This is a genomic window from Acetivibrio ethanolgignens (assembly GCF_001461035.1).
GTDB classification, from domain to species: Bacteria; Bacillota; Clostridia; order Lachnospirales; family Lachnospiraceae; genus Velocimicrobium; species Velocimicrobium ethanolgignens.
The window spans coordinates 1-57,671 of the sequence record NZ_LNAM01000013.1; the positions used below are offsets into that span (position 1 = coordinate 1).

At 40.9% G+C, this 57,671-nt stretch carries 64 protein-coding genes (1 of these 64 running past the window's edge); 7 read left to right on the forward strand and 57 right to left on the reverse strand.

Annotation, left to right across the window (positions count from 1 at the left end):
• Window positions 1-264: 264 nt before the first annotated feature.
• The 15 genes from ASU35_RS01515 to ASU35_RS01585 all read right to left on the reverse strand — a co-directional run bounded on the left by ASU35_RS01515 (window position 265) and on the right by ASU35_RS01585 (window position 16,068).
• A complete protein-coding gene (locus ASU35_RS01515; protein WP_058351359.1) occupies window positions 265-1,386 on the reverse strand; it encodes a hypothetical protein in 1,122 nt (373 codons plus the stop codon).
• Between the two features lie 18 nt (window positions 1,387-1,404).
• A complete protein-coding gene (locus ASU35_RS01520) occupies window positions 1,405-1,698 on the reverse strand; it encodes a hypothetical protein (protein WP_058351360.1) in 294 nt (97 codons plus the stop codon).
• On the reverse strand, window positions 1,698-2,387 hold the full coding sequence (locus ASU35_RS01525; protein WP_058351361.1) for a rhoptry family protein: 690 nt from the start codon (window positions 2,385-2,387) through the stop codon (window positions 1,698-1,700). Before ASU35_RS01525 ends, ASU35_RS01520 begins: the two co-directional genes overlap by 1 nt.
• 12 nt (window positions 2,388-2,399) lie before the next feature.
• Entirely contained in the window at window positions 2,400-2,771 is a 372-nt protein-coding gene (locus ASU35_RS01530; protein WP_058351362.1) for an immunity protein YezG family protein, read from the reverse strand.
• Window positions 2,768-3,418 (reverse strand): DNA/RNA non-specific endonuclease, encoded by a 651-nt coding sequence (locus tag ASU35_RS01535; RefSeq protein ID WP_058351363.1) that lies wholly within the window; start codon window positions 3,416-3,418, stop codon window positions 2,768-2,770. Before ASU35_RS01535 ends, ASU35_RS01530 begins: the two co-directional genes overlap by 4 nt.
• Window positions 3,415-7,068 (reverse strand): ATP-binding protein, encoded by a 3,654-nt coding sequence (locus ASU35_RS01540; protein ID WP_058351364.1) that lies wholly within the window; start codon window positions 7,066-7,068, stop codon window positions 3,415-3,417. Before ASU35_RS01540 ends, ASU35_RS01535 begins: the two co-directional genes overlap by 4 nt.
• An 11-nt stretch (window positions 7,069-7,079) precedes the next feature.
• A complete protein-coding gene (locus tag ASU35_RS01545) occupies window positions 7,080-9,641 on the reverse strand; it encodes a dynamin family protein (protein ID WP_058351365.1) in 2,562 nt (853 codons plus the stop codon).
• 68 nt (window positions 9,642-9,709) lie between these two features.
• Window positions 9,710-9,931, reverse strand: coding sequence for a hypothetical protein (locus ASU35_RS01550; protein ID WP_058351366.1), 222 nt, complete (start codon window positions 9,929-9,931; stop codon window positions 9,710-9,712).
• Between the two features lie 11 nt (window positions 9,932-9,942).
• Window positions 9,943-10,899 (reverse strand): helix-turn-helix transcriptional regulator, encoded by a 957-nt coding sequence (locus ASU35_RS01555; RefSeq protein ID WP_058351367.1) that lies wholly within the window; start codon window positions 10,897-10,899, stop codon window positions 9,943-9,945.
• Between the two features lie 53 nt (window positions 10,900-10,952).
• Window positions 10,953-11,162, reverse strand: a complete 210-nt coding sequence (locus ASU35_RS01560; RefSeq protein ID WP_083504097.1) for a helix-turn-helix domain-containing protein — start codon at window positions 11,160-11,162, stop codon at window positions 10,953-10,955.
• Between the two features lie 205 nt (window positions 11,163-11,367).
• On the reverse strand, window positions 11,368-11,775 hold the full coding sequence (locus tag ASU35_RS01565; protein ID WP_058351368.1) for a hypothetical protein: 408 nt from the start codon (window positions 11,773-11,775) through the stop codon (window positions 11,368-11,370).
• Window positions 11,776-12,618: a hypothetical protein gene (locus ASU35_RS01570; RefSeq protein WP_058351369.1), complete on the reverse strand. Its 843-nt coding sequence runs from the start codon at window positions 12,616-12,618 to the stop codon at window positions 11,776-11,778. It lies immediately after the preceding gene.
• 17 nt (window positions 12,619-12,635) lie between these two features.
• Window positions 12,636-14,555 carry a recombinase family protein gene (locus tag ASU35_RS01575; RefSeq protein ID WP_058351370.1) on the reverse strand — a complete coding sequence of 640 codons (1,920 nt, stop codon included), beginning with the start codon at window positions 14,553-14,555 and terminating at the stop codon, window positions 12,636-12,638.
• Window positions 14,548-15,075 (reverse strand): recombinase family protein, encoded by a 528-nt coding sequence (locus ASU35_RS01580; protein WP_058351371.1) that lies wholly within the window; start codon window positions 15,073-15,075, stop codon window positions 14,548-14,550. The genes ASU35_RS01575 and ASU35_RS01580 overlap by 8 nt, the downstream gene beginning before the upstream one ends.
• A complete protein-coding gene (locus ASU35_RS01585; RefSeq protein WP_058351372.1) occupies window positions 15,076-16,068 on the reverse strand; it encodes an AAA family ATPase in 993 nt (330 codons plus the stop codon).
• Between the two features lie 252 nt (window positions 16,069-16,320).
• On the opposite strand from ASU35_RS01585, the gene ASU35_RS01590 reads away from it, so the two are divergent.
• A complete protein-coding gene (locus ASU35_RS01590; protein ID WP_058351373.1) occupies window positions 16,321-16,671 on the forward strand; it encodes a helix-turn-helix domain-containing protein in 351 nt (116 codons plus the stop codon).
• An 84-nt stretch (window positions 16,672-16,755) separates the two neighbouring features.
• Here the strand turns inward: ASU35_RS01590 and ASU35_RS01595 are convergent, their stop codons facing one another.
• The 42 genes from ASU35_RS01595 to ASU35_RS01790 form a co-directional block, all read right to left on the reverse strand.
• Window positions 16,756-18,321 (reverse strand): recombinase family protein, encoded by a 1,566-nt coding sequence (locus ASU35_RS01595; RefSeq protein ID WP_058351374.1) that lies wholly within the window; start codon window positions 18,319-18,321, stop codon window positions 16,756-16,758.
• Window positions 18,314-18,742 (reverse strand): recombinase family protein, encoded by a 429-nt coding sequence (locus ASU35_RS01600; protein WP_242861176.1) that lies wholly within the window; start codon window positions 18,740-18,742, stop codon window positions 18,314-18,316. The genes ASU35_RS01595 and ASU35_RS01600 overlap by 8 nt, the downstream gene beginning before the upstream one ends.
• A complete protein-coding gene (locus ASU35_RS01605; protein WP_058351375.1) occupies window positions 18,742-20,286 on the reverse strand; it encodes a recombinase family protein in 1,545 nt (514 codons plus the stop codon). Before ASU35_RS01605 ends, ASU35_RS01600 begins: the two co-directional genes overlap by 1 nt.
• Window positions 20,287-20,335: 49 nt before the next feature.
• Complete coding sequence (locus ASU35_RS01610) at window positions 20,336-20,557, reverse strand: SHOCT domain-containing protein (RefSeq protein WP_242861177.1); 222 nt, start codon at window positions 20,555-20,557, stop codon at window positions 20,336-20,338.
• Window positions 20,558-20,826: 269 nt separating this feature from the next.
• On the reverse strand, window positions 20,827-22,377 hold the full coding sequence (locus ASU35_RS18370; protein ID WP_147525328.1) for a glucosaminidase domain-containing protein: 1,551 nt from the start codon (window positions 22,375-22,377) through the stop codon (window positions 20,827-20,829).
• Window positions 22,377-22,589, reverse strand: coding sequence for a holin (locus tag ASU35_RS01620; protein ID WP_058351376.1), 213 nt, complete (start codon window positions 22,587-22,589; stop codon window positions 22,377-22,379). The genes ASU35_RS18370 and ASU35_RS01620 overlap by 1 nt, the downstream gene beginning before the upstream one ends.
• Complete coding sequence (locus tag ASU35_RS01625) at window positions 22,582-22,917, reverse strand: hypothetical protein (protein WP_058351377.1); 336 nt, start codon at window positions 22,915-22,917, stop codon at window positions 22,582-22,584. The genes ASU35_RS01620 and ASU35_RS01625 overlap by 8 nt, the downstream gene beginning before the upstream one ends.
• A 59-nt stretch (window positions 22,918-22,976) precedes the next feature.
• The gene (locus ASU35_RS01630) at window positions 22,977-24,389 is read right to left on the reverse strand and encodes a hypothetical protein (protein WP_058351378.1); all 1,413 of its coding nucleotides are present in this window, start codon (window positions 24,387-24,389) and stop codon (window positions 22,977-22,979) included.
• Window positions 24,390-24,400: 11 nt separating this feature from the next.
• Window positions 24,401-25,732: a hypothetical protein gene (locus ASU35_RS01635; RefSeq protein WP_058351379.1), complete on the reverse strand. Its 1,332-nt coding sequence runs from the start codon at window positions 25,730-25,732 to the stop codon at window positions 24,401-24,403.
• The gene (locus tag ASU35_RS01640) at window positions 25,720-27,750 is read right to left on the reverse strand and encodes a hypothetical protein (RefSeq protein WP_479714981.1); all 2,031 of its coding nucleotides are present in this window, start codon (window positions 27,748-27,750) and stop codon (window positions 25,720-25,722) included. The genes ASU35_RS01635 and ASU35_RS01640 overlap by 13 nt, the downstream gene beginning before the upstream one ends.
• A 3-nt stretch (window positions 27,751-27,753) precedes the next feature.
• Complete coding sequence (locus ASU35_RS01645; protein ID WP_058351381.1) at window positions 27,754-28,116, reverse strand: hypothetical protein; 363 nt, start codon at window positions 28,114-28,116, stop codon at window positions 27,754-27,756.
• A 1-nt stretch (window position 28,117) separates the two neighbouring features.
• Complete coding sequence (locus ASU35_RS01650; RefSeq protein WP_058351382.1) at window positions 28,118-31,282, reverse strand: phage tail tape measure protein; 3,165 nt, start codon at window positions 31,280-31,282, stop codon at window positions 28,118-28,120.
• Window positions 31,283-31,344: 62 nt separating this feature from the next.
• The gene (locus tag ASU35_RS19590; protein ID WP_172794575.1) at window positions 31,345-31,512 is read right to left on the reverse strand and encodes a hypothetical protein; all 168 of its coding nucleotides are present in this window, start codon (window positions 31,510-31,512) and stop codon (window positions 31,345-31,347) included.
• Window positions 31,509-31,886 carry a hypothetical protein gene (locus ASU35_RS01655; protein WP_058351383.1) on the reverse strand — a complete coding sequence of 126 codons (378 nt, stop codon included), beginning with the start codon at window positions 31,884-31,886 and terminating at the stop codon, window positions 31,509-31,511. Before ASU35_RS01655 ends, ASU35_RS19590 begins: the two co-directional genes overlap by 4 nt.
• Before the next feature lie 3 nt (window positions 31,887-31,889).
• Window positions 31,890-32,477, reverse strand: coding sequence for a major tail protein (locus tag ASU35_RS01660; protein WP_058351384.1), 588 nt, complete (start codon window positions 32,475-32,477; stop codon window positions 31,890-31,892).
• Between the two features lie 13 nt (window positions 32,478-32,490).
• A complete protein-coding gene (locus tag ASU35_RS01665) occupies window positions 32,491-32,808 on the reverse strand; it encodes a hypothetical protein (protein WP_058351385.1) in 318 nt (105 codons plus the stop codon).
• Window positions 32,808-33,188, reverse strand: coding sequence for an HK97 gp10 family phage protein (locus tag ASU35_RS01670; RefSeq protein ID WP_058351386.1), 381 nt, complete (start codon window positions 33,186-33,188; stop codon window positions 32,808-32,810). The genes ASU35_RS01665 and ASU35_RS01670 overlap by 1 nt, the downstream gene beginning before the upstream one ends.
• Window position 33,189: 1 nt before the next feature.
• The gene (locus ASU35_RS01675) at window positions 33,190-33,522 is read right to left on the reverse strand and encodes a phage head closure protein (protein ID WP_058351387.1); all 333 of its coding nucleotides are present in this window, start codon (window positions 33,520-33,522) and stop codon (window positions 33,190-33,192) included.
• Window positions 33,522-33,797 carry a head-tail connector protein gene (locus ASU35_RS01680; RefSeq protein WP_058351388.1) on the reverse strand — a complete coding sequence of 92 codons (276 nt, stop codon included), beginning with the start codon at window positions 33,795-33,797 and terminating at the stop codon, window positions 33,522-33,524. The genes ASU35_RS01675 and ASU35_RS01680 overlap by 1 nt, the downstream gene beginning before the upstream one ends.
• 52 nt (window positions 33,798-33,849) lie before the next feature.
• Window positions 33,850-35,073: a phage major capsid protein gene (locus tag ASU35_RS01685; RefSeq protein ID WP_058351389.1), complete on the reverse strand. Its 1,224-nt coding sequence runs from the start codon at window positions 35,071-35,073 to the stop codon at window positions 33,850-33,852.
• A 15-nt stretch (window positions 35,074-35,088) separates the two neighbouring features.
• A complete protein-coding gene (locus ASU35_RS01690; protein ID WP_058351390.1) occupies window positions 35,089-35,889 on the reverse strand; it encodes a head maturation protease, ClpP-related in 801 nt (266 codons plus the stop codon).
• Window positions 35,816-37,144 (reverse strand): phage portal protein, encoded by a 1,329-nt coding sequence (locus ASU35_RS01695; RefSeq protein WP_058351391.1) that lies wholly within the window; start codon window positions 37,142-37,144, stop codon window positions 35,816-35,818. Before ASU35_RS01695 ends, ASU35_RS01690 begins: the two co-directional genes overlap by 74 nt.
• Window positions 37,145-37,219: 75 nt before the next feature.
• Complete coding sequence (locus ASU35_RS01700; protein WP_341415548.1) at window positions 37,220-38,785, reverse strand: terminase large subunit; 1,566 nt, start codon at window positions 38,783-38,785, stop codon at window positions 37,220-37,222.
• Between the two features lie 100 nt (window positions 38,786-38,885).
• Window positions 38,886-39,137 carry a DUF7678 domain-containing protein gene (locus ASU35_RS01705; RefSeq protein ID WP_058351393.1) on the reverse strand — a complete coding sequence of 84 codons (252 nt, stop codon included), beginning with the start codon at window positions 39,135-39,137 and terminating at the stop codon, window positions 38,886-38,888.
• Between the two features lie 17 nt (window positions 39,138-39,154).
• Window positions 39,155-39,415: a hypothetical protein gene (locus ASU35_RS01710; protein ID WP_058351394.1), complete on the reverse strand. Its 261-nt coding sequence runs from the start codon at window positions 39,413-39,415 to the stop codon at window positions 39,155-39,157.
• 178 nt (window positions 39,416-39,593) lie between these two features.
• Window positions 39,594-39,965: a DUF7698 family protein gene (locus ASU35_RS01715; protein ID WP_058351395.1), complete on the reverse strand. Its 372-nt coding sequence runs from the start codon at window positions 39,963-39,965 to the stop codon at window positions 39,594-39,596.
• Between the two features lie 93 nt (window positions 39,966-40,058).
• Entirely contained in the window at window positions 40,059-40,232 is a 174-nt protein-coding gene (locus ASU35_RS18375) for a DUF5049 domain-containing protein (protein ID WP_083504095.1), read from the reverse strand.
• Between the two features lie 14 nt (window positions 40,233-40,246).
• A complete protein-coding gene (locus tag ASU35_RS01720) occupies window positions 40,247-40,450 on the reverse strand; it encodes a hypothetical protein (RefSeq protein ID WP_054740753.1) in 204 nt (67 codons plus the stop codon).
• Window positions 40,440-40,910, reverse strand: coding sequence for a gamma-glutamylcyclotransferase family protein (locus ASU35_RS01725; protein WP_058351396.1), 471 nt, complete (start codon window positions 40,908-40,910; stop codon window positions 40,440-40,442). The genes ASU35_RS01720 and ASU35_RS01725 overlap by 11 nt, the downstream gene beginning before the upstream one ends.
• Window positions 40,911-40,993: 83 nt before the next feature.
• Entirely contained in the window at window positions 40,994-41,938 is a 945-nt protein-coding gene (locus tag ASU35_RS01730) for an amidoligase family protein (protein WP_054740751.1), read from the reverse strand.
• Window positions 41,939-42,063: 125 nt separating this feature from the next.
• Window positions 42,064-42,462 carry a DUF4314 domain-containing protein gene (locus tag ASU35_RS20865; protein WP_058351397.1) on the reverse strand — a complete coding sequence of 133 codons (399 nt, stop codon included), beginning with the start codon at window positions 42,460-42,462 and terminating at the stop codon, window positions 42,064-42,066.
• On the reverse strand, window positions 42,462-43,163 hold the full coding sequence (locus ASU35_RS01740; protein ID WP_058351398.1) for a hypothetical protein: 702 nt from the start codon (window positions 43,161-43,163) through the stop codon (window positions 42,462-42,464). Before ASU35_RS01740 ends, ASU35_RS20865 begins: the two co-directional genes overlap by 1 nt.
• A 97-nt stretch (window positions 43,164-43,260) precedes the next feature.
• Window positions 43,261-45,117, reverse strand: coding sequence for a DNA cytosine methyltransferase (locus ASU35_RS01745; RefSeq protein WP_058351412.1), 1,857 nt, complete (start codon window positions 45,115-45,117; stop codon window positions 43,261-43,263).
• Window positions 45,101-46,378, reverse strand: coding sequence for a site-specific DNA-methyltransferase (locus tag ASU35_RS01750; RefSeq protein WP_054740746.1), 1,278 nt, complete (start codon window positions 46,376-46,378; stop codon window positions 45,101-45,103). Before ASU35_RS01750 ends, ASU35_RS01745 begins: the two co-directional genes overlap by 17 nt.
• A gap of 20 nt (window positions 46,379-46,398) precedes the next feature.
• Complete coding sequence (locus ASU35_RS01755; protein ID WP_054740744.1) at window positions 46,399-46,944, reverse strand: P27 family phage terminase small subunit; 546 nt, start codon at window positions 46,942-46,944, stop codon at window positions 46,399-46,401.
• Window positions 46,945-47,139: 195 nt separating this feature from the next.
• The gene (locus tag ASU35_RS01760; protein WP_054740740.1) at window positions 47,140-47,517 is read right to left on the reverse strand and encodes an HNH endonuclease signature motif containing protein; all 378 of its coding nucleotides are present in this window, start codon (window positions 47,515-47,517) and stop codon (window positions 47,140-47,142) included.
• A gap of 217 nt (window positions 47,518-47,734) precedes the next feature.
• A complete protein-coding gene (locus ASU35_RS01765; RefSeq protein ID WP_054740738.1) occupies window positions 47,735-48,181 on the reverse strand; it encodes a DUF1492 domain-containing protein in 447 nt (148 codons plus the stop codon).
• On the reverse strand, window positions 48,171-48,416 hold the full coding sequence (locus ASU35_RS01770) for a hypothetical protein (RefSeq protein ID WP_054740736.1): 246 nt from the start codon (window positions 48,414-48,416) through the stop codon (window positions 48,171-48,173). Before ASU35_RS01770 ends, ASU35_RS01765 begins: the two co-directional genes overlap by 11 nt.
• A 74-nt stretch (window positions 48,417-48,490) precedes the next feature.
• Window positions 48,491-49,846, reverse strand: a complete 1,356-nt coding sequence (locus ASU35_RS01775; RefSeq protein WP_058351399.1) for a DEAD/DEAH box helicase — start codon at window positions 49,844-49,846, stop codon at window positions 48,491-48,493.
• Window positions 49,827-50,105 (reverse strand): VRR-NUC domain-containing protein, encoded by a 279-nt coding sequence (locus tag ASU35_RS01780; protein WP_058351400.1) that lies wholly within the window; start codon window positions 50,103-50,105, stop codon window positions 49,827-49,829. The genes ASU35_RS01775 and ASU35_RS01780 overlap by 20 nt, the downstream gene beginning before the upstream one ends.
• Window positions 50,106-50,335: 230 nt before the next feature.
• On the reverse strand, window positions 50,336-52,624 hold the full coding sequence (locus ASU35_RS01785; protein WP_058351401.1) for a phage/plasmid primase, P4 family: 2,289 nt from the start codon (window positions 52,622-52,624) through the stop codon (window positions 50,336-50,338).
• A 3-nt stretch (window positions 52,625-52,627) separates the two neighbouring features.
• Window positions 52,628-53,050, reverse strand: a complete 423-nt coding sequence (locus ASU35_RS01790) for a DUF7768 domain-containing protein (RefSeq protein WP_054740730.1) — start codon at window positions 53,048-53,050, stop codon at window positions 52,628-52,630.
• Window positions 53,051-53,419: 369 nt separating this feature from the next.
• On the opposite strand from ASU35_RS01790, the gene ASU35_RS19030 reads away from it, so the two are divergent.
• The 6 genes from ASU35_RS19030 to ASU35_RS01820 form a co-directional block, all read left to right on the forward strand.
• Entirely contained in the window at window positions 53,420-53,584 is a 165-nt protein-coding gene (locus ASU35_RS19030) for a hypothetical protein (RefSeq protein WP_156059324.1), read from the forward strand.
• Window positions 53,568-53,951, forward strand: a complete 384-nt coding sequence (locus tag ASU35_RS20020; RefSeq protein WP_242861179.1) for a hypothetical protein — start codon at window positions 53,568-53,570, stop codon at window positions 53,949-53,951. Before ASU35_RS19030 ends, ASU35_RS20020 begins: the two co-directional genes overlap by 17 nt.
• The gene (locus tag ASU35_RS01805; RefSeq protein ID WP_058351403.1) at window positions 53,948-55,090 is read left to right on the forward strand and encodes a DUF2800 domain-containing protein; all 1,143 of its coding nucleotides are present in this window, start codon (window positions 53,948-53,950) and stop codon (window positions 55,088-55,090) included. Before ASU35_RS20020 ends, ASU35_RS01805 begins: the two co-directional genes overlap by 4 nt.
• Before the next feature lie 13 nt (window positions 55,091-55,103).
• Window positions 55,104-55,667 carry a DUF2815 family protein gene (locus ASU35_RS01810; protein ID WP_054740824.1) on the forward strand — a complete coding sequence of 188 codons (564 nt, stop codon included), beginning with the start codon at window positions 55,104-55,106 and terminating at the stop codon, window positions 55,665-55,667.
• A 99-nt stretch (window positions 55,668-55,766) separates the two neighbouring features.
• Complete coding sequence (gene metK / locus ASU35_RS01815; RefSeq protein ID WP_083504096.1) at window positions 55,767-56,924, forward strand: methionine adenosyltransferase; 1,158 nt, start codon at window positions 55,767-55,769, stop codon at window positions 56,922-56,924.
• Between the two features lies 1 nt (window position 56,925).
• Window positions 56,926-57,671: the 5' end (the start) of a DNA polymerase gene (locus ASU35_RS01820; protein WP_058351414.1), read on the forward strand. Its footprint extends 1,234 nt past the window's final position; only the first 746 of its 1,980 coding nucleotides appear in the window; the start codon lies at window positions 56,926-56,928; the stop codon falls past the right edge of the window.

Genomic DNA, 57,671 nt, shown 5'->3' on the forward strand with positions numbered 1-57,671 from the left:
ACTTCTATCTTAACACTAAAGTCATCACATTTTTTGTGGGTTAAAAGGACGCATGTCTCCACATGGGTTGCAAAAACACTATGAATGTCAATCCACCCATTTTTAGGAGTTCGCTCGTAACGGGGAACATATCCACGGCAATTTTGCTATTTTCGCTGTAGTCGGAAACTTATCATACCGATTTTTAGCCTTTTGTTCGTTCGTGGAAACATATCAAAGCCGATTTTAGGCTATGAGCGTACACGGGAACATATCGACAGACTTTTACTTCTTCTTAAAAGTGTGATACGTGATAACAATTGGCGTATCTATGCGATACGAACCATCCATTCTATACCTTGTATCCCCTGCCACAGAAACCGATTCCACAGCACCATCTTTTTTTAGCCATCCAAATGTCAAATCTTTAATAACATTCTCTCTTACATCAACAAAGCCCGCATTTACAAATGCCGCCACAACCTCCCAACCTAAGGTTTTCTTTGCCTCCTTATAAGACAACGGAAGTGCAGCCCTTTTCAACTTATGAAAAGTTATTATGACTTGTGAGTCATATTTAGCCTGCGATGTTATTTCAAAATAACTATTTCCATCTATCGTTACATCTGTAACAAAGTTTTCTCGTTCAATATCGTGATATTCTAAATCCTCAAGAATATTTGTTTGAATTTTTGAAAACCCGCTTTTTTCAAATAAAGAAATAACTTTTAAATAATTCTGTCCAATACATTCAGACGATGAGATATTAACATCTATCATTTTCTTGTGCGCAATCGCACTCCAAAGTCTTTTGAACTTTGCTTTTCTTTTATCCTTTTTCTCTTGTTCTATCTTAGCCTGACGTTCAGCCTCTTCTCTTCGGAGTCTTTCTAATTCTTGTTGTCTCAGTATATATTCTTCATCAAATTCTTCTTCGTCATCATCTTCGTCTCTACCACTTCTTGATCTTCCGGCTGCAAAAGCCGCCAATCCTAAACCAAGCAATGCTCCAACTGCTGCCGCTCCACCACTTATATCTTGGTCTCCGCTAGAATATGAATAATCATCATCCTCTTCATCGTCTTCTTCATCCGAATCGTAATATGTAGACTCATTATTACTTCCATAAAACGAACCACTTCCGTCTGAGTTCTTATAACCCCAACTTCCATCATTTCCATAATATGAACTACTACCATCAGCATTTTTATATCCCCAACTTCCGTCTGCTCCGTAGTAGGACGCACTTCCGTCAGAATTTTTATAGCCCCAGCTTCCATCGGCGCCATAAAAAGAGCCACTTCCATCATCGTTTTCGTAGCCCCAACTTCCATCATTGTCTTCATCGAATTCGAAATCATCACTAGATGAGTTTAGGTAGTCCCATCCTCGATCCTTTTTTCCCATGCCTTGTGCCTTTCCTTTTTATTTCCTTTTAAATCCATCACTAATTCTCTTCTTTGCTTTTTGAGGATTTTCTCTTAATTCAATTAGCAAAAGAAAAGCACTTTCTCCATCTAAATACTCAGTAATTGCAGCTAATTGAGATGCAGAATAACCTTCCACTATACAACCATCGGCCATATAACTTTTATGCTCTATCCAATATTCAAATTCTAAAGCTATATCCTTATGCTTTTCAAACGCATTCATCTTTTGCTTTAATAAAAATGCCGGAATATTATTTTCAGTATAAAATGTTTCTATTATCTTACTCATCACATTACCTCCATAAATTTATTTGCAAAAGCTCTTGCGTCAACTTCTACATATTGATCCTGATAATCCATAAAAAACAAATACCCACCACCAGGCAATGGCACTGGTGAAATATAATTATCAAAATTGCACTTAAAAAGAGCATCCTCCCATGTTTCAAAAAACTCTGCTCTCATATTCTGATATGCATGCCTTAATTCGTGGGTAAGGGTATTAACCAATTCCTTAGGGTCATCAAAATATTGTTTGTTTAAATTAACAACATTAAGCAAAGGGTCAAAATTACCATATGGCTCATTTTCTCCATCAAATATTTCTATTTTTGGAATTTTATCCAAGCCTAGTTTTTCTCCAACTGCTTGTGCAAGTTCTTTTATCGCTGACAGCTTGTCTGCATCCTTCATTTCTTGCCAGTTTTCCAAAGAAAACTTATGCAAAATCCCTTGCAATACTTCATCAACATTAAAATCAATTGTCAACTCGTCTTCTGAACGATTAAATATCTCCGACAACAACTTGTCGTATACATCCAATTCTGTATCTTCTTTTTCCTTCGCAAACTCATTTGACCAAAAATCATCTACCTCAGAATCAGACATATTTTCAGTTGGTTTTATGCTCTTATACTTTTCAGACAAATCCGTATTTGATTTTTTACAAGTATCAACTTGCTCACCAAATTTAATCATTATACCACCTGCTTATTTTAGATATTTCTGCTTCCACATCTTTTTAAATTGATATGTTCCTTCTGAAAGATCTGTATAATCGTAGTCTGTATGCATAGTGCCATCACACTCAACAACCATTGTCATGTTTGACCACTTATCTTTTGCTTTGTCTCTTTCTTTACTTACAAACACCTCTATCTTCTTGAAACTTTGAGCCAACGCTTCTTCTGAAACCCCTAGAAGATCATAACACTTTATATATTCTTTACCTTTTTTCACAAAAAACGAAAATGAATAAGAAGCATTTCCGTATTCAAGATATACAACCAATTTTTCCCATTTGGGCATCAAGTATTTATTCAGTTCTTCATATATGTTCTGATATATAGCTTCGTTCATCATACCTTTGCCTCACTTTCATTTTTAAATACAACAACATCCTTATCACCATCAATACTGTATGTAACCCTAAATTCTGATGGTCTTGTAGAATCACCTTCATAAACAGGCTCAACTTTCATTCTCACGTCAGCACCATCCTTAACAGCATCGGCCAAAGTTGATTCTAACTTAACAAAGTCACCTTGATTTAATTTAGCATCCATCGGTACCAAGTTCTCTAATCGGTCACTTCCTCCAAACTGATGTCCTATTAAATGCCCTCTATCATCCGTATCTCTATATTCCTGCCCCTCTTTATGTCGTACACTCTCCATATCACGTTCATAGTCAGGATCTTTCATTTTGAGTTTTCCAGATGCTTCAACAATTCTTCCTTCTCCATCAGTTTTGTATTGATAACCTCTAACTTCATATTCATTATTTGGTACCAGGTTATCTCCTTCTCTGTACTTTACACCATTATCGTCAAGATATTCCTGTACACCACTCTCCGACTTCGCTGACTCTGCTTCCTTTTGAAACTCGCCCTTCCAAAAATCATTCACTTCCTGCGTTGTCTGCTTTCCTTCGGGTTTTATATTCTTGTAATTCTCTAAAGAGGGGTTCTTATTTTCTTTTACATCACTTGATATCATTTCTTTTATCAAAATACTCCACCCCCGCTCTTATACATTTCTGTAAATGTATGATAAATATCTTTGTATGACACATCTCTTATAGTTTGCTCATGAAGAATAAGTGCCATCGTTAAATCTATCTGCTTCTTTGAATACCCATTAATAGATGGCTGCAACTTCTGAACTACAGAACCAACCCATTCTCTAATATCTTCAAACTGAGTTGATGACTTAATTGCTTCCTCCGCCTTAAGGAAGTCATAAATCAAGCTCCTAAGTGTTTCCAATCCCTCTGAACTTGTATCCTCAATGTATCTTATGAAATCCACTTTTACATATGAGTCCAATCTAGACTTTATTATCAAGTCTTTTAGTTCACGGAGATCTTGCTTATCACCCTTACAAAACAGTTCTTTATCCATAATACATTTCAACAAAGAATCTGATAATTCTTCCTCTGTTCCAAACAATTCCTCATCCGTAGGTCTTATATATGAAAAAGCGGAATTCTTCGTATCTACCTTATCAATTTTGCAGAGGATAGGTTGAACCCACTCATTTTGATAAATGGCAGCCACTCCACATGGAAGTTTTGCAAGTTCTACAATCTGGTCATCATTAAGATTAGCCGCTTTACCCACTAATTCCCTATCAGTCTGATCTGGCAATCTCATAATGATTTTTGTATTTGTATTTCTTATAACCGACATATCCATTAAGCCGGGGGCTTGGTCTGCAATAATAAACCCTTCACCATAGGTTCTCATCTCTGCAATAGCATTAGCAATCATCTCTACACTCTTTCCAAGTATATTAGAACCTTCTGCACTTTGAGTTGCGGACGATTTTCTCAAAAGATTATGAGCTTCTTCTAGAACTGTTATGTGTCTAATGTCTGCATTCATACCAACATTCTCCGACATTCTATATTCTTGAAGTTTCAATACAAGCATACCCATAATCAGAGATTTGGTCTCCGATGACCCGACTCTGCTAAGATCTACTATTACATTACTGTTAAATAGTTCTTCCCCGGATAATTCATCTGAAGAGAAGATCATTCCATTAATTCCGTTTGTCAACGATTGTAATCTTGTAAGTAATGAACCTTTGTAAGCTCCCTTATTTTCATTATCATATTCACTACTATCAATTATAGTTTTTATGTTTCTTGCCACATCTGAAAAGTCAGGATATAAGTCATCACTATATTTGTTTGTTGACGTAAGCATATCCCATCCACAGTCCCTATATGCCTTTTCGATTGCACTTTTCAAAACTGCTGGCATCGCAGCATACATAGGCCAACAAACATTAAATATTTCAACCAATCGGTCTAAATGCTCTAAAATATGTATGTCACTAGGAAAACTGAATGGATTTATTCTAAGTAACGGAGATAACTTAGGATTCGTTCCATAAACTGAAACATCTTTACCATTACCAAATACATTTTTATATTCGCCCTTTGCCGGCTCAACAACAAGATACTTAACTCCTTGTTTTCTTGCAGACTTTAACAAATGATAAACTGTATTACTTTTTCCTGAACCTGTCGAACCTGTAATAAATGCATGCGATTTTAATGATTCTAGAGATAAATCTACAGGTGTGATTTCTGTGTGGTTCATATGAAATACTTTACCAAGTCCTATCGTTCTCTCATTTTCAGCCACACTATCATAAGACACAACATTTCTTCCAAATTCTGCGCACTCCAAAACAGGCAACCCAGATATAGACTTCTGAGGAAAATTCAATGAATAAGCAAGCTCTTTTCCTGACAAAGATGTTGTTGCTGTAATAATTGAAGGATACTCATTAAACTCCGCATCAGCCTGAACAATACCAGGATTCAAAGCAAAAATAGGATGGCGTAAATCTCTGATATAGTCACTAATCGTTTTAGCCGCATCCATCTCATCATCAACATTACCTCTCCAAAGGTTAATTGCTGACTTGGACATATATGACTCTTCTCCAAGTGTTAATGCCAAGTATGAATGAGCGACATTATTTGCAATATTTTGATCTTCACTGATTACATACGCAGCAAAATCCCACATGCCTAATGCAGTACTTTGTTCAAGCCTTTTCATTTGTGACTCTAAAAGTTCAAGTGCGTGTTTAATATTATAATTAGTAAAAGTTTGGGTTATTCCCTCGCTCTTTCCAACCATAGCAGTTACTGTGGATGACCTAGCAAAATTAGCGCCAAAATTAGCACCTAAGTTAACACTCTTTGATATACCTGCAGTTGTAGCCATAGCTTTTGTAACTGCTTTGCCTAATGTGTTTGCAATTGCGGTACCCGTAGTTTTAGCAACACTATTTGATACGGTTTTAGTCAGCCCTTGTGTAAGAGTATCTGTTGCTGTTTTTCCAAGTGCAGTAGCAGTGCTGCTACTCCATCCACTAGTACTTGTGACGCCTTCTGCCAAGTTCTGCATTGTAGATGCAGCTTCAGCAGTGCTACTATTGGTTCCCCAACTATGGCCGCCTCCACCACCAACAATAAAGTGAGCATCGGCATTCCAATTACTGTCATGCGTTTCTCCTGTGGTATTAGTGGTAGTATTTGTAGTTCCTGTTGTAGTAGTTGTACTATTTGCTGTAGAACCATTTGTTCCCGTAGTGGTTGTATCTGTCTGACTTGTCCCATCGCTATGCGCTGTACTAGTTGACTCTGCCTCAGCTGTTCCATCAGTTACAGTTTCGCCTTGTGATTCTGTATTTGTTGTTGATGAATTGTCTGTTGTGCTATCTGTGTCGGTAATAGAACTGCTAGTTCCATTTTGAACTCCCGCACTTGCACCAACATTCACTCCCACAGTCGCAGATGAGCCAAACGCTTTATTATCCATAAAATGAAAATCCGTCTGCCATGATGCATAAGGGGCTAATCCTGAATAAAACTCACCCAACTTGAGTTTTCTTTCTTCTACGTCCTTAATAGGTGTTGCCAAAAGGACAATTGTATACTCTGTCTTTTTTGAATCAGGAACTATGCCATCTAAAAGTTTCTCGATTGTCTGACTAATAAATTTTTCTGATTTTTCTGTTGGTATATTTGATGCAGTTGCTACTGAATACTTTCTATCATTAGCCATACAAGGAATAGGTCCTATTCCACCTTCTCCAAATTCTGCACCCGGGAAATTTCCCTTAATTGCTTCAATTATTCTGTGTTTATAAATATCTGCATTTACATTATTATCATCATTTCTTGTGTTAACAACGGCTATATACACTCTTGTAGTTAACTTGGTTCTGTTAAATACAAGAGCAATATTACAATCCTCATTTGAAAGAACAGCATATACATTTACTAATTTTTCCAAACTATTCTCTTTTGTATCAGTCACCCACTTCGTAATATCTATGTAACGAATATTGTGAAGTGCATCGAAAGGTGTCTCAAATTCAGCATCTTTCTCAACGGGGAGATAAAGTTCTTTTATCTGTGGCAAATACGCATTAAATATCTCTATACTGCTTGCGGCCATCATTCGTTCAGTTCTTTTTACTGCTGCCGCATCTGTTGGATCTGGTTCTTCTAGTAAATATCCCTCTCTTTGAAGTTGAATCTCTTCAACCTGATAAGAACTCAACTCCGATAATTTGGCAACTCTGCTTCCTGCTCTATCACCAATCTTTTTTATAACATTCTTAACACCCATATAATCGCCTCCTATTCAAGAGTCTTCCAAGACATTAATTCCTTAATTGCCTCCAGTGAAGCTCCAATAGTTCTTTGATCTTCTTCCAACTCAGCAATCTTCTCTGTTTCTTCCCTAATCATATCCGCCATATCACGAAGTCTTGGATTGTAATCAGTAATATTTTGTTCTATTACTGATTGAAGTTTTTGTACCCAATTTCTAAAACTTCCCAAACAACTTTCATTAAGCATAACAGCAATCTCTTTTATATTTTTACGAATCCTATCGTTATAAATATCTGTAAGTCGTTTTGTATTAAGTTTCTCGGAATCATTTGACCTAAGACCTAAAAAGTTGCCTCGAAGGAATCTTGCCTTGATAAAAATATTATCAGCATCATCATTGAACTCTAATGGTTCATAATTCATTATTATTGTTTGCAATTCCTCTCGCTGTGTACTTGTTAATGCATCTGTTTCAGTAATAATCTCAACAAGTCTATTCCTAAGCTCTTGTGCATTTGCAAGCCAGTATTCCTTTAATGCCGCACTAACCTCGTCTTTTGCAGCCAAGGTATTTTTCTTGTATTCATGCACAACACCACGTATCACTCTATCAGAAGTAGCTTTATCTATATCCTTGCTAACGGTATCTCGACGATCTTTCTGCTCTTGAACATCCTTATAATCTCTAGCCAATTCAGTAGCCATACTCTTAACAGATGAGATAACATTTCCCTTAAACAAAGATTTACTATTTGTTTTTAAGTGGTCCCACATAGAAGATCGGCTCTCCTCATATGCTTCTTCTCTGCGTTCAATATCAGTATTGCCTGCATTTTCTTGCCATACCTTATCATTTATCGCATCAATTTCTTCCACAGTATGTGAGTATGATACTCTTTCGGTTGTAAGTTCCTTAACAAAGGTCTTCGCCGCTTTTTCAAAACTAAAATCCATATCACTTTCAGTTTTCATAATAAGTTCAATAAGCTGAGCCTTTGCAGATTCGAGTTCACGCTTTCTTGCCTCCCTTGTTCTTTTAAGTGATTCTGTCCTATATTCAATACGTTTATTAGTCTCATCAATTACATCGTTTAAGAATATATAAACCATTTGGCACTTATTGTAAGCAGCATGCCTACTAGCAAAGCTTTCCATCTCTTTTTCAATGCAAAACAGTCCGCTATTTGCATATACGAGGTTTGTGCAATCAGCAGAATATTCTAACGCTCTCTTTTTTATCTGTTCTGGCATTATGTTAAACTTATAAAGAGATGTGTAGTATTCGTCTTCTGGATCTTCATAGGCATCTATCTGCTGACGATAAATTTTCTTATAAAATTTATCCGTCAACTCACCATTATTTTTAGAACCAATACCCATGATAGATGATACAAAGTAGATTCCACTCGCATACATCTCTTCGACAGAATTATATTCAAGGATTTCAGATACCTGGGCTTCTCCTAAACACTCACCCTCCAAATCAGCTTGATCCGCTCTATTACAAACAATCATTGTAAATCTTTTATCCAATGCCTTAATTTCTAATATGCGACTGCAAAGATCTGCATTATCATTAGTATCCAAATTTTCATATGTTGATACCCATACTGGAATTCCATTCGAAAAACCATCCAATGCTTCAGCCAACACTTTTGAGTGTTCTGTATTAGAATTCGAATTTGAACCCGGTGTATCAAAAATAACGAACTTATTCTGTGACGAACCTAAGATACCATTTCTTGAGAACGGTATTTCAAGTTGAATCACATTACCTATTTCATATTCTTCCTTTTCTTTCTTCTCATATCCATTTATCAAATCTAAAGCAATCTTCACATATACAAACATATCTATTTCTTTTGATTCTTCGATTGCCTTTTTTATACTATCTACTAATTCATTATCACCTTTCATAACTCTGAAATTAGTATTTTCAAAAAACAACTCCACATCCTTCTCTCTGAATGTGAATTTAATTCTTGCTCTATCTTCATGACTAGAACGTTCTATACGATAGATTTTTGCGGTAACTACAGTTCCACCGCAAGTAAGCACTTCGCTACCAATTAATGCATTTATAAAAGTTGATTTTCCGGCACTATAATTACCAAATACACAAATTGGTATAATATCATCTAATGCATCCGAAACCTTGTTAAGATTTCTAATTACCGCAGCATCATCTCTTACAATCTTTTCGATTATAGGATGAACTCTTTCAAAACACTCTTTTGTATTTTTAAGAATGTCTCTAGCATTTTCCAAAAACTCTTCTGTTTTGAATAATGATATCTTTTCAGAAACTTCAGGATCATTGCACACATTATAAATCTCTTCATACTCATCCTGCGTACCATCAAAGTACAGCTCTACCTTTTCTGCACCGACATGATAATCATGAATGATGATATCCACAATTTCTTTTATCTTAAATGGCAAAAAGGATTTTCCAGACTCGTCTTCTCTAAGTCTGCTGTTTGGATTCTTTACTCGTATATCTTCCCAATCCTTTACAAACTCATTAAAAGCAAAATACTTTATGCTTCTCTCATACGGATTACTTACAATTTTGATCCTAGTCATACTAATTTCTCCTTAGTTGTACTTAAAGTCCGTACCTTCCGTCTAAACACGTTCTTTAAATACATTATTTACACTGATGTTGCACCTCCAATTATTGCAGTTATTCCCGCAATAATGAGAATAGGCACAGCAACATATATTAACCCTACGCAAGCTAGCCCTACCAAGAAAGCTGGTAGTAACAGGACGGTGCATAATATTTTCATAAATCCCCATGTTGCTTTTAAGCCAAATACAAACATTTTCCATGCAACATAGATTAAAGCCAAAAAGAATATAATAGTAAGCATAGCGTTCTCCTTTACTCTATGACTTCTATGTTATTTCCTTGACTCCTAAACCACATATCTATACCTTGTCCAAAAACTTCTGCACTTACAGTATAAATTCCGTTTTCTTCCGCAATTATCTTCGCTGTTGGCAACCGATCCAATATGGCATCAATATCCAAACCCGTGTACTTAAATTTCACCTTTTTTAGTTTTCCACCATACATAAATTGGATACGTTTTCTAAATTCTCCTTCTTCAAAACGATCCTTATATGGAATACTAAATCTTTCATCTAACACTTTTAATGACTTAATTCTGTCGATGCGATAAATTGTTGGAAACGAATCATTGATAACATCAAAGTCTCTTTTTACATCTTCGTCTTCTATAAATGCTGTGAGATAAAAATAGTATTCGGAAAACATAATCGCTACAGGTTGTACTTTTCTATGAACCACTTTTTTGTCTGTCAAACGATAATAATCCATTTCAACATATCTAGATTCTCGTACTGCCTTGCCAATGTCCCACATCTCATCAATAAAACTTGACTTGTGACGTGGTTCCACATAATGAAACTCTTCGTTACTTACAAGTTCCTTAACCAGTTTCTGATTACTTTTAGGGACACAACAGCTTACTAGTTTATCAATCATTTCTACCATTTCATTTTTAGTAAATGCTCGACTGTCTAGCAGAATTTTACATAGAGCAAGTACCTCACTATTTTTTAATCTGATTTGGTAAATTGTTTCTAGCCGATATCCTTTTTCTTTTCGGTCATAAATAATAGAGTTTATTACTCCTGTCCTATCAGAGTCCGCATCTAAAAATGATCTAATATCATCAATATCTCTTTGGATACTTCTTTCATTTACTTCATATAATGCAGCTTCCTCTGCCTTATTTACGATATAGCCCTCTGTAAGTTTTGTATAAATCTGCAGAACTCGGCAAATTTTGTCCCTTTTGAAATCGTCCTCCATTTTTACCTCCCATGTTATAAATCAATTATAGCATCGCAGAAGGACACATTCTGTCACTCTGTTTCTTTTTTTCTCCAATTTCTATACTTTCCTGTCGTCACTCGACCATCCTTCGGGATTTCTGCATTACTCGGTATTGCCCAGGCTCTTCCAAATTTAACAATCCCGGGGATTCTCCCTTCAGAACACATAAGCTGAACAGACCTAACATGCAGTCCCCATTTCTCCGCGGCCTCTTTAACTGTAATATATCCTTCTATCATAACTTCTACTTCCATCATCCCTTTTTTGCATACTTCTCCAACTATAAATAATACTACACTTTAGCGAAGAATGTCAATATTTTTGTGCATTTTGATGACCGTTTGCATAAAATAAAACAATTTTGTACTACAAATGCACAAAAGTCTATAAAGATTTTCTCCTTATAGACTTCGCAAACATTCACACATATTATATTTAATTTCATTACACCTTTTGTTTTTTAGGCTCATACACCTTCGCATCTTTCATCTGAAACACTGCAGCATTATTCTTTTCAGAATAAACTCCGTCAATCTGATAAGTCTCCGATATATCAAGATTATTCTTTACCATGAAACCGATTACAAAAGACGCACTTGAAATAACCATCTGCCTATTTTTATTAAAACAAATATCTTCTGCCACCTTAAAGGAAAGCTTGTGTTTCTCCTCCGCAGGCTCAACCAAAATAGAATCCATTTCAGGATTTATTCTAATAGAAATATACGGCGGAACACCAAGAACCCGGACAACATCCTTCCCTATCTGAATTATATTCTGACGACCATACAATGATATTCTTATTTTTGCCTGTTTTTTCGAGCCATTCCACAACTTGCCTTTATCGTTCACTTACTCCACCCCCGATGTATCTAAAGAACCAACTGTCATCTCTCCGTCCTCACCATCCGTGGTGCCATTACTGTATGTCTGCATTTCAATTGCACTTGCATCCGGGATTTCCTCTTCCGGCAAATCCGAATAAGACTGTCCTGTGTATTCATCCAAGAACTCAAAGATATTCATCTGCTTTGCCTCAATATAATCGTTATAGGACTTACCGATGCAATCCTTGTACTCTTCTGGATAATACTTAACCTGCTTTTTCTTGATTTCTCCAGTCTCTTCATCCACAAATTCCATAGGCTTTGAATCAAACATGATGGCTTCTTCCAAATCAAAAATAAGTACAGGCATAGGACCCGGCTTTGCTAAAGCAACTCTGCCAAGAATCTTATATCTGCAATTCAGTTTCCACCCCATCAGTTTATACAGTTTCAAAATAAATTCTTCAGAGCTGATAGTCCTATTTACCTTTGTGTCATCAGACTCTCTGATTCTCGCCCACTGCAATGATGCGCTTTCCTCTTCCTTACAAGGTACAACCATAAGACGCTTTTTATCACGATTGACTGGGGTAAGAATGAACAAAGCCTCATCAAACATTCTGACACTAGCCATATTAAAAGTCATCTTTCCATACTTAATCGAAACCGCTGGCTTACTCAACATAGAGAACTGTGTTCTCGGTGGCAATTCATAGCCGGACAAATCCTCAAATTCCAATTCCTGTCCTTGCGCCATTCTTGACTTAACAAGCTGACGAATTAACTCTTGATCAGTAAAATTATAGCTTTGACCCTTTCCTTTTTCACTTACTACAAGACCTGTTTCTTGTTCCTGCTTAACATCCATTATATGTATCTCCTTCCTTACATTGACATAAGCAGTTCATCTAACTCAACCATGATTTCCTGCCTTGTAGGTATCCTACCAATGAGTGGATTTTCCCTAACCACTCCACGTTCTGACATATCCTTTTCCGATAATCTTTTAATGATGCTGTCTCTTTTCTTTCGCATAGCATATGAAACACCAAACTGGAAAATCTTCTCTTCCGGGATTTCCGTTTCTAACTCACTTTTACGATAAGGAATATAATTTGCACTGCCTGCTGCCTTAACGCCACCCTTTCCAACTAAAATCTGTGGTTCATCAAGGAAGAATAACATTGCTGTTTGATTGCCATAGTGTCTGGTCACCCCTCTGAACCTAAAGCCATAATCCTCAATCCAATCCATCATTTCATACACAACATCACAAAATGGTGCTGCCGGAATTGAACTAACAACCTTACCCTCTTTCGACTTAAGTGCTACTGCACCAGGCACACTCTTATCACAGCTTCTTATAACAATTGCCTGTAGCAAAGGATGATAGAGAAATTCAACATACTCAATTCCTGCAAATCGGTCATGGAACTTTTTGTTTAACTTGAGATTTCTTCTGTTGAAGGTTAATGTCGGTGTACTTGCATCAATAAAAAATGCACTACTTGGAACCTCATATCCGACAAAATCCATAGATATTATTTTGCTATGTTCCTTTCCACTGATAATACGTGCCTCATGCTCAATCTGTGCAAATTCATCATCTGTATATGCACTTTTGCAAAAATCACGATATAATCCAGCATTCACACCACCCCAAGCTGGAGTAACTGTGACAAATCCCTTAAGCCCTCCATCACTGATAACAGATATGTCTGGAACACCTGCAATTGTTCCACTGCTTGCATTTATCATCTTTACGGCATTTGCAATTTCTCTACTTACGATTCCTTCATGATGGTCTGGAACAAAGGCAGATACTCTCAAATCATAATTTTTAACTGTCTTTTTCTCTTTGTAATCAATAACAATATTCTTTCTTGCCTCAAGGTCTCCCCATCTTCTCTCGTTCTGCATAATTGCACGAACCATTTCAGCATTCCATTCGGTTCTGCCACTTAATGTAGGTCTTTCATTTTCAGTTAAAATTTCTGCTATCTCATTAAGCGAATATCCACCAAGATAGGCAAGAAATATGTATCTGACTGTTATAGCCTCATCTTCCTGAATCACCAAATCACCATCCTTTGTGTGCCTATACCCAAGTAAATCTGAAACAGGATACTGTCCTGTACATATTCTTTGGTCATAAGATAAAATCATTCGTTTGCTCTTATTATCTGACTCCCAATCGGCCAACATAGCATGAATAAATAATGCCATTGTAGAATTTGGATCCAATGTATAAAGACCCTCTGTTTCAAAATATACACCTACGGGATGTCTCGGATTGTCGGTCTTTAAGTGCTTTATCTGTTCGATGCAATCCGTCACATTTCTAGCAAATCTTGATACACTGGCACAAAGAATCGTATCGAACTTTTGGTCTGCTGCATCCTGCAACATCTGTTTAAATTCTGTTCTCCTTTTCATGGACGTGCCGGACTTACCTTCATCAGCATAGATTTTATACAAATCCCAGTTTTCTTTTTCTGCTACCTTCTCTGTATAATATTTGGTCTGATTCTCAATGGATGATACCTGCTCCTCACTTTGAGTACTTACTCTGGCATAAACAGCAACTCTTTTATAATCGGAATCATTTATAGTTGGTTGTGGCTTTGGTCTTCTCAATACTGCCCCTTCTGGAACAGAAGAATTACGAATCCTACTCCTTGTATCCTCTTTTCTTTCTTGGACTTCATTTTTCTGCTGCCTCCACGGTCTAGAAGCCATTTCATGATATATCCTGCTTTCAGATACACCCTCTTCCGCTATAAGCTTCTCCAGTTTCTTATCCATTGCCATCACTTCCTTCTTCCAATTTTTGCATTGCTGTTTCTAGCTTATTTTTCCAATCCTCGTACTCTTGAGGATATAAACTAACTAATTGCTCCACCATTTCTTTCAGTGCGCCCTTTTGGTCATCATCATTTTTTATGGTATCAATATAAAAACCAGAGGTATCTTCCACATCGTTTTCATCCTCTGTCATAAAATCTATCTGCCCACCACGAGCATCCATCAAATATTTAAATAAATACGAAAAGTCTCTCATATTGGCAGCAAGATAACCCTTTGTCATGGCCATTATGCAGTCGACCTTCTCGTCTAAAACATCTCGTATCAGCCGGAGCATTTCTTTTCTCTTAAAGATTTCTTTGTTTCCTGTTATATCTACATACACACCGACATATTCAAAGATATCTGATTCTGCGAACATCTCCTGATAGTACCTTTGATGATATGGCAACGCCGCCTCTTTTCGCTTTTCCCATAGCTTTGCCAGTTTGACATATCCGGCAACCTTTATCTTTTCCATTTACTCATTTTCCTTTACATCAACCATTGCCCAGAACCACTGCCCTTGTTTCCTGATGGATTTAATTCCTATGATTTTCTTAACTCGCTTCAATGATTTAATGCTAATTCCCATTTCTACAAAAGCGCTCTGTATCTCTGTTGCCTTAATAGGACCATCAATAAGTTTTTCTTTTAGAAGTCCTGCAATCATCTCATCTTTAGATTGTGCTTTTGCATCCCCGGAACTTACCATCTCACTCCACGTGGCATCTCCAAACTCCTCTGATGTTCCTAGCCATTGGAATCCTGTCTTTGCATCCAAATCAAATCCAAAGTCCTCACCCTTTGGTGCTAAACTACTTTTAATATGTTTTACATATCTTGCAGTAGAATCATCATCAACACGATATACTTGAAGAACACTTCTGGCAGCCGCCACTAAATCAATTGAACCAAGACCTCTATATAAGTCTCGCTGATTTTCTTTCTTGGTCATATGTCCGATTAAGACAATTGCACAATTATAGGTTGATGCCCAGATATTTAATCTCTGCATAACCTTCCTTATTTTCTTTGCGTTTGTGATATCGATATCGTCCCCTAGATAAGCCTGAAATGGATCTATTACAACAAGATTTGCCTTAAATTCGATTATTGCATCTCGTAATTTCTCATCATCAAGAGTTAACGTGATAAGTTCTTCATCTATGAATGCAACACGGCTACAATCAGCACCGCTTGCTTCTAAACGGGGTTTAATAGTATCTTCCACACCGTCTTCTGAACATTGATATATAACCCTTTTAGGAACGGATATCTTTTGTCCATTTGGAGTAAACTCTGCATTCGTCAGACAGGATATCAAGTTCATCATCATCGTGGATTTTCCGTCTCCCGGATCACCTTGTAGCAATGTGATTTTTCCACTAGGAATATATGGATACCATAGCCACTCCACCGGAACAGATTTTACTTCGCTGTACAATTTCAACACCCCCGATTTTCTCTTCATTTTTTCACATCCTTTACAGATATCCCAACATACATCAACAGTATAAATGCTAAGTGGACTTCTTACGATGACCCCGTTGGTCACATTTTTTATCATTTGTGACCTACAAGGTCACAAAATCCCGCAAGTGAACCTCCTACGGGGGAGTATCCGCACGGGTTCCCTTAAAAGATATAATTATCTTGATATGTTACTTTTTCAGAGTTAACATACCGACTACCTAATGCGGGCTGGATGCAGAAAGGACTGTAAATGAAGAATATAGATTTTGAAAGTTTGGGTATCAGAATCAAAGATATTCGTACTCAGAAGAATATTACGCAAGACCAGCTTGCAGAAATGATTGGCTCTGACCGAGCAGTCATAGCAAGGATTGAAAATGGAAACAAAGGATGTAGCATGGATTATTTTGTCAGCATTGCAAATGCTCTCGAAATTTCAGCTGACTATCTCTTGCTTGATTCCTTGGAGTTTTCTGAAAAAACATCTGAAGAAGTAGAAATCAGCCAGATACTATCCGGCTGTACTTCTGAAGAAACAACTATTCTCATAAGGACCATTAATGCCTTAAGAGAAATAATAAAAGCTTTTACCATTAAATAAATTTTAGGCAAAATGCCCGCGTAGGTCACGGATGCACTCTCAGATGTAAATCTGGAGTGCTGTCTGTGATATACGCGGGTACTTTTATACTTCCACCATAGTTCCACTCTTAAATTCGACTGTAAATGTTCCACTCTCATGCACCGTTATCTGCTCAATAAGCCTTCTGACCAAACCATCATCAAACTCCTCAAACTCGGTGGTCTGCTCATGAAGGAAATCAATGAGTTCTGCCTTCTTTTCCTGTCTGCCCTTATCTTCTGCAAGGGTTACCAGAATCTTCTGCTTTTTTTCGTTAAGCCTATCCGATTCTCTTGCCAAATCTTCATACCCTTCTGATGAAGTGGCTCTGTCGACAAGTTCAAGCTGTACCGCCTTTATTTTCTCGTCAAGTTCAGCAAGTTCCTCATCTGCACAAATGGCTGTCTGTTCCAGAATGGTTTCAAGGTTTGCGATTACCGTGCTTTTCTGCCCCACCACCTTGTTGATTGCTTTCATAACTGCTGCCTGCAAATCTTCTTCTAAAACAGTAGGTGCATCACATTCACCGGGACCGTGTTCTACCCTAGTGCAGCATCTCCACACCGTGTATTTCTTGCCCCTATTGTTCCATGCGATTCTGCGATAAATGTCTCCGCATTTTTCGCAGGTGCAGAGGCTTGAAAGGGCATATTTGCTACTGTAGATGCGTTTCTTCTTTCCGTCCTTGCCACTTCGAAGATTTGCACGGCGCACCATTTCTTCCTGGACCCTCATAAAAAGGTCTCTTGGAATAATGGCTTCGTGGCTGTCTTCCACATAGTACTGTGGAGCAAGTCCGTTATTGTTTTCCCTTTTCTTTTCAAGTAAGTTCGTGGTAATGGTCTTCTGAAGAAGGGCATCACCGATGTATTTTTCATTTGATAAAATCTTATGAATAGTGCTTGGAATCCATTTCTTTTTTCCCGCCCCGGTAAGTATTCCGTCTGCCATAAGGCCGTTGCAAATATCCCTATAACTTGCCCCTTCAAGGTACTCTCTGTATATCCTTTTGATGACTGCTGCCTCAGTAGGCTCAATGATAAGGTTACCTTCATCGTCCTTCGTGTATCCAAGAAATCGGTTGTGGTTGACCTGCACCTTCCCGGCTTGGTATCTGAACTGTAATCCCAACTTAACATTCTGGGATAAACTTTCCGATTCCTGCTGTGCAAGTGAAGCCATAATGGTAAGGAGAAGTTCTCCCTTTGTATCCATCGTATTGATGTTTTCTTTCTCAAAGAATACTGCAATGCCCTTATCCTTAAGCTGTCTGATGTACTGAAGGCAATCGAGCGTATTTCTGGCAAATCGGCTGATGGATTTTGAAATCACAAAGTCGATTTTACCTACCATACAATCTTCAATCATTCGATTAAAATCTTCTCTTTTCTTGGTATTAGTACCGCTGATACCATCATCAGCATATATGCCTGCAAGTTCCCATCCGGGATTCTTGCTGATGTATTCCGTATAATGCTCTACCTGCATTTCATAACTGGTTGCCTGTTCATCACTGTCCGTAGAAACACGGCAGTAAGCTGCAACCCTAGTCTTTGGTATTTCGGTTTCCTTTTCTTCCCTTTTTGCCCTTCTGTTCACACGGGCAGGAATCATCGTAACATTAGCCATTCATCTGCACCCCCTCGATAAGTCCATACAAATATTCAGCCTGTTTGTACGGATTTTTAAATCTTGTCTCTGCATTTCCAAAATAAAATGCTTTCTGTACCTTCCTTTTTGCCTTTTCCTTCGGCTCAAAAACTCTGCCAAGTCCTGTGGCTCTTTTCTCAAGTTCAGCCTTAACCTTATCCATCACATCTCTTGTAAGGATTGCCGGATAATAATCTGTTCCGAGATATTTCTCATTCTGCATCATTCTTTTTGCCTGACAGTGGGTAACCACAATTCCGGCTGTTTCTGCGGCCGCCTTAAGCGAAAGACCATCAAGGTAACCTTCACACATTTTTACAACTGCCTCTGCTTCCTTTGGTTCTATAACTGCATTACCATTTTCAATGCGATATCCGTAAGGTGTGTGTCCCATATTCATCAAATCCTTTCTATCAAATTAAGTCCGCACTTCATTTGGAACTCCAGCTCCGTTTGACTTTTTACTACAATTCTATCTACATAGGTTCCAAAAATCTCTCCGTCAAAGCCATCAAGAAATTCTCCTTTGTCTGCAAAGGACAAAAGTTTTCTTGTCTCTTCAATGTGTGAAATCTCTGAACAGGCTCTGTAGGAAAGTGCATCCTTTTCCGTTGTCAGCCTTTCAACTTCTGCTGTTACTCTATTAAGGCTCTGGGTATAAACCGCAGGCTCAATCACTCCCTTTGCAAATAATCCCTTGATAGTCTGTTTCTTTTCCACCAGGGCATCAAGCTGTTCCTGAATGTCATGGATTTTTAGAAGTGCCTCGGTCTGATTGCTCTGCTGCAAGGCTTCATAAAATGGTCTCAACACTTTATTTCTTCCATAAACCAGTCGGTTCATCATAGTCGCAAAGGCAACTTCAACCGCCTCAAGATCAACATACTTCATGGAGCATTTTTCCTTATCATCAATGTGCTGTGTGCAGGCAAGAACCACCTTATGGGTATAAGTCTTTCTCTTAAAAGTTCCTCCGCACTCTCCACAAATGACTTTGCCGGATAAAGGATATCTGTTTTGGTATTTACCATTATCAAGTTCGATGCCCTTTTCCTGCCTTCTTCTGTCGATTACATCATTGGCCGCCTCATAATCTTCTCTGCTGATAATTGCCTCGTGGTGGTCTTCCACATAGTACTGATCCATCTCTCCAAGGTTTCTGCGTCTCACAAAAGAAGAATCCGTGTAAGTCTTTTGGAAAAGGCAATCCCCGGTATATTTCTCATTTCTGATGATTCCGTTTACTGTATGCCCCGTCCACTTTCCACCTTTCTTGGTAGGAACTCCCTTTGCCATAAGGTCTTTTGCAATGTCGTGAGTTCCAACCCCGGCAAGGGTCTGTGCAAAAATATATCTCACAATCTCTGCCTGTTCAGGGTTAACCACCATCTCGCCATTCTTCTTATCCCAGTCATATCCATAAGGCGGGTAGGAACATTTGTAAGTTCCATTCTTGAACTTTCTCTGAATGCTCCACTTGTTATTTTCTGAAATGGAAACCGACTCGCTTTCTGCTATGCTGCTCATAATCGAAAGCATCAACTCATTTTCCATCGAGCCTGTATCGATATTTTCCTTTTCAAAATAAATGGGTATTCCAAGGTCAAGCAGTGTTCTCACTATGGTTAGGAAATCAGCCGTATTTCTTGCTAAACGGCTGACTGACTTTGTTACCACATAATCGATAAGTCCATGCTTGCAGTCTTCCATCATTCTTAAAAGTGACGGTCTGGTATCCATCTTGGTGCCGCTTAATCCCTCATCGTAATATAGCCCTGCGTATTCCCAATCAGAATGTCCTTGTATCCAAGATTCATAATGAGCCTTCTGTGTTTCAAGGGACAAAAGCTGATCATCCTGGTCTGTAGAAACTCGGCAGTAAGCTGCAACCTTCTTCTTTCCTATGACGGCTTTGTTTTCTTCAATTTTCGTAATTATTGCCATCGTCTCAACCTCCCTTCGGTCAGTGACATATTGCCGCATGTACGGGCTATTAGCCACTCAATTCTGCTAATAAAGGAGAGAAAATACGGCGGTTTTCTGCCGATATTCTGGTACATTCGTCAACAGAAATCAGACCCTTTTCAAGCATCATTTTTACGATTTTCTCTGCCATATAAAAGTCATATTCTCTCTGCAGCTCTTCGTCTGTCTGCTTATTCACTTCATGGCAATGTTTCATTGCACAGTCACTACTAAGTTTTGTTACTTGCATATTCTCCATCTCCTGTCCTTGGGAACAAATCCATTCCCTTTGACAGCTATGTATTGAAAATTGCCAAAACTACCAATTTCAGTGAAATTTTTGAAAAAAAGCAAAAAAATAAGACCCGGAAGGATTTCTCCCTCCGAGCCTCAACTCTACCTACTTTCTTCTATCCACTTATTAAGTTCCTCAAATTCAATTCTAGCATCATCCACGCATTTACAAATGGCAAGATAAAATGGAATCATCAGAATAATACATATCACTTCCATAGACACCTACTTTAACATCTCGTTCACTCTCTTCTGAATGGTAGCATAGTCATATCCGGCAGCCGTTAGTTTCTCCTTACGCTCTGTGCCATTGCCCCAATCTCCACGAATAACCTCTTTCGCAATCTCATCTACTGATTTGGTACTTGATGTTTTCTTCGTAGAGGTCTTCACAGTTTTACCAACTGTACAATAAGTAGGATTTGAAAGCCAGATCCAACCAGCTCCACTCTTAAGTCTGCCCCATCCACCATTCTGAACTTCCATAATGGTAAAGGTGCCCTTACCAGTCTGCCCGTTTACCTTGCCGTTCATTGATGGCTCTGAACGATAATTCAAATTATCAATGATAACCTTTACAGAAAAAGGTATAGCAGGAAATGAAGTGACTGTATCAGGATTTGATGGAGTATCATCCGGGATAGTCTGACTATCGGTATCATACTGTGTCAAATTCCACTTCTCGATGATGTTACAAAGATTATCAACATAGGAAAGGCTCGTAGCATAGCCTCCGTCTTTAATTAACTGTGCAACAGCACGGTAATCTTTCATACCCTTGATGCCTTTATAACGAAGTGACTTTCCGTTCTTGGCTCCAAGAAGATATGCTGAATGGTCTGCAACCGAATCCTCCACACAAGGATACTTCCTGAAATCTGCCGTGATGGTTTCATATGAGCCATCGGCATTCTGTTCCTGTGTCTTCTTGGTATAAACCGAAGTTCCGTCCCACGTAGAACCTGTCCATGTGTTCCCGGACAAGGATTTCTTCATGCCGAACATATTATTGGCATTCTGTCCGAGTTCGCTCTTGCCATAGCCACTTTCAAGAATAAACTGTGCAGAAGATACAGATGCAAGAATACCACTCTTCTTCATATCCTCACGGCATAACTCACCGATAATAGGTACAGCATCTTTTTCTAAAAGACCTGCAAACACAATAGCCTGTGTTCCCTTCTTACTATCAGACTTGCCACCCATCTGCTCCTTCACAGCTTTACGGAATGTATCCATAGTATATGGAAGACCAAGCTGCGACCATAAATGTTCTGGGTCACCGTGATTTGATGCAATCCCCCTTGCGTGTCCTTCCCTATGAGAAATAACAACACCATCTGCAAGTGGGTCAAGATTAAAGTTCTTACAGAGCATAGCGAAAAGTTCCACGGCTGCCTTATAAGTTCTTTCTGCTACAGTTTTTGCCGTTGCAAGGTCTGAACACTTAAATGTTGCACCACCCGTATAAGTAATGCAGGCAGGCTCGCACATCTCCACTCCGATATGGGTATTGTTTCCTGATCCATTGATAGACGAACCACAATGCCATCCTCTGTGATTCCAAGGAAGTGTCTGATAGACCGTTCCGTCATTACCATCAATAAAACCATGAACACAGGCTCTATCGAATGTAGGACTGTTCCATGAATTAATAAAGGCTGATGCCCTCGGCTGGGAGCAGCCAACCGAGTGTAACATCAACCCTTTAACATCAATCTTTCTTCCGGCTGTGTAGCACGGATTCTTTGTAAGTATACTCTCAACGAGTTTCATTACTCATCACCTTCCTTTGTTACTTCTGGAATGCCAGAAATACTTGTGAGCAATGATAAAATTCCTGCGAGTGCAGATGCACTTGCTACCATTACCCAATTCACATCTCCAATCACGGCAGATGTACCGATAGTTGCAATGGCTGTCTGTGCGACAGTCTTCACGGCTCTAATGCCAGCCGCCTTAATCCAATTCTTCCAATAATTACTCATCCTTCTGTTCCTCCTTTTTCTTGTTAGGCAATAACAACAGTTGGTCTCTTCGGCTATCAAGGATGCCGTTTTCTCCCAAACTGTGATATGCCTGGTACTGATTTTCCCAATCCTCCATGTGTTCCTCTGAAATCCAGCCATCGTCCATATAGAAATGGTACTGTTCGAGAAGCTGTGACCTCATCTGTGCCTGCTGTGCCTTTGCCAGCACTTTCAGTTGTCTGGTGTACTGCAAACAACACTTGATACACCACACTGTCATGGCAAAGATGGATGGTATTCCCAACGCACCAAGCCACGCAATAATCTCTTTGACTTCTCCTGTCATAAGCGTTCCTCCTTGTAATTTTTTGCATAATAAAAGCACCTACCATTGCTGATAGATGCTTACTGCTCCTGAATCGTATATGTGATTTTCATAGTTTTGTCTGCCGTCTTTGTAACAGGCTCGGACAGATTATTAATGGTTGCTAGATAATTAGCCGGAACAAAGAATGGTCCCGTTGACCAGTTCCCATAACTACAAAATAATAACATCTGATGATTAAGCACAGGCGTATAACACGGAGTGTTATTTCCTGCATATTGTAAACAATAATTCTCTGACTTAAGGCACTCATTCGTTTCCTCATTTACAATATAAACATGATTGTATGTAGAAGTGTTGCTGAATGCCTGAAAATATATTCTTCCGTTGATTGCAAACATTGGCCAACAGTCAATGGAACTCATGCCACTTCTCTTTATCTTTACCACATTAGCTGAGTTTCCAATCTCAAATTTGTATAATTCATAAGGACTGTTATATCCTCTCAAATATACATATCCGTTATTTGCAAAAGCAAATCTCATACCATTCGTGGTCAGCACTTCATTTGTGGTATTGGTCATCGTCCATTGTCTGATGCTCCAGTCACTAATCTTGATTCGAGTGATCTGGTATGTTCCATTTACGGATGTACTGTAGTTTGCACAGCTAAAGATATAAAGACAATTATCTGTTACATCAAAATTATATGCAAAGTAACTTGTGGAAAGCGCTGTCCCCAAAGCATCTAGTTCGAACTCTTCCATCAATGCTTTCTGCGAATATGGATTCTCGAAGATAGATACAGACTTCAGATACATTCTTCTTTTAACAATGGATATGGATGTCGCACTTTTAATCTTAAAATAATATGCCACATCATTATCCGGGTCTAAAAGGAAAAGAACCTCTGTAGTTCCTACCTTAAGTCCTGAATACTTATCCCCGGTATTTGCACCCGTATAGGAAGTATGCACATATTGTAATGTTCCATTATAAGGACTAATTGCTGTTGAATTTCCTGTATTCAGTACAGCATCACTACTTCCGTATGTGGTATAACCACCTTGCTGATGGGTAAGTGCCACACATGAGATAGTTCCGTTTGCCTGTGATGTAGAAAAATCATATACAAACTTCATATATCTGTTCTTGGCATTAAATTCGCTCTCCGTCTGATTGTATCCACCGCGCATTTTTCCTGTGGTATTATTCTGCGTATTGTACACAGCACATCCAACAAGGTTTGCATTTGCTGGAGCATATAACTGATTTGGGTCTTCTTCGATATTGTTATCAAAAAGCAACAGACCTCCGAGCAGTTTTGTGTAATACGAATTAAACTGATTATAAATGCTATCTGCATTCATCAAATGCCCAAGAGGTTTGAATATTTCTGCAAGAGCATTTGTGACCATATTCTCTTCTTCGATTACATCTTTCTTACCTGTGTTCACATCGGTAAGTTCAATCGTCATCTTTCCCTTTAACATGAAATCCCTCCTTAATTTTCATAGGTTATTTTAAATCTTGAAATGGTGGCATTATCGTGTAAAACAAAAAGCAGGAATAACTTCTTGTTCTCCGGGAGGCTCTCCCACAACTCCACCACATCAGTATTAAGCCATTCATCCATCGTTATTTCATCCGAGTAGGTTTCCTCATTATCAAGTGAAAACTTAACTCTCACATCCCCGGAATACTGTGCCGTCATCATTATAATTCCAAGAATGGAAATATGACTCATGTCCACTTCACTTCTAATGTATTTAGGATATGGATATGCCTTGGCTACGGTCTTTATCAGTTCTGTATCTCCCCCAGCTCTCCAGTATGAAATCTGTGGGTTATCAATACCTACAAGGATTTCACTTGGTGGAACATCAAGAAAACCAAACTCATAATAATCAGCAGCCGTTGGTATTTCTTCGGTTACCTCTTTTAATTCTCCATCAACAATGGTGCAATACTTCTCATCTGCCTTTAGCAAAAAGCCATAAGAGAAATAATCGATACCCTTATAGTTGTCATACACAATTCTCCAAGTCTTACCCTCATCGTCTTCGTGGTAAAAACTAACCATTGTACCTCCACCTGCCCCTGTAGGGTCTGCGAGCGAAAGTGCAATGGTCTGATTATTACAAACCATCTGCGATGTACCTGTATTTCCACTTGTCGGAGTCTGAATCACATTTAGGAACATATCCTTATTAGACATGATGAATAACTCAAAAATAAGTCGATTGCTATCTACTCTCTGACTGTAAACTGTATATCCTTCAAATCTGATTTTTAAGAACTTTACTCCATTACCACACTCGCCTTCCTGTCTCCAAATGGCTGTAGAACATCCATCTCTTTGCAAGATATATAATTGTGATGTGTTAACACCAAAGCCAATCCAATGATTACTCGAAATATAAAGGGTGCTTGCAGCAACTCCGTTATAGAGAAAATCAGAAAGACCAGCCGTTGAATATGTGCCGTCATCGTTATAACCGTTACTTACATAGGTCATTCCTTCTGTGGTATCCAAATATTCATCAAGTACAGTCTTTTGGATTCCTGTTTCAGATACAAGTGTTAGTACTGTCCCCTCATCGGCAACAAACATAAGACTTGTAAAACAAATAGGGATATCCGGCTCAAATGGAAGAAAGCCAGAGTATACTAACTCTGACTTCTCCTCATCCTCATATATGGAAATTTCTCCTTCGCCCTTTATTCGATATATTTTAAGTGGCGTTTCAAACTCGACATTTTCTGTTCCTTCTTCAAGAACAACAACCGTGGCATCTGCCCTTTTCCAGTTGTATTCATCTTCTACGATTCGCATATGCTCACCTCCATGCTCTCCACTCTTTCAAATAGTGTAGTATCAATATCAAGCACCTGCAGATTACCGTATGCAATCTCTCCTTCAGAAGAAACATAAGCATAATCGCACACCATCTGGAATGCATCCTCGTCATTGATTTCAATAACAACAGGGTCATATTCTCCCGGATATGTTTTATCCATTGTGAAGGTGTGTACCACTTCAACACAGGTAACTCTTTCATTCAGAAGGTCATAGCCAAACTGTAACGGAGCAATCGATATTCTTCCGAATGTCTGTGCAAACATTGGCTTTGCCTGTTTTGGAATTGTTGCAACGGCTCTTGATACAAATCTGTCTACTGTCATTCCCGGATGATTAATCGCTATATCATCAAAGGAATCTGTAACCGTAATACGGCCGTTCCAATCTCCGATACCTGCAACAAGACCCTGACCACTTAAAGTTGCTCTTATCTGCGTTTCTCCAATCTTTCCAAATCCATCCTCGACCTTAAGCCACATCGTGAAGGTATTCTCGCTGTTTTCTTCCACCGAACTTAATGGGAAGAATAAAGTAATAAGCTGCTTTCCTTCATGGCATATCTGCGTAGGGTGGAAGTCTTCAACTTCATCACCATTGATTTTGTACATCACTTCAATATATGGATGCGTCTTTGTCACATAGGAGAAGTCCAGATCTTGTTCTTTCTTTTCTTCTTCCTCATCATAGGTAGCCTTGCCGGATATCTTCTTTCTCATCTCATATGCAGATATATCAACAAGCACTTCTGCAAGGAACATGGCACTTGTCGATTCCTTTGAAACGAATGTAATATCAAGCACTTCTACGAAATGGTCATAAATCTCATACGGAGATACATTTACAAAATCATACACAACCGTCTTATTTTCTTCTACCTGGTTAAAAAGACCACTGATATTTTTGTCATTCTTACTTTTAGCCTCTGCTAACTTTGGATTCTTACCAACACACTTAAGTGAGTGCTTTCCGTTGATTTTATAAGTAATCCCCGTGATGCAGGATATCTTTGATGCATCTGCATGGCCACCGCTAAATATCAGACAGTCCATCGGGTCAAGTGCCGGGTTACCAATCGTGTTACTGTCAAAAGGTACATACTCGACTTTTGACACCGCAAGTAAAATAGCATTAAGAAGTCTCGCTCTTGTGGTCTTAAGACCAAACTGAAGAAGTGGATTTACACCAAGGTTCATGGTAAGAGCATCGTCCTTTTCAAGTGCATAATATTCCGACTCTTCTGTAATCTTATTTGTTGACGAAATAGCCGTGTATCTTGTAACAAAGTCAGAATAGGAACTATCATATCTGTGCTTTGCCTCAATTGTTCTCACAGCTGTTTTTCCATAATGGATAAGTTCAAGCTTTCCCTCACGATTTATCTGGCAGACGCAGCCAACCACCTGTGCGACATAGAAAAGCAAATCTCTGTAGGTCTCGATATCATTTTCAGAATAAATACCGAGAGTTTCTTTTCCGTTTGTGAGTGCATCAATTTCTGTCTGCGTTTGTGCCATCTCAACCTTGCAGGTCTTACAGATGACATTCAAAAAATTATATGGTGTACCGCTTGATGATTCAAGGTTCAGTTTCTTATCGAAACGGAGCATATAATCATAGGCTTTTATCTCTATGGTCTTTAGATTTCTGTTAGCCTCGGTAACTTCATAAATCCCCATCGGAATAACCTCTTCCGTATTGTCCGAAAAGACCAAATGAAAGAATAATTTAACGGTTGCTCCATCAAGGGTATATCTGTCGATATCAGAAAACAAAGTTATACCCATTTCTGCTGCGTATACGGATCCAAGTTCAATCTCACTGCTACCACAGCAGGAACGGGTGATATAACCACTTCCCTTAACAATGTCATCATTGCCAAAGTCATAAGTTTTCTTTGCTTTGGTGGTAATCGTGCCAGTCCAATAGTATCGTCTGCTATTGGAATCTATCTCTGTTAAAAATCTATCCGAAACAGGATACAAGAAAACCACCTCCTAAAATTCATTTAATGTAAAGGAAACTGTCCACAGTCCCTTTTTCGAAGTATCCTTCTCAAGTTTTGCCTTGTAGCCTGTGATATACATTTCTGTTTCACTTATCTCCAAGGTTGTAGTATCAAAATATCTGACCGTCAGCTTATCCTGTTTGGAATATGCCGACAGTCTTTTAAGCCATGCGGCAGACACAGAAAAAGACACGGAGATTGTTACCACTCCCTGCCTTACTACATCCCTTTGTGTTGTGCCTGCCTCTGTTTCTCCTGTGGTATCCGCCTCCACTGCATCCATTGATATATCATAGGAATCCGGCAGAGGAAGATTCGCACCGTTGAAATTCAGATACTGAATAAATGCCATCCTATCTTCCTCCACTTCTTAAGTTAATTCTCTGCTGTGCATTTACTACAATCTCATCAAGCATAGTGCCACCGATATAAACCGGGATAACTGTATCTCCACCCTGGGTATTGATACCTGCAAATGCCTCTCTGATTGCTCCGACAATGTTTGCCGTATTCTGCGCTGTCTGATTTGATGTCTCCATTGCAGATGTTGTCGCACTTACATTTGGATTGATTACCATATCCTGCGATACACCTTCCACAGCCTTTGCCACCACATCCTTGCTCTTGTTGATTCCCTTCGCAAGTCCATCCATAAAGTCTGGCATCCAAGACTCGTAATCAGTCAAAGGGCCTTCATCCGGCACAGAGAAGTGAAGGAATGACTTAATCTTATCTGCCACTCCCTTAACGGCATCTCCCACTGCACTCATGCAGGATTTGATACCATTTACGATTCCCATAATCATATCCTTACCCCACTGAAGTGCCTGTGAAGGAAGTGATGTGATATAACTGATTGCCGTCTGGAATCCACTCTTAATAGCCGATGCAATATTTCCTACTGTGGTCTTAATAGCAGAAAGGATATTATTGAATACTGTGCTGACCGTTGTCTTGATACCATTCACAATCGTAGTGATTGTAGTTTTGATTCCATTCCAAAGTGTTGAAATGGTATTTTTTATGGTATTCATCACAGTTGATATTGCCGTGCTGATTGCATTCCATACTGTGGTTATCACAGTCTGAATGGCTGTAATTACTGTGGTAACGGCAGTTTTTATCGCATTCCAAATGGTTGTAAATGTGGTTTGTATTGCCGTTAGTATCGTAGTGAAAAATATCGAAATGGCTGTCCATATCGTAGTGAAAAAAGTCTGTATTGCCGTGAATACTGTTGTGATGACTGTCTTTACTGTATTTACCCAAGTGGTAATCGCAAGCTTTATCGCCTCAATGACAGTAGTAAAGATATTCTTGATTCCTTCCCACACCGTAGTAAAGAATGAGGAAATGGCCGTCCACGCTGTTGTAATTCCAGTTGTTATGGCCGTCCATGCATTTGTAAGTGCTGTCTTTATTCCCTCTAACACTCCATTGATAAATTCACGGAAACCTTCACAGTTGTCATATAAAAGTTTAAATGCCCCGGCAAATGGATTCACTATGAAAAGAAGTATGCCTTGCCAATTATTCTTTACAAAATCAATGACCTTTTGGAACACAGCCTTGACCTTTTCCATCAGACCATCAATCACATTTCTAAAGCCTTCACAGTTGTCATAGATTAACTTGAACGCTCCTGCAAACGGATTCACAAGGAACAAAAGTAATCCCTGCCAGTTGTTCTTCACGAAATCAATAACCTTCGTAAAGAACCCTTTGATTGCTTCAACCGCTGTTGATATAACCGACTTGATACCTTCCCAAAGGTTAATCCAAAAATTTCTGAAACCTTCACACTTATTCCATAACACAACAAAGATTGCTATTACTGCAATGACTGCTGCTATGATCAGAACATATGGGTTTGCCGCACACACAGCATTAAAAGCTGCAACCACTCCCTGTAAGCCGGATAAAAGTCCACCAATCTTCGGAACTATTGTCATAATCGTACCGATTGCAGATATGACCTTACCGACCACTATCAGTACCGGTCCCAATGCTCCCGCTACAAGTGCTATGGTAACAATGGTCTTCTTGGTTCCCTCATCAAGAGAATTAAGCCAATCGACCACGTTCTGAATAACACCCACAATACTTTTGATTGCAGGCATCAGTAACTGACCAAAAGAAATAGCCAGTCCTTCAAGGGCTGACTTTAAGAGTGTTAACTGACCTTGTAAATTATCAAGCTGAGTATCTGCCATCTGCTGTGCTGCTCCTGCACTGTTTGTGATAGAGCCTTGCAGATTATCCCAAGTCTCGCCTGTGTTTGCTAATAAAGCATTTACAGAAGAAAGGTCTGTCTTATTGAAAATGGTGCTGATGATGTTTGCCTTTTCCTCCGAGGTCATTCCTTCCATTGATGTATTAAGGTCTCCCAAAATATCATTCATGGATCTCATATTACCTTCAGAGTCATATACAGATACACCAAGAGCCTCCATCTGGGCTGCTGCCTTATCGGTAGGATTCTGCAATGACAGAATAATGTTTCGAAGATGTGTACCACCTTCTGCGCCCTTGATACCATTGTTAGCCAGAATACCAAGAGCAGTATTAAGTTCTGCCGTTCCACCTTTTATTGATTTGGCTGTTGCACCGATTGTAAGAATACCTTCTCCTAACTGTGCAACAGATGTATTTGTGGTAGAAGCTGTCTTTGCCATCTGGTCTACCATCACATCTGCCTCAGAAGTTTCCATACCAAGGGCGGACATTGCATCTGTTACCATGTCGGATGCAGATGCAAGGTCAATGCCACCTGCCGCCGCAAGGTTAAGTACGGTCGGAAGTGTATCTGCCATTTCCTGTGTGCTGTATCCTGCAAGTGCAAGATAGTTTAATGCCTCGGCACACTCTGTTGCAGAGAAAGCTGTGGATGAACCCATCTCCTTTGCAAGTTCGGATAAAGCATCCATCGTATTTACACTCTGCCCATCAAGTGTGGACATGGAGTCTTTGGTAACACCCATCGTAGCCTGAACCTGACTCATTGCTGATTCAAAGTTTGCAGCTGTTGTAACGGATGCCGTTCCAAGAGCCGTTACCGTTGCCGTTACCGGGAGAAGTTTCTGTCCGGCAGAAGAAATATTATCTCCTACAGTTTTCATCTTTTCTCCTGCAGTTCCAATCTTCTGAAGTGCAGTTGATGACTGATTGGCAGCCGTCTCTAACTTCTTTAAGTCCTGTTCTGTCTCTATGATTTCCCTTTGGAGTGCATCATACTGCTCCTGCGAGATCTCTCCATTTGCAAGTGCAGTGTTAGCCTGCTCGGCTGCCGTCTTTAATGTTTCCAGTTTTTCCTTTGTTTCCTTTACGGCATCTGCCAGGAGTTTTTCCTTCTGTGCAAGAAGTTCTGTATTACCCGGATCCATTTTTAAGAGCTTCTCTACATCCTTAAGCTGACTCTGTGTGGATTTGATTTCTCCGTTTAAGCCTTTAAGGGCAGTCTGCAGCTTGGTAGTATCTCCGCCAATCTCTACGGTAATACCCTGTATTCTACTTGCCATTGGTTTCCTCCTCTCCTAAATAATCACAATAAAAGCACCGACATTTCTGCCGATGCTCCTACTTAAAATCTGTCAAAATCTTCCTGTGTTGCCAACTGCTTATAACCCTTGTAATCATCATTCCCATTCTCCGCATACATATCATTCACAAGACCAATCGTAAGAAGGTCAAGGTCACGAATGCTTATTCCAAGCTGTACGCATCTGAGTAGGAATAATGGGGTTGTCATTTCTCTGTCAGTTGGGCGAAGTTTTTTTTAGACTCAATATCTGTCTGTACATTAAGTCCCCATAACTCGATGATGCTAGGCAATACCTGGTAGATAGAAAAGGTATTGAACTCATCAAGCCACTCCTCAGGGGAGTTCGCAATATTAGGGTCTGCGTGCTTGGCCATAACATAGGCAATGTTCTCGAACATCTCAAGCGAGAATAAATCAAGGTTGGAGTTTGCCTCGTCCCCTTCTCCCACTGCCTTTTCCAAAGAACGGAGATCCTTATAAATATCACGATTAAACTTAATCCTATAAATTCTTGGAATGGCGGCAGATGCTTTAAAAGGCACCTGCTTACCATCGATTTCAATATTTTTTACAATGCTCATTGATTACTCCCCGCTTTCTGCTGTTGTAGTGGATGTAAGATACACCTCGTTATACCAGTTCTGGTAAACTTCATCGGTAGTATCATCTCCAGTCTTTGCCTTCACATATCCGTTAGCAAGTGGTGTTGCCTTAAGGGTAAGTGTCTCGGTCTGTACTTCGATTTCATCCTCATTGGTCTGTGATTCAATGGAAGGACGGCTTGCAGCACACTTATAAAGGACATGACGGATTTTCTTGATATCTCCATCAAACTCAAACATAAGCGCAAAGTTAGAAGTTTCCACATTTGCATCCTCGATAAGAACCTTATTGTCATCGAGTTTTTCCTTAAGAACATCCACACGGAATGACTCAGGAACCATTGCAATCTCAAGATCACCTTCGTAACCCATGTTGTTGCTGATGGTGTAATACGCATATCCATCTGCATAGAAGTTACTAGGTTCTCCATTTGCATCAAGTCCAATCGATACAGCACCCGGAATAGCAACAGGCGTGCCGTATGATACATTGCCCTGCTCATCAATGTTAAGCAATGCATAATGTACATTTTTAAGGTTGTACTTTACCTTGTTCTTCTTATTAGCCATCGTTAATTCCTCCTTATACTGGCAATTCAAATTCAAAGGCTACTTCATAGAGTTTTTCATCCTCAATCCATACCTCGTTTTTTGCATAAAAAATACCGTGGCTATCAAGCACGGCTGTTACCTTTTCCTCTATAGCCGGATTCTTATAATCCGTGTATAGCTCAATTCTCACACCACTTATCTTGTAATACACAATTCCATCTGCTGCGAAATTATCATCCTGTGGCAACAGATAACAGATAAATGGTGGGTCTGGACTTTCTCCCTCTGCGAAATGATCATACGCATAAGGGAGACCAATCTCATCCATTATTTTTATTAACTCTTCCATCATGAACCTCCAAGCGCTCTTTTTATATCTGCCTCAAGGTCTTTTACTGCTTTCTCTTCTGCAGGTGCGATATGTGGGATTGCCTTTGTCCTTCCACCGCCTCTTTTAGCATGTCCCTTTTCAAGCAAGTGTGCCAGCTGATACTTCTTTGGAGAATGCACTGTAAGTTCCAAAGATTCAGAAGTTTCTTTCGTGGTCTTTACAGTCCAACTCTTCGAATAGTCACCTGTTTTCTTTGGAGCATTTGCTTGGATGTCCTTTTTTACCGACTTTCCAGCTTTTCTTACAGTCGTTTTCATATCGGCAGTTGCGAGGTCCTTATACTCGGTAAGTCCCTTCATAATTTCCGCCGCAAGATTATCAACCGTTACATTTGCCATGCTATCTCCTCACTTTCTGGCATTTAAGTTTTAGGCACTTATTCTTGAAATTCATATGGTCAACAAGAGTGATGTCATAGAGTTCCCCGTGAAATACCACCCTGTATCCCGTATTTGTAATTTCTGATGCTTTCTTGCACCACCTTATAGTAAATGCAATATCGGTATCATCCACAGTTGTTCCGGCTACCGATTTCTCATTACCACTCTCACCACTTACCGTAGCATGGCAGGAATAAAAGTCTGTCCACCCGTTTTTGTGATTTCCGATGGCATCAGTTACAACGGAATTTTTCTGAATGGTAATCTTCACATTGAGAAGTGCTATATCCATCAAAATCCCTCCTGCCTTATTCCAAACAGTAATGCCCGGATGGAAAGAGTAAGCTGTAAATGATTTGCATCTTCCCTGTGTTCATACTGATATGCAACCGCATACATTACAGCCACTTTTGAACATGGCTCTTTCTCAAATGCCTCTTCATCCGAGATACGAGCCACATCCATACATAACTGCTGTGAGGATGCAATCAGACTTTCAATGATAATATCATCATCTTCATGGTCAACACGCAGATAACTTTTCATTTCATCAAGTGTAATTATCATCTTTCCACCTCACAATTAAGGGAGTAGCATTCCACTACTCCCCGTAAAAATCTTAGGCCTTTGCAGTTGTAGTTCCAGCCTTCATCTGAAGAACCTTGATAGCTTCAGGAAGGATTAACTTACCATCCACTCTCTTGGATGCAAGGAAACCAACCTGGCCAAGATCTGCATATCTCTCATTAAGACGCTTGAAAGATACACCCTGTCTGTCACCAATCCAGTAGTAAGAGAAGTCACCGAACATGACTGTCTTTGCTCCGGCTGCGATTTCAGGTGCATAAGGAGATGTGATTACTCTCTTACCAAGAATAGTATCGTACTCCTTCTCTCTTAATGCAGGCTGCCATAAATACTGACCGTTTGAATCCTTAAGCTTTCTGATTGCAGCAACTGTCGAATCATTCATAAGCCATACAGCATTCTTACGGTAAGGTGACTTAAGGCTGTAGTAAAGGTCGATAAGTTCATCTGCTGTGATAGCTGTTGCACTACCTGCAGTAACACCGATATCTGCACCACCTGTAGCATTAAGAATACCAGTAGGCTTCTTGCTACCATCACCGATAAGGAATGCTTCCTCTTCCTTGTTACCGATACGTCTTGCAAACTCTGACTGGAAATATGCCTCAAGGTCAAATGCAGAGTCATTTAAGAGTTCCTCAGATACCTTGATGATTGTACCTACCTTGTGAGCATCAATCTGCTCTGCACCAAATACATCATCACTCTCTCCGTAAGCCGCACCTTCATCAATCCAGTTCGCTACACCCTTTGTGGTAACGATAGGAATCTTGTGAAGACCGTTTGAGGTAGTAAATACGTGTGCAAGGTTACGCACAACACCATCCTCTTCAAGTGCCTGAATAAGAGTCTTTTCAAACTCGTCTGGTACAAGGTAGCCACCTTCTGAATCAGTTCCTTCAGAAAGCATATTACGAACCTCGTATGAAACACCGTCCTTTGCACGAACCTGATCCCAGAACGCCTTCTTATATGCATCAGAAGCACGACCTATCTTTTCTTCCTTCTTCTTATTGTCTGGCTTTTCTGTAATAGGCATTGCTGTAGGAGCTGCCATCTCACGCTCCATTGCATCCATTCTTTCCTGACGCTCGATTTCATGACCGAGGTCTACAATCTCCTGCTCCATTCGCTCATAGGTCTGTGTATCCTCTGCTGAAAGAATACCCTTCTCGTTTCTGTGGGAGTCAAGAAATGCCTTTGTCTGCTCCCATGCCTTTGCACGCTGTGTGCGTAATTCATTAATCTTACTCATTGTACAAATTCCTCCTTAAGGTTTAATAAGACTGAGTCTCTTTTCGAGTTCCTCAATTGATGTGCCAGTCTCTTCTTCATTAACTGGCATAGTTACATTGGCAGGTTTTTCTGCCGGGATTACTGCTGCCTGTGCAGGTGTTTTCTTCACTGCCTCATCCTTTGGCTTAAAGTGAGTCATCAGCTTGTTCATAAGCCTTGTCTCTGTCTCTTTGCCAGAGAATGCATATGCAGGAATGTCATCCGCACTCTTTTTCTCATCCACCAAAATGTCATCTGCAAAACCAAGTTCGATTGCTTTATTTGCATTCATCCAAGTTTCCGAATCCATAAGGTGTGACAGCTTTGCACGAGACATACTTGTTTTAATCTCGTAGGCATTGATAATGCTTTCCTTGACCTCATCAAGCATCTCGATTGCTTTCTCCATGTCCTCGTGATTTCCGTAGGCCATAGTCATTGGGTTATGAATCATCATTAAGGCTGTAGGTGCCATAAGCACTGTTGTGCCTGCCATTGCAATAACGGAGGCTGCACTGGCAGCGATTCCATCAATCTTGACCGTCACATCACCCTGATAATCCATAAGCATGGTGTAAATCTGGCTTGCCGCAATGCAGTCTCCGCCAGGGGAATTGAGCCAAACTATTACGGGACCACTTCCGGCAAAAAGCTCATCGTGGAACATCTTAGGAGTCACATCATCGTCAAACCATGATGTTTCTGCGATTGTTCCGTATAGCTCAAGAACTCTTTCCTGACCTTCGTCCGTTCCTGCTTGGTTTTTCCAATTCCAGAACTTCTTCTGTTTCTTCATCAGAATCTGTCTCCTCCTTTTCTTTATTTGCATAAGCTGCCCCCGCATCATTTAGGGGCATCATATTGCCATTAACTAAATACAGATCACCGCCGAGTTCTGAAGGTATCCTGTCTAGGTCTTCCAACTCTCTGATGTCATTTGCACTCATCCAACCGTTCTGCCTTGCTGTGGCATAACCGTTCATACGGCTTGCATAATCCCCTCGAAGGAGACCTTCCACATTCAGCTTGAAGAAATAATCCTTCTTCTCTTCTTCATTAAGGAGTGCCCTGTAAAGTGACTGCTCCCAACGGATGACCCAAGGGTCAAGAGTGTATTTCACGAACTCAAGTGACTGCTGCTCAATATTAGAAAAGCTCGACTTTTCAAGGTCACCGACCATATGTGGCGGTACTCTGAAAATTCGAGCAATTTCATTAATCTGAAATTTTCTTGTTTCCAAAAACTGTGCTTCATTTGGAGATATGGAAATCGGAGTATATTTAAGTCCTTCTTCCAATACGGCAACCTTATGGCTATTGGAACTGCCACCAAAGGCTGCATTCCAACTATCCCTAACTTTCCCTGGATCTTTTAATGTTCCCGGATGCTCCAAAACTGCACTTGGAGAAGCACCATTGGCATAAAACTTCGAGCCATACTCCTCTGCTGCAATTGCAAGACCTATGGCATTCTTGGCCATTGCTATCGGAGAATAACCGACCAAACCATCAAAACCAAGACCAGGAACATGAAGCACATCGGAAGGGTCAAGCACAACCGTACTTCCTTCCATCGTTGGCGCGTCATCATTACTTTTTGTGTATTTATAATAAAGGTGTCCCTTCTCATCACGGTCTACACTCATCCTGTCTGGCATAAGCGGATACAGTGCAATTACCTCTCCTTTGCCATTTCTTATAATCTGTGCGTAGGCATTACCCCAAAGTAACAGATGCGTCATAAGTGTTTCCCTAAAAATGAATGAAGTCATTTCAGGATTTGGTTCGTCATGCAGCAATCGAAACAGCGGATGGTCATAGGCTTTTTCTTTTCCACCCTCCTCGTTGTATCTGTAAACATTAAGAGGCAGACTTGCGATTGCCTCTGATAGAATACGGACACAGGAATAAACTGCCGTCATCTGCATAGCACTTCGTTCATTCACTCTTTTCCCGGATGTTGAAGTTCCCATGAAAAAGCTGTATGAACTGCCACTTGTTCTGTTGCTAGGAGCATCTCTGCCCCGAAATAATCCACTGAATAATCCCATATCATCACATCCCTTCTAATGCCTGATTAATGCCTTCGCATATCACAAGCATTCCTATAAAAAATAAAGTAATCATCAAAACACCAATAATCCTCTCGTATCATATACACTCTCCGATGTGTCATTCCCACAACGGATTGCTCTGTCGAGTGCCATGATACAGGCTATGGCACCGTCAATCTTCTCTGTACTTTTTGCTTTATCAGCCTTAATGTTTCCGGCTGGGTCAGTACGAATAAAAATGTTATCCATATTCCAACGAAGAACCGGGTGTCCTCCGTGGGCAATCTTCTGTTCAAGGGTCAGCTTCATAAGTTCCTTTGTAGGTGGTGACATAGATGCAAATCCCTGTCCCATTGCCACTACATTGAACCCCATATTCTCAAGGTTCTGCACCATCTGAACTGCTCCCCATCTATCGAATGCAATCTCACGGATGTTGTATTTCTCCCCAAGCTGTTCTATGAATTTTTCAATGAATCCATAATGAACAACATTTCCTTCCGTGGTTTGGATATAGCCTTGTCTTTCCCAAAGGTCATAATTCACATGATCCCTTCGGACTCGTAAATCAAGAGTCTCTTCTGGCAACCAAAAATAAGGAAGAACATAGTATTTGTCATTCTCACTTTGTGGTGGAAACACAAGACAAAAGGATGTAAGGTCGGTTGTACTTGAAAGGTCAAGTCCCCCGTAACATACACGCCCTTCCAGTTCTTCCGGGTCAACAGAGAATGCACAGGCATCCCACTTATCCATTGGCATCCAACGGACAGCCTGTTTTACCCATTGATTAAGCCTAAGCTGACGGAAGCTGTTCTCCTCTGCAGGATTCTGCTTTGCAGATTCACACGCAGCTACTACCTTCTCCATCTGAATGGTTTCTCCAAGAGATGGATTTGCTTTCTTCCATACGGTAGGATCTGTCCAGTCATCATCATCTGCCGCACCATATATAACTGGATAAAATGTCGGGTCAGTTTTTCGACCCTCAATAATATCCAAAGCCTTCTGATGTAATTCATAGCAGATGGAGTTGGTATCATTTCCCGCTGTAGTAATAAGGAAATACAGTGGCTGTTCACGGGCATCACCTGAACCCTTGGTAAGTACGTCATATAGTTTTCTGTTTGGCTGTGCGTGTACCTCATCAAGCACCAGTCCACTTACATTAAGGCCGTGCTTGGTTCCAACTTCAGCTGATAGCACTTGATAAAATCCATTGTTGTAAAGATTATCTATTCTCTTTGTTGCACCCTTTATCTTGCTTCTCTTTTCAAGGGCAGGTGTCATTTCACACATCACTCTTCCAACATCAAATACAATGGATGCCTGCTGTCTGTCTGCAGCTGCACCATACACTTCCGGGGATGCCTCACCATCTCCAAACAGAAGGTACAAAGCAATTGCAGCCGCAAGTTCTGACTTACCATTCTTCTTTGGAATTTCAACATATGCTGTTGTGAACTGTCTCTTCCCATTCGGCTTTAATATCCCAAATAAGTTCCTTATGATTTCTTCCTGCCAGGGCATCAATATGAAAGGCTTTCCTGCCCACTTGCCTTTGGTATGGCAAAGGCACTGTATGAAGTTCACAACATAATCCGCTTGTTCTTCATCGTAATATGACCCTTCGGCCATAAACTTGGTGGGAACAAACTTCTTTTTTCTCTTTGCCACACTCATCTCTCCTTCCACGAAAAAAGGACTCCGAAGAGTCCCATTTCATAATTTCTTTTTATTAGTTGTATTCTTTAAGCAAAATGCTGTAGGCTACCATGACCATGTAATCATCCTCATCCGGCTTGCAAATCCAACCGTTGTCATAATCAGCAACCGTCTCATTTCCAATCTTGATAAGCAGCTTTGAAATCTTACCGCCATCGATTGCATTCTTGTTTCTGATCTTGTAATTCTTAACCCAATAATGTGCTACCCTGTTATTTCCATCCTTTGGAATTCCGATTGTTCCTTCGTGCCATCCTGTTCTCATTTTCTTTCCCGCCCTTCTTAGTACTTTGTTGCCTTGTGTGCTTCAAGGTTCTTGAAAAACTCGTCAACCTCTGCAAGGTCTGTAAGGAAATCCTCGTATGCTCCAAGTCCGCTTTCTTTGATGATTCTGTAAGCCCCCTGTCTTGTCTTAAGAACTCCGAGTCTGTTTTCTTTTGCAATCCTGCAAGCCTTCTTTGTAAGTTTTCCAATGCTCTCGATTTCCTTATCTGCTCCCTTTTCAAATGCGCTTGTGCAGCCTGTCTTATCAATAAATCTCATTTTCGTATCCTCCGCTTTGCTTTGTTTCCCTTTCGGTATGTACATATTCGCTCTAAATGAGATATATATCCACTTAATTCGGAGGCATATATTACACAAATATATGTAGTAATAAGGCGGTATTTATTGTGTAGTTTACAACGACCAAAAGACCCCTAAAGGTCTTCTGTCTGTTTCCTTAAAGGCTTAATTTGAAAGCCGGGATTCTTTCCTTCCTGCTTTCGCCCTCAAGTCCTGCTTTCCAATCATCGTATCTGCTGTTGATTTCTATAAGTCCCTCAAGGCTAATGCCTCTCTTCTGGAACTCTGCAATCGTTGTGATAAGGCTTGAGAAGGTGCTTGAAATTGTAAATTCCTTAACTCCAAATCTTCTGCAATTCTCAATGATTGGGTCGATGTCGTAATCCCAAATGACCTCGCCAAAATTGATAAGTTCGTTTCCGGCTTCAAGGCTGTAGAAGTATGCCTCTCCAAATCTTGGGTTCACATCAATGTCCGAGTAGCGTGTTCCTCTTGCTCCTGCTTTGTCTAAAATCTCGATTCTTGTCATGGCTAATGCCCTCCTTGTCTTTTGGTATGTACATATATCACTCTAAAGGCACATAATAGCAAGTTAATTATCGAGAAAAGTGTAACTTTTTTTCTACTCCCCGGATGTTATAAAATGCACATAATCATCGGTGTTCATATCGATAAAAGCTGCAAGTTCAGGACACTCCAGTTCCGTAGCAATTGCCTTTACCATTCCAAGGTCAAACATATTGCAAAGTGCTGTATCTCTGACCTTAATAATCTGATCCTTAATATGTTCTGGCATCGTATCACTCCTTCCTACTGTCCAGTATGCTGATGGATGGTATCAAGGATTTTCTCTTGCTCCTCCACATCAATTCCTATACTCTCAAGCGCCTCTCTTGTTCCACAGTCCGGGCAGATGGCTGTTACCCCATCTGCTCTGGAAAGTGCTGAAGGCTCTGAATAGATTCTTCCACAGTGTGGACATTTCTTTGGCTGTATTCTTTCATTAATCTTCATGGCATTCCCTCCTGCTTTTTCTGATTGCCTCAAACAAAATGTTCTCATCAAATTCAAATGCCCTGTACCCTTCAAGGCAGGTCTCGACATAATGGTAACTTGGTATACCAAGTTCTCTGTCCTCATGCATGATGTACACATAGACCTTTCTCTGCCTTACCTTCCCGGTTCTGATTCCGACAATCGGCAGTTCCATTTCAGCTTTGTAATAAAAGCTTGGGAACCCTTCGTACCTGTCAAGAGCCGCCTCGTCAGCCTCTGTGGTTTCCCACACGGCCACAGGAACGCTCTTCCCTTCCTTTGGTTCGATTGTTAAATAAGATCCCGTCTTGCTCCCCTTAAAAAGGAGTTCATAATCCGGCACAACTGATGTTCCGATGATTCTTGCTCCCGGACATCGCATTTTCATTTGTCTGATGTTTAGGTTGCTGCCATAGGCAATGTAATATCTTTTCTGCATAATGCATCCATCCTTTCCGAAGGAAACACCCTTCTACCACCTTAAGACCGCCGAAGCGGTCATCCTTTTAAAGTGGCAGGAGGCTATGCCCTTGCTGTTCTGAATGCTGTGTCTCCATCAAGTCTCTTTGTAAGAATCTCTCTTGCTGTTTTGAACTCGTCCCCGATGAACCCAAGTCTAAGAAGCCAAGTTCTCATTGCGTATTTTGGATTCTCGTTCTGCTGTGGCTTTGAGCTTGCGCTTCTTACTTCCTTTGCCATCTGGCTAAGTGCTAGGCAAAGCTGAATGTAGGCTTTAAGCTGTCCGGCATGGAGGCCGTTTAATTTTCCGTCTGCAGGTGCATCGAATTGGAAAAGTCTGAACTCGATTGTTCCCTTTGTGAAGGTTGCGTGGTAGTTAAGCATGTGGTATCGACTGTCGTTGTAATGTTGGCTTCTTCCGTAGTTGCAACCCTGTGAGCCGTACCAAATGTCTGCAAGCTGGCTCATTGTCTTTGGCTTTTTCTTGTTGACCTGCTTTAAGAACTCCGGGTCAACCGTTCTGCAATATCTGCTCATTCTTCTGTGGTCAAGGTCGAGTGCCTTTGCAATTAGGTCTTCGTGGCTTGCCATGATGTTTGCAAGGTTTCTCATGGTCTGTGGTGTGTGTCCCTTGGCTCCGATGTGAATGTGTACCCCGCATCCTCTTGTTGCATCCGATTTTGCTCCGGCGTGTCTTAACTGTCTTATAAGTTCCTGCAAGGTTTCCATGTCTGCGTAGGTAAGGATTGGTGTTACCAATTCGCATTTCTCACTATCGCATCCAGCAATGCTCACATCCTTTTGAAATTTCCATTCCCTTCCCTGCTCGTCCCAAGCGCTCCAAGTGTAGTAGCCGTTTCTTTCTGCTGTGTTCTGATATCTGCCTGTTCCGAAAAACTTCGCTGCAAGCCTTGCTGCCTTTTCTCTTGTGATGCTGTTCATTTCGACCTCAACTCCGATGGTCTGCTTTTTCATTTCCTCGATCTGGTTTGTAATTTTCTCGTTCATTGTATGTACCTCCAACAGTAGTTCGTTTTTTGTTGTGTACATATATCACTCTAAAGCACACTAATTGGAATACCATTACTGGACAAAGATACACACTTTATATTGTGTATCTTTCCAGATGGCTATTACTCTTCAGAATCGGTGCAGACTGCCTTTCCCATCGCAAGTTCCGATACGATTTTTGCGTACCTGCTTTGCTCACTTCCTTCAGAAGATGCCATTGCCTTAAGGTAAAATTCCATCGCATCATCACGGCTGTCCCAAGTCTCCTCATCGTTGTAGCAAATGACTTTGACGGTATCGAGTTTCTTGCAGGAGTCTTCTCCGTAAACAACCCCAAGGCAGCATCCGTTGTCCCAATGAACATGAATCGTTCCTGTGTCATCCACACTTGTAACCGTTCCCTTAAGTCCGGCTGTCATTTCAATTCTGTAGGGGTCTTCCATATGGATAAGTTCCACCCTTGACCCTTCTGGGTACTGCTCCTTAACTCGCTCCACTATTTTTCTGTCCGGGAAATACATTACTGCTCGCCTCCCTTCTCTTTGTTCTTGAATGCTGATGAGCCTTCAAGTTTGGAAAGAAGGATTTTTCTGTCTGCCTTGAACTCATCCCCGATAAATCCAAGTCTTAAAAGGAAACACCTGAATGCGTATTTCTCATTCTCGTTTTCCTTTGCCTTGGAAGAAATTCTCTTCTGGTTCTTACTCATCTCGCAAATGGCTGATATGAACTTGGTGTAGGCAAGTGCCTCTTCCGGCTTTGCTTCTTCAAACCAAGGGAAGGAAATGTTCTCCTCATCAATTGAAAATCCAAGGTCTGCAATTCCAAGTGCCTTCTTTATCAAATCTCCTTTGGCATCCAGTAGGTTTGCAAGGTTTCCAACCGCTACCTTTTCAAGTGGAATGGTAACCGTAAGTCCAATTGGCTCGTCTGCCCCCTTATTCGCCTCAGTTTCGGCTTCTTTTGCCCCCATTTGGTTATCCTCCCATTCTGCAGGTGAAACCCCTGTGGCCAAAACACAGGCATCAATTACCTTTGCGCTTTCATCAATCCCGGCATCCCCAAGGAATGATAAGGTTCCGTCCTTTTCAACTCTGTATGCTCCGATTTCATAAGCTGCGCTTGGCATTCCCATGTACTTTGCTTTGCAGCCAAGTTCCTTTTCAATTGCTTTGACCATTGCCTTTCGGCTGTCTCCTGTTACATTAAAATGTAGTACCATGCTATGTACCTCCTTGTTTTTTTGGTATGTACATATATCACTCTAACCCCCAGTAATAGCAACAATTATGTGCAATTACTGGGATAAAATAGTGACCTTAATTTTGGCTCTCAAGTTGTGCATAATACATAATGCCTGAAAGCACAAAATAAACATTCGGAAGTGCCACACCATTGCCCCACATCTTATATTCTGCTGAATCAGCCTGTGGGTCTTTGAGCCATTTGATGATTTGTGAATCTGTCTTTGGCTTGGTTGCTTTTCCGATTGCATTAGCATGGACTTCAAAAACCTCTCTCCACTTTGCGATGTCCTCTTTGGTAGGTTCTTCTATCCCAAGTTCATCACACCACCAATCCGGGAATCCCTGCAGTCTTGCACATTCAGTCGGTGTAAGCCTGCGCACGATATAATCCGTTTCAGTTTCATCATTTACAATCGGAGGGTCTTTATAGTCAGTAGCCACAAGTGTATTTGCACACTCCTCATTTGCCTCCGTAAAGAAAGATGCTTTTGAGGATGAGAACTTTGGATGCGCCACCCCACTTGCTCCCGCTGCCACAATAGTCGGTTCGACTTCCTCTTCTATCTGAAAGCTGAACTTTGCATTGTATCCCTGGTTCATAGCAGGTCTTCCAATTCCAAATGCAGGCTCTCCCACAAAGTTCTCTTCCGGGTTCTTCATCATCTGACTGGATGGACCCTTGGGACCGTCATTGGCAGAAAGAGTGGCATGAACATCTGCAAATGCAACTGCGTGCTGCTCGGTTGCATTTAATGTGTACATGACATCCGATTCCTTATATCCATCTCCCTTATGAGAAGGTCTGCTGCCATTGCCTTCAATAGCAACAACGGCCACACCACCTTGATTGCAAGTTGGATTTCCACCATTGGCATCAAGAGTTCGTGATGTGTCTGCCTCATAAAATCCACTGTTCGGATTATCCGACTTCATGGAATTACTGTTCTTTGCACAGATGCCAAATGCCCTCGGTTGGAATAAGGTCTGGTCATTATTTGTACTAAGTGTTGCCGACAGGTCATCCTGTATTAAGGCACCCTTGCCACCACCTTCGCATCCGCATCTGATTTTTAGTGTCTTTGGAGTCTGAACCACAAACGGCTGATTATTGCCACCCGTTCCAAAAGTAGAAAGAATGGTCTGCGATACCTCAAGGGGTCCTGTGTATCTGCTGTCCTGTGAGTGGTTCTCAAACATTAAACCGCCATTGCTTGTTTCTCCAAGGCTTTCTTTAGTACGGCAGGTAGTTCTTTGCCACGACTTGAAGCCCTGCGCAGAATACCCTGACAAGCCTTCGGACTCAAATAATATTTTTCCGGCACTCCCTCCATCAAAATCTGCGACAAGGTAGATACGTTGTCTTCTCTGGGGAACGCCCCAATACTGAGCATCGAGGAGTCTCCATGCGATACAGAAGCCATCTCCCATGATGCGTCCTGCGTTTTCCCATTTTGAAGGTTTAGATACAGACACTTGCTCGTCTTTGATTTTGCAGATTTCAGTAAGGACTGCCTTGAAGTCCTCACCCTTGTTTGAGGAGAATGCTCCTGGGACATTTTCCCAGACAATGTATCTTGGATATTTTCCATCTGTTGCCTCCCTCATTTCCTTAATGATTCTGATTGCTTCATAAAAAAGACTTGAACGTGAACCATCCAAGCCATCTCTTTTCCCCGCCACGCTCATGTCCTGACAGGGACTTCCAAAAGTGATGATATCCACAGGCTCAACTTCTGAACCTTTAAGTTTGGATATATCACCGTAGTGTTTCATATTAGGAAATCGAACCGTTGTGACCCTTACAGGAAATGGCTCAATCTCCGATGCCCATATAGGTGTGATACCAGCTAATGTTCCACCCAATGGAAAACCCCCGGAACCATCAAAGAGGCTACCGAGGGTTAATGTCTTTTTATTCTGTTGTTCCATCTCCAAAGTCAACCTCCTTTACAAGATCTGCATACATGAGCTTCTCTCCATTTCGGATGACATACACATTGGCTGCATCATCCGTATCCTCAACATATCTGCGAAGAATGACTGATGCATACTTTTCATCAAGTTCCATTGTATGGCAGATTCTGTTTGTCTGCTCACAAGTCATAAGCGTTGAACCACTGCCACCAAAGGTATCAATTACAATCGCATTCTCCTGACTTGAATTGCCGATAGGATATGCAAGCAAATCAAGTGGCTTACTTGTCGGATGGTTCTTGTTCTTCTTTGGCTTATCAAAATTCCAAATGGTGGTCTGACTTCTTCCGGCATTCTTGCTCCAGTAGTGTTTTCCATTCTGAAGGAAACCATAAAGAACTGGTTCGTGCTGCCACTGATAATCACTGCGACCAAGCACCAATGAATTCTTTACCCAGATACAGCATCCTGCCAAATGAAATCCTGCATCAACAAATGCCTTTCTGAAATTCAGTCCTTCTGTATCTGCATGGAATACATAAGCTGCACCACCCTTTTCAAGATGTGCGGCCATATTCTTGAATGCCGATAAAAGGAACTCATAGAACTTTTCATTTTCCATCTTATCGTTTTTGATTGATAGTCCGTCAGAACTTTCAAAGGCTACATTATAAGGTGGGTCTGTAATAATGAGGTTGGCTTTCTTTCCATCCATAAGGGTCGCTACATCTTCTTCCGAAGTTGCATCACCGCACATAAGTCTGTGTCTACCAACCACCCATACATCTCCCTTTTCTACAAAGGCTGCCTTCTCAAGCGCATCTGACAAATCAAAGTCATCATCCTGGGTGTCGGAAGTATCTGCACCTGCAAACAAATCCGAAATCTCATCTTCATTAAAACCTGTGAGCGAAACATCAAAGTCCATTCCTTCCAATGCTTCAATCTCAAGTCTCAAAAGTTCCTCATCCCATCCAGCATCCTGGGCATATCTGTTATCAGCAAGGATATATGCTTTCTTCTGTGCCTCGGTAAGATAATCAACAAGTACACAAGGTACTTCCGTGATTCCTTCTTCCTTTGCCGCCATCAGTCTTCCGTGTCCGGCTATTACATTTTTATCCTGATCAATGATGACAGGATTTACAAAACCGAACTCACGAAGAGACGAGCGCAGCTTATTGACCTGCTCCTGGGAATGAGTTCTTGCATTATTTACATATGGTATAAGCTCACTCACTTTTACCATCTGCATTTGTGTAGTTGTTTTACTCACTGCGTTACTCCTTCCATAAATTATTGTTTGTTCCTTGTCCTTAAGAGAATCTCCATCGGATCAGCATCAGCCAAATTGAAATCTGTCGAGCAGTTCTCCTTTACCACTTGGAAAATCTGATACCATATGGCATTGGTCTGCTTCATATACTGATTGGACATTGCTACATAAGGAGAGGCACAAGCAGCTCCTGTTGTAGGATGCTTTGCAAGGAAACCATAATCTGTGATTGCCTTTTCACACTGCTGCCATCTCGCTAAACACATAGCGAACTGTTCGAGCAGGTGATTGCTCACAAGTTTCTCGCATCCTCTTTCCTTAAGCCAGAGCCATGTTTCCTTAAACACTTCATCTGCAATAAGGACATCACCGTTTTTCTGAACGGCTGATAGGTAGTCTTTTGGATTTGGAACATCTGCTCCATCAAGATTTGCTCCCGTTGGCATTTCCATAACCTTCAGTTTTCTTCCGCCGGGATTTCCTGCTACTACCTTTTCAGTAAGAGCCTTGGATTTGCGTCCACTTCCCGGTCTCTGACCACCTCTTGCTGTACCATCTTTGGCCATTTTTTCTCACCTCGATTCTTCGGGTCCTTAATACCCCGTTTGATTTCGCAATTTTTCCACACGAAGGGGCGGCACCGTTGCCCTGAAAAATCATTCACAGAGATTTGACCGCCCCCTACCCTTTAGGAAATGACTGTCTTTACTGTCACAAAAATAAAATTTATAAATAAGTTTCATCTTCGACTGTTATGACTGTCATTCGTATGAATCACTTCTTCGTCCGTGCCATCTGTCTCCACGCTCGGCATGTATCTTTGCATGACATGACTTGCACAAGGAAATCAGATTGCTCCTGTCATGTGTGCCACCTTCTGCAAGAGGAATCTTGTGATGTACTTCTTCTACTTCAACAAGGACTCCCTTTTCGTAACAAACCTCACAGAAAGGATGAGTCTTAACATAACTGTCACGGATGCGTTTCCACGCACGACCATATCGTCTCCTAGTGTTAGGGTCTCGCTGGTACTTCTCGTAACGTCTGTTCTCTTCCTTCTGATGTTCCTCACAGAACCTACTCTCGGTCAGCTTGGGACATCCGGGATGGTGGCATGGGTGTTTCGCTTTTCTTGGCATTCTTCCTGCACCTCCACTGTCTTAATTTGTAACGAAGGATGTAAAAGCACTGTTCCAAATAACCAACTTTCCTATATCCCACTATTTCCACCTCCGTCTTTGCGGCATAATAAAAGCCCTCACAGTGGGGTTGCCACCATGAAGGCTTATGCCGATTTCTCGTTTTCGCTTTTCGCTTTTCGCTGATTATACAATATCACAAAGGACACCATTGCATTTAATTGCAAACCATAGCAATTTTCAAATTTATACAATTTTTTGGAAGAACCATTCTTCCGATTGCTTTGTTATGCCATCTCTGAACTGTGGTCGCATCCACATTTAACATATCAGCTATCCTTGGCCACGAGTAATTATGGATGTAACGGTATTTAAGAACCATCTGATATTCGTTCTTATCCACTTGGCTGATGACCTCTCGTATCTGCTGCTTTACCTCCAACAGCAAAGACATCTCGGTCATTATCTTTTCTTCCAGTTCCATCAACTTCTCAAGGGTGCGAACATATGGGGCATCGGTGTTTCTGCTTGCATTGAAATGCTCCTCAAAGCCGGGACTTGAAATTGTCTCTGCCATAAGCCTTAACTCTTCGCATTCCAATGTGTCAGATTTAATTCTCTGATCTAATAAATAGGCTTGGTTTAAAAATTCCTTAACTGTCATGACTATCATCCTCCTCATCCAGTTTTGTGATAAGGAACTCTGGGTCAATATCAGTTAATGTAGAAAACCAACGGGAACGGAAGAAATTTAGACACTCGGATTTGGTAATCTCCGCATCCTTATTCCTTCTTCCCTTCTTCAATTTTTTATTTGCATCTCTATAATCCTTAACGGCCTGCAAAATGATTTCATTCGCAAGTCTCTCGTAAGGATCTAAGTTTGAATTACTGCTCATACCAGGTTCCTCCGATTTAATAAAGTAATTTCCCACGGATTGACTCTGATTGACTCGGTGCTGTTCGCACTCATTTACAGTTCTGCTCTGACTGCATCGATTAAGGCAGACTGTGTATTGTCCTTTTGCCTTAAAGCCTTCATGACTCTTTCATCAATGCTGTCTTTTGCAATAATGTGCTGTACCACAACGGTTTTGGAACTCTGACCCTGTCTCCATAATCTCGCATTGGTCTGTTGGTAAAGTTCCAAAGACCAGGTAAGTCCAAACCACACAAGTGTTGAACCACCACTCTGAAGATTTAAGCCATGTCCTGCTGATGCCGGATGGATTAGCCCAACGGCATACTCACCTTTATTCCATTTCTCAATACTCTCGGCACTACCGATTTTGGAATATGGAACTTTTAACTTTTCAAGCAGCTTTACGATTCTTTCCAAATCGTGCTTATACCAGTAAGCCACTAATATTGGATTTCCGTTTGCAGACTCAATAATGTCCTCTAAAGCATCCAATTTTCTGTCATGGATATGCATGGTATTTTCATCATCTGTATAAACGGCTCCATTTGCCATCTGTGACAGCTTATTTGAAAGTGCTGCCGCATTAGCTGCAGTTACCTCTCCTTCTGGCATCTGAATAATAAGGTCATTTTTCAGTTCATCGTATTTCTTCCTTTCCTTCTCATCGAGATACACGGGATACTCGTTTATGATGAGTTCCGGCATGGCAAGATGGTCGATGGCTTTCATGGAAATCGTAATATCTGAAATCCTTCTGTAGATTTCTTCCTCTGCACCAGGAAGTGCTTTATAGGAATACACGATATTTCCATTAAATCTGTCTGGTCTGAAAAATGCCGTTCTGTATCTTCCAATAAACTGAAATAATCTCTCACCCATATCAAGACATCTGAATTCATAGTGAAGATCCATGAGACCGTTTGATGATGGTGTTCCTGTAAGTCCGATTACTCTCTTAAGCCTTGGACGAAGTTTAAGAAATGCCTTTGTTCTTTGTGATGCTGCCTTGAATGAAGAAAGCTCATCAAGGACTGCCATATCAAAATCAAGATATTTCTTATCCTGCTGTAAAAGCCAAGGAAGATTCTCTCTGTTTATAATGTAGATATCAGCATCTGCACTTAAAGCTGCCATTCTTTCTTTTGGAGTTCCAAGAACTACCGAATATTTCAGATTCTGCAAATGATCCCATTTCTTTATCTCATTCGGCCATGTACTTCTTGCCACACGAAGGGGTGCGACCACTAGCACTTTCCTTATAAGGAACTCGTCATTTATTAACTTGTCGATTGCAGTCAGTGTAATGACTGTTTTGCCAAGACCCATATCAAGGATTGCAGCTGCGATGGGATGTTCCAAAATATAGTCAATGGCATATTGCTGATAATCATGCGGATTGAATTGCATCAAGGATACCTCCTATCTGGTCTGCTTCATCAAGGACATATACCTTTAATCCAAGCGCCGATATTTGCTTATGTCTGTGGAGTTGTAATTTTCTTGGTTTCTTCCCCGGAGCCTTTACTTCCACAAAGCCGACCTTCCCATCAGGCATTAAAATAATGCGGTCAGGCCACCCTGCTGTGCCGGAGTTCCACTTTTCACAAAGACCTCCACGCTTCTTTGTCTCTGTCACTAATTTTCTTTCGATGTAACTTTCACGCATCGCAAACCTCCATCAAATCTTTAAAACGTGACACCCATTTCAGTCATTTCCTAAAACCCCCTTATATAAAATTTTTTATATTTTTTTCTTATATAGGACTTTTTAGATATGACTGTAATGAGTGGCACAAAACACTAATTTCAAAATAGAAAAGTTTAGGAATTGACCTTCGTGAGCGTCACTTCCTCGCATTTTCCATAAAAGTTTCTTGTATTAACTGACACCGACTGTCACGAATCCAAAAAGTCCTGTCCTTCCTTAAGCTTTAGACCCACAATCATTCTGCCCGTGTTTCTTCTCTGCTTTCTGAACCCTGCTTTTTCCAAAGCACCATAAAAATCAGAGGTACTGCGGACATATTCGCCCGTCTGCATACACGCAAAACGATACTGCTGATAAAGGTCTCCTGACTTTTCCTCAAAGGCAGGGTCCACATCGCAGTGATCCTCAATGAACTGCCCAAGCCAGTCATTGGCCTCACGATAGCGGTCTATTGCAGCCTGTACCACCTTTGGCAAATCTGTATGGAAGTTCGCATCGATAGATTTCTTTGCACCTTCAATAATCCATTTCATGATGGCAGGACCTGCCTGGTCATACAGATAGTCTGCATAGTTCTTGATGTCGGACTTCCCGGTAATCTTTGCATTAAATGGAATGACGATAAGTCTTCTCCAAATACCATCATCATTGGCACCCACCCTTGGAAGATGGTTTGTATAAAGCACGAGTGTATGCGAAGGCACGAAATGGAATGGATCCTTATACTTCTTCTCTGCCTGTATCTCATCAGTGGAGCAAAGCTGCTTTACGGTAGCAGTGTTTAATCTCACACCTTCTTCCATCTCGGATGCAATGATGAGACGCTTGCCTTTAAGCTCTGCCATTTCAGGCTTTACATTTCTCTTGCATCCCATCGTAAGAGCCTCTGCCGATATCTTTCCTGCATAGCTTCCAAGCACACGGAAGATGGTATTCCAAAAGGTAGACTTACCATTGGCACCACCGCCATAGGCAATAATCATGTGTTCCTGGTACACCTTACCGATTGCAGCCATACCGACTGTCATCTGCACATACTCGATAAGTTCTTTATCTGAACAAAAGAAGGTATCAAGTGCATCACTCCAAATCTGCTCTCCCTTATCTCCCGGCGAGCAATTCGTAATCTTCGTGATGAGGTCTTCTGGATTATGTGGCAACTCTCCTGCCATTCCTTTTTCAAGGTCAAATGTGGCATATGGTGTATTAAGAAGATTAGGGTCTTTATCCAACTCCGACACATCAATGGCGAGCATTGGCTTTGCTGCATTCTGAAAATTAACGATGTTCTTGTAATTGCGATAACGCAGTACGAACTTCAAATAAGTCTGTGCGCCCATAAGAGCAAACAACAGCCCCATCGAATTATCTGGCACAGCCTTTTCAAGCTGCTTACCACCCGACTTAACATTCTCTTCAGATACACCTGCACCGAGGAGTGCTTGTTCTGCAATCTCCACCTGTTCTCTCGCATCAGCAAGCTGAAGGTCAAGAAAATCCTCTACCGCACCAAGTGCCATCTGTCTGTCCTCTCTCCAGCACTCACCATCAAAACGAAGGTAATCGGTAGCTGTTGTGTATTTAAGTTCAGAACCATATTCCTTTGCGAGAACCTTTGCTTCTCCGATGTCCGAATAATCCTCTGGCTTTAATCCGGCATCAAACTCTGCGTTGAATTCTTCTGGTGGAACATATCCCTCCTGACTCTGTATCTTCTTTGCAAATCCAACCGCACTATTCCATATGGTCTTAAGCTCTCTGTCATCAAGAGGCGGGTCACACTTTGCTGCTCTTTCAAGAAAGAGGTCATGTGCCTTGTCTGTGATTCCGAATTTCTTTAAGACCTTACCTGCGAACAAACTCAAAGTGTTATTTCTGCTGCCTTCGTGAATGACACCGCCACCAGTCTGGTACTCTTCCTTTTCCACTGCCTCTTCGATGTAATCATCCTCATCGAGAGTTTCATCAATCTGAAGAAAGCCTTCATTCCAAATGATGTCATCAGCATCACAGGACGAACCGAAAAAGAATCTCGCAGCATCCATAGCGTTATCATCAAGAAATGGAAACTTCTTCTGAATTGCTCTTTTTACTGCTGCATACATGGTCGAATCCTTGTATGGCTGACAAGGAAAATAAATATGCTGTCTTGGTTTTGCAGGCTTGCTTCCTTTAGGGAGCATATTGTGACGGCTTGGAACAATGACATGATCTACATCTGCAAGCATCTCCGATAACTTTTCCGCTGTTATAAATTCAGCCGGATTGTCGGTGTGGTCATTGTCGTTATCCATGAAGAAGCCGTTCGCCTCCATGAAATTTTCATTACTTCTGTAATTGTTTTTGTACTTTGCACAAACATGGTCCTTCTCGATAGCCTCAGCCATTTTCTCTTTGCTATCCACTACCACTTCATGCGGATATACACAGTTACTGGGAATGCCAGTACAATCTGCCGTATATAAAATAAGTTCCATTGTTTAGTCCTCCTCGTCTTTGCTAACTTCCTGGCATTCTTCCGTAAAATAACGAATCTTCATTTTCTTCTGCTTGGCCTTATCAATCTCTGCTGCCATTCCACTAGAGATGTTCTTTCCGAATACCCATAGCTGTTCACATCTGCCGAGGAACACCATATCCATAAAAAGCGCCAAGTCTCTTTCTGTCTTTTCAGACATAAACTGTGGCAACAATAAATGTGGTGCTAATGGAACTGCACCCTGGTCTACAGCAAAACGGCTATAGTCTCTCGCCCTTTGTGTATTCCCTTCGATGTCTCCTGAAAATGGAGAACAGATATAAACAAGCGGTCTCCACTTGTGAAGTTCCTTCTCTATTTCATTTACAGCCATCTGTGGTACTGGATCGTAGTAGCCTTCCGAGTTGTATTTACTTATTCCCATAGGACTTCTCTCCTTTCCTCAATTAGTAAGAACCGATGGTCTTCCGACAGCTATGTATTGGAATGACCCAAAACTGCTAATTTCAGGAGAGAAAATAAAAATATTTTTTGAGCCGACAGAATTCTTTCCTTATAAAAAGAAAAAATCAGTCTCGCCCCGGCAGATAAGTCCGTGGAGCAAGGCTGATATTTTTTTCTGTGAAATTAGCAGTTTTCCCCTTTTTCAATACATAACCCCTGAAAGCTGATAGTGAAATTGCTACTGAAAAAAATTTTTTCAAAAAGTTTTCTCGAAATTAGCAGTTTTATCAATTTTCAATACATAGCTGTCAGAAAGGGCAAGACCCATTCGGAAAGGAAGGTGCTGCAGATGCAGAAAGAAATGAATGTATCTGATGAGTCTCTCGACCAGGAACTACCAGACGAGGAACTCATCGACACGCTGATAGCCATAAGCGTGGTTTCAAAAAGACTGGCTCACAAGTTAAGAGTAATAAAGGAAAAAGGAGAACAAGAAGATGGATCACATGAATGAGTTTTATGAACTTCTCGATGGCATCGTTGATTGCGCCGAGAAAATTGCAAAGCTTGGCAGACTCGTCAGAGAGTTCGTGCCACAGTTTGTTGAAGTAATCCCTCAGAAGCCTGTTGCTATTGAAGCAAAGGAAACCAAGAAGACAAAGGCTATCGAGGATAACACAAAGAAGGCTGCTCCGGCAAAGAAGGAAGAAGAACCTTCCTACACATTTGAAGATGTAAGGAAAGCATTCTCCGCCAAGTCACACGCCGGATTTACCACAGAGGTAAAAGCACTTATTTCAAAATATGGTGCGGCACGACTTTCTGATATTAAGGAATCTGACTACGCAGCTCTCATGGCTGACTTGGAGGTGATTGGATGAGTTCACACGCATTTCTCTCACCGTCAGCAAGCCATCGTTGGCTGAACTGTCCACCGAGTGCAAAACTGTGTGCTGCTCTTCCAGATCAGACAAGTCCTTATGCAGCACAGGGTACAGATGCTCACGAACTGTGTGCCTACCTTGTAGAGAAAGCATTAGGCAGAGATGTTAAAGACCCAACAGAATCGCTTTCCTACTACGATCCAGAAATGCAGACCTGTGCTGAAGGATATGCAGAATTTGTAATGCAGGAATATGAACTTGCAAAGCAGACCTGCCCGGACACAGATGTTCTTATTGAACAGAAGGTGGACTTTTCAAAATGGGTCGAAGGTGGAACCGGTACAGCCGACTGTATTCTTCTTTCAGATGGCACGGCAGAAATCATTGATTACAAGCACGGTCTTGGAGTCATGGTAAGTGCTGAATCTGAAGAGTTCGGTGGAAACCCACAGCTTATGTGCTATGCCCTCGGTCTGATTGATATGTTTGATGGCATCTACAATATCGATACCATTCGCATGGCTATCTATCAGCCAAGAAGAGACAACGTCAGTATCTGCCAGATGAGTAAGGATGACCTTATGAAATGGGCAGAAGAAACTCTCGCTCCTACCGCTATTCTCGCTACCAAAGGAGAAGGCGAGTTTAAGGCAGGTGACCACTGCCAGTTCTGTAAGGTAAAGGCAACCTGCAGAAAGAGAGCCGAGTACAACTTGGAAATGGCCAAGTACGATTTTGAAGTTCCTGCTACCCTTGAAGATCATGAAATCGAGGCAATTTTAATGAAGGTCGACCAGCTGACTTCATGGGCAGAGGATGTAAAGGAGTACGCACTTAACCAGGCATTACAGGGGAAAGAGTATGAGCATTTCAAGGTTGTGGAAGGTCGCAGCAACAGAAAATACACAGACGAGAATGCTGTCGCATTTGCAGTCAAGGATGCAGGATTTGATCCTTACGAGAAGAAACTTCTCGGCATCACAGCAATGACATCACTTCTTGGAAAGAAGAAGTTTGATGAACTGCTTGGTGGCTTAACTATGAAACCACCCGGCAAACCAACTTTAGTTTCAAAGTCAGACAAGCGTCCGGCTATGAAAAATACAGCACAAGAGGATTTTAATGTTAAAGAGTAAAGGAGAAAATATCATGGGAAATTTTAAGAATCCAACAAAAGTAATCACAGGTCCAAACACAACATTCAGCTACTTAAACTGCTTCGAGCCAAAGGCTATTCAGGGAGGCACACCTAAGTATTCTGTATCACTTATCATTCCAAAGTCTGACACAAAGACTATCGAGAAGATTAAGGCTGCTATTCAGGCTGCATATGAGGAAGGTCAGTCTAAGCTTAAGGGCAACGGCAAGTCCGTACCTGCTCTCTCTGTTCTTAAGACACCACTTCGTGACGGTGACGAGGAGCGTCCTGATGATGAGGCATACAGAGACAGCTACTTCATCAATGCCAACTCTGGTACAGCACCTGGTATCGTTGATGCAGACTGCAACCCTATTCTCGACAGAAATGAGATGTATTCGGGTGTCAAGGGCAGAGCTTCAATCAACATCTATGCTTACAATGTAAACGGCAATCGTGGTATTGCGTGTGGTCTCAACAACCTTCAGAAGATTTCTGATGGCACACCTCTTGGTGGCAAGTCTCGTGCAGCTGATGACTTTGCTACAGAGGACGATGAGGACTTCTTAAACTAAGCCTCTTTTTCTGGGATTAATACCCCTGAAACTTTCATAAGTGGGTGGTGGTAAATATTCTGCCACCACCCAAAATTTATTTATTGGAGGAATTTTCAAATGAGTAGAATTTATAGTTCAGAGCAGGTATCTCGTGGTCATGTAGATAAGATTTGCGACCAGATTGCAGATGCCATTGTTACAGATTGTTTGGCACACGATAAGGACAGCCGTGTTGCCATAGAAGTATTAATCAAGAATGATACTGTTGTTATTGCAGGAGAAATCACAACCAAACACACTCCTGACTATGCAGCTCTTGTTATGGGAGTTATGGCTAAAATCGGAATCGATAAACTTGGCTACTCTTCCATTGATGTCAGAGGACTTATCACAAAGCAGTCTCCTGATATTGCAATGGGTGTAGATAAAGGCGGTGCAGGTGATCAGGGCATCATGTATGGCTATGCTACCAATGAAACAGCAGAGCTTCTCCCTATGCCTTTTGCTGTAGCGACAACATTCATTCAGAAACTTGAGGAACTGGACTGTCCAATGTTTATGCCGGATGCAAAAGCGCAAGTATCCTACGATTATGATACTGGGAAAATCACTACTTTCCTCTGCTCCGTTCAGCATGATGCTGATGCAGATATCAAGAGTGTCCGTAAAGTAATCAGAAGTCTCATGGTGCTTGTTGCATCAGAATATGGATTAAACACAGACTTCGAAATGCTCGTAAACCCAACAGGCAGATTTGTTATCGGTGGCTCAAAAGCTGACTGCGGTGTTACTGGAAGAAAACTCGCCTGCGATACCTATGGCGGAATTGCAAGAATCGGTGGAGGTGCTTTATCTGGTAAGGATCCATCAAAGGTAGACCGTTCTGCAGCTTACATGGCTCGTAAGATTGCTGTTGATTTAGTTCGTGCCGGATACTGCGATAAGTGTGAAATTCAGATTGCATATGCTATCGGAAAGGCAAAGCCTGTATCTGTTGTGGCAGAAACTTTCGGAACTGCGTATGTATGTCCTGAATGTATCGACAGATATATCAAGGCAAATTATGACCTTACACCAAAGGGAATCATCAAAGCTCTTCATCTTCTTGATGTGGATTACAACCTCGTATCTTCTGGTGGCCACTTCGGTAAGGATATGCTTCCTTGGGAAATGGACGATGAGATGATTGATGATGTGTATGGCAATCACGAATTTGATCCTTTGGATTTTTCAGATGACGAAACACCTAAGAACAGAAAGAGAGATGTATTTTAATATGGAATCCTTATCAATCGACTTGGAAACATATTCTGATATTGACCTTAAGAAATGCGGCGTTTACAAATATGCTGAATCACCAAACTTTGAGATACTCCTCTTCGCTTATTCAGTGGACAATGGTCCTGTGCAGGTTATTGACCTTGCACAGGGCGAGGATATCCCTACAGAAATTCTTGCAGCTTTGACGGATGAGACCATAACCAAATGGGCATACAACGCTTCCTTTGAACGCATCTGCTTGTCTGTATGGCTTAGAAGAAATCATCCTGAATATTTTCAAAGCTACAGTATTTTAGAAGATACTGTCGGTGATTACCTTGACCCTAGTGCTTGGAAATGTTCACGCATCTGGGGAGCATACATGGGACTTCCATTATCACTTGAGGGTATCGGTGCCGTGCTTAAGTTGTCGGATCAGAAAATGAAAGAAGGCAAAGACTTAATTAAATATTTCTGCGTTCCTTGTAAGGCAACAAAAGTAAATGGTGGCCGAACAAGAAACCTTCCATCAGATGCCCCGGACAAATGGGATGTATTTAAGTCCTATAATAAAAGGGATGTTGAAGTTGAACTCGCAATAAAAGAAAAGCTGTCAAAGTTTCCTGTTCCAGAATTTATCTGGGATGAATATCATCTCGACCAGGAAATCAATGACAGAGGCATTGGTGTTGATATGCAGCTTGTGGAAAATGCGATTGATATTGATTCCAAAACAAAGGACTACCTTATGAGCCGTCTTGT

Excerpts from the sequence above, each read along its gene's own strand:
- ASU35_RS01635 (WP_058351379.1), bottom strand. The coding sequence starts at position 25,732 with ATGCGAATCGTAGAAGATGAATACAACTGGAAAAGGGCAGATGCCACG.
- ASU35_RS01605 (WP_058351375.1), bottom strand. The coding sequence starts at position 20,286 with ATGGCAATAATTACGAAAATTGAAGAAAACAAAGCCGTCATAGGAAAG.
- ASU35_RS01665 (WP_058351385.1), bottom strand. The coding sequence starts at position 32,808 with ATGGAAGAGTTAATAAAAATAATGGATGAGATTGGTCTCCCTTATGCG.
- ASU35_RS01670 (WP_058351386.1), bottom strand. The coding sequence starts at position 33,188 with ATGGCAAATGTAACGGTTGATAATCTTGCGGCGGAAATTATGAAGGGA.
- ASU35_RS18375 (WP_083504095.1), bottom strand. The coding sequence starts at position 40,232 with ATGCCAGAACATATTAAGGATCAGATTATTAAGGTCAGAGATACAGCA.
- ASU35_RS01530 (WP_058351362.1), bottom strand. The coding sequence starts at position 2,771 with ATGATGAACGAAGCTATATATCAGAACATATATGAAGAACTGAATAAA.
- ASU35_RS01540 (WP_058351364.1), bottom strand. The coding sequence starts at position 7,068 with ATGGGTGTTAAGAATGTTATAAAAAAGATTGGTGATAGAGCAGGAAGC.
- ASU35_RS01580 (WP_058351371.1), bottom strand. The coding sequence starts at position 15,075 with ATGGAAAAGATAAAGGTTGCCGGATATGTCAAACTGGCAAAGCTATGG.
- ASU35_RS01560 (WP_083504097.1), bottom strand. The coding sequence starts at position 11,162 with ATGATAGAAGGATATATTACAGTTAAAGAGGCCGCGGAGAAATGGGGA.
- ASU35_RS01740 (WP_058351398.1), bottom strand. The coding sequence starts at position 43,163 with ATGGTACTACATTTTAATGTAACAGGAGACAGCCGAAAGGCAATGGTC.
- ASU35_RS01590 (WP_058351373.1), top strand. The coding sequence starts at position 16,321 with ATGAAGAATATAGATTTTGAAAGTTTGGGTATCAGAATCAAAGATATT.
- ASU35_RS01725 (WP_058351396.1), bottom strand. The coding sequence starts at position 40,910 with ATGCAGAAAAGATATTACATTGCCTATGGCAGCAACCTAAACATCAGA.
- ASU35_RS19590 (WP_172794575.1), bottom strand. The coding sequence starts at position 31,512 with ATGACAACCCCATTATTCCTACTCAGATGCGTACAGCTTGGAATAAGC.
- ASU35_RS01625 (WP_058351377.1), bottom strand. The coding sequence starts at position 22,917 with ATGACAGGAGAAGTCAAAGAGATTATTGCGTGGCTTGGTGCGTTGGGA.
- ASU35_RS01780 (WP_058351400.1), bottom strand. The coding sequence starts at position 50,105 with ATGCGTGAAAGTTACATCGAAAGAAAATTAGTGACAGAGACAAAGAAG.
- ASU35_RS01630 (WP_058351378.1), bottom strand. The coding sequence starts at position 24,389 with ATGTTAAAGGGAAAGATGACGATTGAACTTACCGATGTGAACACAGGT.
- ASU35_RS01690 (WP_058351390.1), bottom strand. The coding sequence starts at position 35,889 with ATGAAGAAACAGAAGAAGTTCTGGAATTGGAAAAACCAAGCAGGAACG.
- ASU35_RS01685 (WP_058351389.1), bottom strand. The coding sequence starts at position 35,073 with ATGAGTAAGATTAATGAATTACGCACACAGCGTGCAAAGGCATGGGAG.
- ASU35_RS01585 (WP_058351372.1), bottom strand. The coding sequence starts at position 16,068 with ATGAAGAGAAAATCGGGGGTGTTGAAATTGTACAGCGAAGTAAAATCT.
- ASU35_RS01720 (WP_054740753.1), bottom strand. The coding sequence starts at position 40,450 with ATGAAGATTAATGAAAGAATACAGCCAAAGAAATGTCCACACTGTGGA.
- ASU35_RS01610 (WP_242861177.1), bottom strand. The coding sequence starts at position 20,557 with ATGCAAGTAACAAAACTTAGTAGTGACTGTGCAATGAAACATTGCCAT.
- ASU35_RS01600 (WP_242861176.1), bottom strand. The coding sequence starts at position 18,742 with ATGAATATGGGACACACACCTTACGGATATCGCATTGAAAATGGTAAT.
- ASU35_RS01695 (WP_058351391.1), bottom strand. The coding sequence starts at position 37,144 with ATGGGATTATTCAGTGGATTATTTCGGGGCAGAGATGCTCCTAGCAAC.
- ASU35_RS01660 (WP_058351384.1), bottom strand. The coding sequence starts at position 32,477 with ATGGCTAATAAGAAGAACAAGGTAAAGTACAACCTTAAAAATGTACAT.
- ASU35_RS20865 (WP_058351397.1), bottom strand. The coding sequence starts at position 42,462 with ATGTATTTCCCGGACAGAAAAATAGTGGAGCGAGTTAAGGAGCAGTAC.
- ASU35_RS01710 (WP_058351394.1), bottom strand. The coding sequence starts at position 39,415 with ATGAGATTTATTGATAAGACAGGCTGCACAAGCGCATTTGAAAAGGGA.
- ASU35_RS01700 (WP_341415548.1), bottom strand. The coding sequence starts at position 38,785 with ATGGCCGAAGGGTCATATTACGATGAAGAACAAGCGGATTATGTTGTG.
- ASU35_RS01765 (WP_054740738.1), bottom strand. The coding sequence starts at position 48,181 with ATGACAGTTAAGGAATTTTTAAACCAAGCCTATTTATTAGATCAGAGA.
- ASU35_RS01675 (WP_058351387.1), bottom strand. The coding sequence starts at position 33,522 with ATGGATATAGCACTTCTCAATGTGAAGATTACCATTCAGAAAAATTCC.
- metK (WP_083504096.1), top strand. The coding sequence starts at position 55,767 with ATGAGTAGAATTTATAGTTCAGAGCAGGTATCTCGTGGTCATGTAGAT.
- ASU35_RS01545 (WP_058351365.1), bottom strand. The coding sequence starts at position 9,641 with ATGACTAGGATCAAAATTGTAAGTAATCCGTATGAGAGAAGCATAAAG.
- ASU35_RS01570 (WP_058351369.1), bottom strand. The coding sequence starts at position 12,618 with ATGGATGTTAAGCAGGAACAAGAAACAGGTCTTGTAGTAAGTGAAAAA.
- ASU35_RS01515 (WP_058351359.1), bottom strand. The coding sequence starts at position 1,386 with ATGGGAAAAAAGGATCGAGGATGGGACTACCTAAACTCATCTAGTGAT.
- ASU35_RS18370 (WP_147525328.1), bottom strand. The coding sequence starts at position 22,377 with ATGAAACTCGTTGAGAGTATACTTACAAAGAATCCGTGCTACACAGCC.
- ASU35_RS01650 (WP_058351382.1), bottom strand. The coding sequence starts at position 31,282 with ATGGCAAGTAGAATACAGGGTATTACCGTAGAGATTGGCGGAGATACT.
- ASU35_RS01790 (WP_054740730.1), bottom strand. The coding sequence starts at position 53,050 with ATGGGAATAAGTAAATACAACTCGGAAGGCTACTACGATCCAGTACCA.
- ASU35_RS01730 (WP_054740751.1), bottom strand. The coding sequence starts at position 41,938 with ATGAACGAGAAAATTACAAACCAGATCGAGGAAATGAAAAAGCAGACC.
- ASU35_RS01555 (WP_058351367.1), bottom strand. The coding sequence starts at position 10,899 with ATGGAGGACGATTTCAAAAGGGACAAAATTTGCCGAGTTCTGCAGATT.
- ASU35_RS01715 (WP_058351395.1), bottom strand. The coding sequence starts at position 39,965 with ATGACAAGAATCGAGATTTTAGACAAAGCAGGAGCAAGAGGAACACGC.
- ASU35_RS01805 (WP_058351403.1), top strand. The coding sequence starts at position 53,948 with ATGAGTTCACACGCATTTCTCTCACCGTCAGCAAGCCATCGTTGGCTG.
- ASU35_RS01520 (WP_058351360.1), bottom strand. The coding sequence starts at position 1,698 with ATGAGTAAGATAATAGAAACATTTTATACTGAAAATAATATTCCGGCA.
- ASU35_RS01620 (WP_058351376.1), bottom strand. The coding sequence starts at position 22,589 with ATGAGTAATTATTGGAAGAATTGGATTAAGGCGGCTGGCATTAGAGCC.
- ASU35_RS01755 (WP_054740744.1), bottom strand. The coding sequence starts at position 46,944 with ATGGCCAAAGATGGTACAGCAAGAGGTGGTCAGAGACCGGGAAGTGGA.
- ASU35_RS20020 (WP_242861179.1), top strand. The coding sequence starts at position 53,568 with ATGGATCACATGAATGAGTTTTATGAACTTCTCGATGGCATCGTTGAT.
- ASU35_RS01745 (WP_058351412.1), bottom strand. The coding sequence starts at position 45,117 with ATGGAACAACAGAATAAAAAGACATTAACCCTCGGTAGCCTCTTTGAT.
- ASU35_RS01705 (WP_058351393.1), bottom strand. The coding sequence starts at position 39,137 with ATGAGAACAGGATGGCACGAAGGAACAATCGGAATTCCAAAGGATGGA.
- ASU35_RS01550 (WP_058351366.1), bottom strand. The coding sequence starts at position 9,931 with ATGCTTACTATTATATTCTTTTTGGCTTTAATCTATGTTGCATGGAAA.
- ASU35_RS01680 (WP_058351388.1), bottom strand. The coding sequence starts at position 33,797 with ATGATAATTACACTTGATGAAATGAAAAGTTATCTGCGTGTTGACCAT.
- ASU35_RS19030 (WP_156059324.1), top strand. The coding sequence starts at position 53,420 with ATGCAGAAAGAAATGAATGTATCTGATGAGTCTCTCGACCAGGAACTA.
- ASU35_RS01770 (WP_054740736.1), bottom strand. The coding sequence starts at position 48,416 with ATGAGCAGTAATTCAAACTTAGATCCTTACGAGAGACTTGCGAATGAA.
- ASU35_RS01810 (WP_054740824.1), top strand. The coding sequence starts at position 55,104 with ATGGGAAATTTTAAGAATCCAACAAAAGTAATCACAGGTCCAAACACA.
- ASU35_RS01785 (WP_058351401.1), bottom strand. The coding sequence starts at position 52,624 with ATGGAACTTATTTTATATACGGCAGATTGTACTGGCATTCCCAGTAAC.
- ASU35_RS01575 (WP_058351370.1), bottom strand. The coding sequence starts at position 14,555 with ATGGATAAGAAACTGGAGAAGCTTATAGCGGAAGAGGGTGTATCTGAA.
- ASU35_RS01655 (WP_058351383.1), bottom strand. The coding sequence starts at position 31,886 with ATGAGCATTGTAAAAAATATTGAAATCGATGGTAAGCAGGTGCCTTTT.
- ASU35_RS01595 (WP_058351374.1), bottom strand. The coding sequence starts at position 18,321 with ATGGCTAATGTTACGATGATTCCTGCCCGTGTGAACAGAAGGGCAAAA.
- ASU35_RS01760 (WP_054740740.1), bottom strand. The coding sequence starts at position 47,517 with ATGCCAAGAAAAGCGAAACACCCATGCCACCATCCCGGATGTCCCAAG.
- ASU35_RS01775 (WP_058351399.1), bottom strand. The coding sequence starts at position 49,846 with ATGCAATTCAATCCGCATGATTATCAGCAATATGCCATTGACTATATT.
- ASU35_RS01525 (WP_058351361.1), bottom strand. The coding sequence starts at position 2,387 with ATGATTAAATTTGGTGAGCAAGTTGATACTTGTAAAAAATCAAATACG.
- ASU35_RS01645 (WP_058351381.1), bottom strand. The coding sequence starts at position 28,116 with ATGGCATTTATTCAGTATCTGAATTTCAACGGTGCGAATCTTCCTCTG.